This window comes from Micromonospora sp. WMMD737, assembly GCF_049179055.1.
In the GTDB taxonomy this organism is placed as follows: Bacteria; Actinomycetota; Actinomycetes; order Mycobacteriales; family Micromonosporaceae; genus Micromonospora; species Micromonospora reichwaldensis.
In genome coordinates this window covers 5,158,332-5,215,348 of record NZ_JBMHMH010000001.1, presented here as the reverse complement: position 1 = coordinate 5,215,348, position 57,017 = coordinate 5,158,332, and the positions used below count along the sequence as shown (strand labels likewise).

Annotated in this window: 52 protein-coding genes and 1 pseudogene (2 of these 53 cut by a window edge); 24 read left to right on the top strand and 29 right to left on the bottom strand. The window is 74.1% G+C overall.

The window, feature by feature from the left end:
* The 4 genes from ACN27A_RS23020 to purS form a co-directional block, all read right to left on the bottom strand.
* Positions 1-406: the 5' portion of a 2-phosphosulfolactate phosphatase gene (locus tag ACN27A_RS23020; protein ID WP_421456778.1), read on the bottom strand. The gene continues 350 nt to the left of window position 1, outside the view; only the first 406 of its 756 coding nucleotides appear in the window; its start codon is at positions 404-406; the stop codon falls past the left edge of the window.
* Between the two features lie 4 nt (positions 407-410).
* Positions 411-3,158, bottom strand: coding sequence for a phosphoribosylformylglycinamidine synthase subunit PurL (gene purL, locus ACN27A_RS23015; protein WP_421456777.1), 2,748 nt, complete (start codon positions 3,156-3,158; stop codon positions 411-413).
* A 67-nt stretch (positions 3,159-3,225) separates the two neighbouring features.
* Complete coding sequence (gene purQ / locus ACN27A_RS23010) at positions 3,226-3,909, bottom strand: phosphoribosylformylglycinamidine synthase subunit PurQ (protein WP_421456776.1); 684 nt, start codon at positions 3,907-3,909, stop codon at positions 3,226-3,228.
* Positions 3,906-4,169: a phosphoribosylformylglycinamidine synthase subunit PurS gene (gene purS, locus ACN27A_RS23005; RefSeq protein WP_121397234.1), complete on the bottom strand. Its 264-nt coding sequence runs from the start codon at positions 4,167-4,169 to the stop codon at positions 3,906-3,908. Before purS ends, purQ begins: the two co-directional genes overlap by 4 nt.
* Before the next feature lie 401 nt (positions 4,170-4,570).
* On the opposite strand from purS, the gene ACN27A_RS23000 reads away from it, so the two are divergent.
* Together ACN27A_RS23000 and ACN27A_RS22995 are read left to right on the top strand one after the other, a co-directional pair.
* Entirely contained in the window at positions 4,571-5,254 is a 684-nt protein-coding gene (locus ACN27A_RS23000) for a S1 family peptidase (RefSeq protein ID WP_421456775.1), read from the top strand.
* Between the two features lie 24 nt (positions 5,255-5,278).
* A complete protein-coding gene (locus tag ACN27A_RS22995; RefSeq protein ID WP_421456774.1) occupies positions 5,279-5,842 on the top strand; it encodes a YbjQ family protein in 564 nt (187 codons plus the stop codon).
* 236 nt (positions 5,843-6,078) lie between these two features.
* Here the strand turns inward: ACN27A_RS22995 and purB are convergent, their stop codons facing one another.
* Positions 6,079-7,503 carry an adenylosuccinate lyase gene (gene purB / locus ACN27A_RS22990; RefSeq protein ID WP_421456773.1) on the bottom strand — a complete coding sequence of 475 codons (1,425 nt, stop codon included), beginning with the start codon at positions 7,501-7,503 and terminating at the stop codon, positions 6,079-6,081.
* A gap of 98 nt (positions 7,504-7,601) precedes the next feature.
* Between purB and ACN27A_RS22985 the strand changes: the two genes are divergently transcribed.
* A complete protein-coding gene (locus ACN27A_RS22985) occupies positions 7,602-8,342 on the top strand; it encodes an SDR family NAD(P)-dependent oxidoreductase (protein WP_421456772.1) in 741 nt (246 codons plus the stop codon).
* The gene (locus tag ACN27A_RS22980) at positions 8,339-8,623 is read left to right on the top strand and encodes a PIN domain-containing protein (RefSeq protein WP_421458567.1); all 285 of its coding nucleotides are present in this window, start codon (positions 8,339-8,341) and stop codon (positions 8,621-8,623) included. Before ACN27A_RS22985 ends, ACN27A_RS22980 begins: the two co-directional genes overlap by 4 nt.
* Before the next feature lie 111 nt (positions 8,624-8,734).
* On the opposite strand, the gene ACN27A_RS22975 is transcribed toward ACN27A_RS22980, so the two are convergent.
* The 3 genes from ACN27A_RS22975 to ACN27A_RS22965 all read right to left on the bottom strand — a co-directional run bounded on the left by ACN27A_RS22975 (position 8,735) and on the right by ACN27A_RS22965 (position 11,403).
* Positions 8,735-9,508: a hypothetical protein gene (locus tag ACN27A_RS22975; protein WP_421456771.1), complete on the bottom strand. Its 774-nt coding sequence runs from the start codon at positions 9,506-9,508 to the stop codon at positions 8,735-8,737.
* Positions 9,505-10,020, bottom strand: a complete 516-nt coding sequence (locus tag ACN27A_RS22970) for a SigE family RNA polymerase sigma factor (RefSeq protein WP_421456770.1) — start codon at positions 10,018-10,020, stop codon at positions 9,505-9,507. Before ACN27A_RS22970 ends, ACN27A_RS22975 begins: the two co-directional genes overlap by 4 nt.
* Positions 10,021-10,110: 90 nt before the next feature.
* Positions 10,111-11,403, bottom strand: coding sequence for an acetyl-CoA C-acetyltransferase (locus ACN27A_RS22965; protein ID WP_421456769.1), 1,293 nt, complete (start codon positions 11,401-11,403; stop codon positions 10,111-10,113).
* A 55-nt stretch (positions 11,404-11,458) separates the two neighbouring features.
* On the opposite strand from ACN27A_RS22965, the gene ACN27A_RS22960 reads away from it, so the two are divergent.
* The 7 genes from ACN27A_RS22960 (at position 11,459) to ACN27A_RS22930 (ending at position 18,893) form a co-directional block, all read left to right on the top strand.
* Positions 11,459-12,814, top strand: a complete 1,356-nt coding sequence (locus tag ACN27A_RS22960) for a 3-oxoacyl-ACP reductase (RefSeq protein WP_421456768.1) — start codon at positions 11,459-11,461, stop codon at positions 12,812-12,814.
* 245 nt (positions 12,815-13,059) lie between these two features.
* A complete protein-coding gene (locus ACN27A_RS22955; protein WP_421458566.1) occupies positions 13,060-13,884 on the top strand; it encodes a MaoC/PaaZ C-terminal domain-containing protein in 825 nt (274 codons plus the stop codon).
* A gap of 103 nt (positions 13,885-13,987) precedes the next feature.
* Positions 13,988-14,743, top strand: a complete 756-nt coding sequence (locus ACN27A_RS22950; protein WP_311412109.1) for an NUDIX hydrolase — start codon at positions 13,988-13,990, stop codon at positions 14,741-14,743.
* The gene (locus ACN27A_RS22945; protein ID WP_421456767.1) at positions 14,740-15,714 is read left to right on the top strand and encodes a J domain-containing protein; all 975 of its coding nucleotides are present in this window, start codon (positions 14,740-14,742) and stop codon (positions 15,712-15,714) included. The genes ACN27A_RS22950 and ACN27A_RS22945 overlap by 4 nt, the downstream gene beginning before the upstream one ends.
* A gap of 9 nt (positions 15,715-15,723) precedes the next feature.
* The gene (locus tag ACN27A_RS22940; RefSeq protein WP_421456765.1) at positions 15,724-16,683 is read left to right on the top strand and encodes a hypothetical protein; all 960 of its coding nucleotides are present in this window, start codon (positions 15,724-15,726) and stop codon (positions 16,681-16,683) included.
* A gap of 76 nt (positions 16,684-16,759) precedes the next feature.
* Positions 16,760-18,025, top strand: a complete 1,266-nt coding sequence (locus ACN27A_RS22935; protein WP_421456763.1) for an adenylosuccinate synthetase — start codon at positions 16,760-16,762, stop codon at positions 18,023-18,025.
* A gap of 253 nt (positions 18,026-18,278) precedes the next feature.
* Positions 18,279-18,893: a DedA family protein gene (locus ACN27A_RS22930; protein ID WP_421456761.1), complete on the top strand. Its 615-nt coding sequence runs from the start codon at positions 18,279-18,281 to the stop codon at positions 18,891-18,893.
* Positions 18,894-18,920: 27 nt separating this feature from the next.
* On the opposite strand, the gene ACN27A_RS22925 is transcribed toward ACN27A_RS22930, so the two are convergent.
* Positions 18,921-19,565 (bottom strand): TetR/AcrR family transcriptional regulator, encoded by a 645-nt coding sequence (locus tag ACN27A_RS22925; RefSeq protein WP_421456759.1) that lies wholly within the window; start codon positions 19,563-19,565, stop codon positions 18,921-18,923.
* Positions 19,566-19,632: 67 nt separating this feature from the next.
* On the opposite strand from ACN27A_RS22925, the gene ACN27A_RS22920 reads away from it, so the two are divergent.
* The 4 genes from ACN27A_RS22920 (at position 19,633) to ACN27A_RS22905 (ending at position 24,502) form a co-directional block, all read left to right on the top strand.
* Positions 19,633-20,085: an SCP2 sterol-binding domain-containing protein gene (locus ACN27A_RS22920; RefSeq protein ID WP_132235180.1), complete on the top strand. Its 453-nt coding sequence runs from the start codon at positions 19,633-19,635 to the stop codon at positions 20,083-20,085.
* A 1-nt stretch (position 20,086) separates the two neighbouring features.
* Positions 20,087-21,301: an acyl-CoA dehydrogenase family protein gene (locus ACN27A_RS22915; RefSeq protein ID WP_421456757.1), complete on the top strand. Its 1,215-nt coding sequence runs from the start codon at positions 20,087-20,089 to the stop codon at positions 21,299-21,301.
* A 146-nt stretch (positions 21,302-21,447) separates the two neighbouring features.
* Positions 21,448-23,010, top strand: coding sequence for an AMP-binding protein (locus ACN27A_RS22910; RefSeq protein ID WP_421456755.1), 1,563 nt, complete (start codon positions 21,448-21,450; stop codon positions 23,008-23,010).
* A gap of 55 nt (positions 23,011-23,065) precedes the next feature.
* The gene (locus ACN27A_RS22905; protein ID WP_421456753.1) at positions 23,066-24,502 is read left to right on the top strand and encodes an MFS transporter; all 1,437 of its coding nucleotides are present in this window, start codon (positions 23,066-23,068) and stop codon (positions 24,500-24,502) included.
* Between the two features lie 29 nt (positions 24,503-24,531).
* Here the strand turns inward: ACN27A_RS22905 and ACN27A_RS22900 are convergent, their stop codons facing one another.
* From ACN27A_RS22900 to ACN27A_RS22880, 5 genes are all read right to left on the bottom strand, one after another.
* Positions 24,532-25,380: a hypothetical protein gene (locus tag ACN27A_RS22900; protein ID WP_421456751.1), complete on the bottom strand. Its 849-nt coding sequence runs from the start codon at positions 25,378-25,380 to the stop codon at positions 24,532-24,534.
* A complete protein-coding gene (locus tag ACN27A_RS22895) occupies positions 25,373-25,891 on the bottom strand; it encodes a SigE family RNA polymerase sigma factor (protein WP_421456749.1) in 519 nt (172 codons plus the stop codon). Before ACN27A_RS22895 ends, ACN27A_RS22900 begins: the two co-directional genes overlap by 8 nt.
* A gap of 59 nt (positions 25,892-25,950) precedes the next feature.
* The gene (gene purD, locus ACN27A_RS22890) at positions 25,951-27,198 is read right to left on the bottom strand and encodes a phosphoribosylamine--glycine ligase (RefSeq protein ID WP_421456747.1); all 1,248 of its coding nucleotides are present in this window, start codon (positions 27,196-27,198) and stop codon (positions 25,951-25,953) included.
* A gap of 83 nt (positions 27,199-27,281) precedes the next feature.
* Complete coding sequence (locus ACN27A_RS22885) at positions 27,282-28,220, bottom strand: type IV toxin-antitoxin system AbiEi family antitoxin domain-containing protein (RefSeq protein WP_421456745.1); 939 nt, start codon at positions 28,218-28,220, stop codon at positions 27,282-27,284.
* Positions 28,221-28,419: 199 nt separating this feature from the next.
* The gene (locus ACN27A_RS22880) at positions 28,420-29,709 is read right to left on the bottom strand and encodes an adenylosuccinate synthase (RefSeq protein WP_327030141.1); all 1,290 of its coding nucleotides are present in this window, start codon (positions 29,707-29,709) and stop codon (positions 28,420-28,422) included.
* A 554-nt stretch (positions 29,710-30,263) separates the two neighbouring features.
* On the opposite strand from ACN27A_RS22880, the pseudogene ACN27A_RS22875 reads away from it, so the two are divergent.
* Together ACN27A_RS22875 and ACN27A_RS22870 are read left to right on the top strand one after the other, a co-directional pair.
* Positions 30,264-31,142: pseudogene (locus tag ACN27A_RS22875) on the top strand (hypothetical protein); the annotation flags it as partial.
* Between the two features lie 1,654 nt (positions 31,143-32,796).
* Positions 32,797-34,524, top strand: coding sequence for a chromosome partitioning protein (locus ACN27A_RS22870; RefSeq protein WP_421456743.1), 1,728 nt, complete (start codon positions 32,797-32,799; stop codon positions 34,522-34,524).
* Positions 34,525-34,653: 129 nt separating this feature from the next.
* Here ACN27A_RS22870 and ACN27A_RS22865 read toward each other — a convergent pair whose 3' ends face one another.
* Positions 34,654-35,082: a DUF3151 domain-containing protein gene (locus tag ACN27A_RS22865; RefSeq protein ID WP_421456741.1), complete on the bottom strand. Its 429-nt coding sequence runs from the start codon at positions 35,080-35,082 to the stop codon at positions 34,654-34,656.
* Positions 35,083-35,388: 306 nt separating this feature from the next.
* On the opposite strand from ACN27A_RS22865, the gene ACN27A_RS22860 reads away from it, so the two are divergent.
* On the top strand, positions 35,389-36,642 hold the full coding sequence (locus ACN27A_RS22860) for an LOG family protein (RefSeq protein ID WP_421456739.1): 1,254 nt from the start codon (positions 35,389-35,391) through the stop codon (positions 36,640-36,642).
* Positions 36,643-36,750: 108 nt separating this feature from the next.
* Here the strand turns inward: ACN27A_RS22860 and fbaA are convergent, their stop codons facing one another.
* Entirely contained in the window at positions 36,751-37,776 is a 1,026-nt protein-coding gene (gene fbaA, locus ACN27A_RS22855; RefSeq protein WP_421456737.1) for a class II fructose-bisphosphate aldolase, read from the bottom strand.
* Between the two features lie 405 nt (positions 37,777-38,181).
* Between fbaA and ACN27A_RS22850 the strand changes: the two genes are divergently transcribed.
* The 6 genes from ACN27A_RS22850 (at position 38,182) to ACN27A_RS22825 (ending at position 46,365) form a co-directional block, all read left to right on the top strand.
* Positions 38,182-38,394 carry a hypothetical protein gene (locus ACN27A_RS22850; protein ID WP_421456735.1) on the top strand — a complete coding sequence of 71 codons (213 nt, stop codon included), beginning with the start codon at positions 38,182-38,184 and terminating at the stop codon, positions 38,392-38,394.
* Between the two features lie 241 nt (positions 38,395-38,635).
* Positions 38,636-40,201: an LPXTG cell wall anchor domain-containing protein gene (locus tag ACN27A_RS22845; RefSeq protein WP_421456733.1), complete on the top strand. Its 1,566-nt coding sequence runs from the start codon at positions 38,636-38,638 to the stop codon at positions 40,199-40,201.
* A 424-nt stretch (positions 40,202-40,625) separates the two neighbouring features.
* The gene (locus ACN27A_RS22840) at positions 40,626-42,098 is read left to right on the top strand and encodes a 3' terminal RNA ribose 2'-O-methyltransferase Hen1 (RefSeq protein ID WP_421456731.1); all 1,473 of its coding nucleotides are present in this window, start codon (positions 40,626-40,628) and stop codon (positions 42,096-42,098) included.
* A complete protein-coding gene (locus ACN27A_RS22835) occupies positions 42,095-44,620 on the top strand; it encodes a polynucleotide kinase-phosphatase (RefSeq protein WP_421456729.1) in 2,526 nt (841 codons plus the stop codon). The genes ACN27A_RS22840 and ACN27A_RS22835 overlap by 4 nt, the downstream gene beginning before the upstream one ends.
* A 90-nt stretch (positions 44,621-44,710) precedes the next feature.
* On the top strand, positions 44,711-45,496 hold the full coding sequence (locus ACN27A_RS22830; protein WP_421456728.1) for a thioesterase family protein: 786 nt from the start codon (positions 44,711-44,713) through the stop codon (positions 45,494-45,496).
* 155 nt (positions 45,497-45,651) lie between these two features.
* The gene (locus ACN27A_RS22825; RefSeq protein ID WP_421456726.1) at positions 45,652-46,365 is read left to right on the top strand and encodes a DedA family protein; all 714 of its coding nucleotides are present in this window, start codon (positions 45,652-45,654) and stop codon (positions 46,363-46,365) included.
* Positions 46,366-46,423: 58 nt separating this feature from the next.
* Here ACN27A_RS22825 and ACN27A_RS22820 read toward each other — a convergent pair whose 3' ends face one another.
* From ACN27A_RS22820 to clpB, 13 genes are all read right to left on the bottom strand, one after another.
* Entirely contained in the window at positions 46,424-46,801 is a 378-nt protein-coding gene (locus ACN27A_RS22820; protein WP_007073957.1) for an ArsR/SmtB family transcription factor, read from the bottom strand.
* A 57-nt stretch (positions 46,802-46,858) separates the two neighbouring features.
* On the bottom strand, positions 46,859-47,398 hold the full coding sequence (locus ACN27A_RS22815; RefSeq protein WP_121397268.1) for an orotate phosphoribosyltransferase: 540 nt from the start codon (positions 47,396-47,398) through the stop codon (positions 46,859-46,861).
* A gap of 169 nt (positions 47,399-47,567) precedes the next feature.
* Positions 47,568-48,377: an SDR family NAD(P)-dependent oxidoreductase gene (locus tag ACN27A_RS22810; protein ID WP_421456724.1), complete on the bottom strand. Its 810-nt coding sequence runs from the start codon at positions 48,375-48,377 to the stop codon at positions 47,568-47,570.
* On the bottom strand, positions 48,374-49,060 hold the full coding sequence (locus tag ACN27A_RS22805) for a hypothetical protein (protein ID WP_421456722.1): 687 nt from the start codon (positions 49,058-49,060) through the stop codon (positions 48,374-48,376). Before ACN27A_RS22805 ends, ACN27A_RS22810 begins: the two co-directional genes overlap by 4 nt.
* A 72-nt stretch (positions 49,061-49,132) precedes the next feature.
* A complete protein-coding gene (locus ACN27A_RS22800) occupies positions 49,133-49,969 on the bottom strand; it encodes a hypothetical protein (protein WP_421456721.1) in 837 nt (278 codons plus the stop codon).
* A gap of 106 nt (positions 49,970-50,075) precedes the next feature.
* On the bottom strand, positions 50,076-51,647 hold the full coding sequence (locus ACN27A_RS22795; RefSeq protein ID WP_421456719.1) for a polyamine aminopropyltransferase: 1,572 nt from the start codon (positions 51,645-51,647) through the stop codon (positions 50,076-50,078).
* Entirely contained in the window at positions 51,644-52,477 is an 834-nt protein-coding gene (locus ACN27A_RS22790) for a hypothetical protein (RefSeq protein WP_421456717.1), read from the bottom strand. Before ACN27A_RS22790 ends, ACN27A_RS22795 begins: the two co-directional genes overlap by 4 nt.
* Positions 52,477-52,899 carry a DUF350 domain-containing protein gene (locus ACN27A_RS22785; RefSeq protein WP_101413564.1) on the bottom strand — a complete coding sequence of 141 codons (423 nt, stop codon included), beginning with the start codon at positions 52,897-52,899 and terminating at the stop codon, positions 52,477-52,479. Before ACN27A_RS22785 ends, ACN27A_RS22790 begins: the two co-directional genes overlap by 1 nt.
* Before the next feature lie 31 nt (positions 52,900-52,930).
* A complete protein-coding gene (locus ACN27A_RS22780; RefSeq protein ID WP_151457283.1) occupies positions 52,931-53,356 on the bottom strand; it encodes a DUF4247 domain-containing protein in 426 nt (141 codons plus the stop codon).
* Positions 53,353-53,859, bottom strand: a complete 507-nt coding sequence (locus ACN27A_RS22775; RefSeq protein WP_421456715.1) for a DUF2617 family protein — start codon at positions 53,857-53,859, stop codon at positions 53,353-53,355. The genes ACN27A_RS22780 and ACN27A_RS22775 overlap by 4 nt, the downstream gene beginning before the upstream one ends.
* The gene (locus tag ACN27A_RS22770; RefSeq protein ID WP_357580592.1) at positions 53,859-54,485 is read right to left on the bottom strand and encodes a DUF4178 domain-containing protein; all 627 of its coding nucleotides are present in this window, start codon (positions 54,483-54,485) and stop codon (positions 53,859-53,861) included. Before ACN27A_RS22770 ends, ACN27A_RS22775 begins: the two co-directional genes overlap by 1 nt.
* A 138-nt stretch (positions 54,486-54,623) precedes the next feature.
* Positions 54,624-55,049, bottom strand: coding sequence for a hypothetical protein (locus ACN27A_RS22765; protein ID WP_421456713.1), 426 nt, complete (start codon positions 55,047-55,049; stop codon positions 54,624-54,626).
* 76 nt (positions 55,050-55,125) lie between these two features.
* Positions 55,126-57,017, bottom strand: partial view of an ATP-dependent chaperone ClpB gene (gene clpB / locus ACN27A_RS22760; protein WP_421456711.1) — the 3' portion only. The gene runs 700 nt beyond the window's last position; 1,892 of the gene's 2,592 nt are visible here — the last part of the coding sequence; the start codon falls outside the window, past its right edge — the gene reads right to left on this strand; it ends in the stop codon at positions 55,126-55,128.

The window sequence follows — 57,017 nt, the reverse complement described above, 5'->3', positions numbered from 1 at the left end:
CGACGGCTTGCGCGTTGCGCAGGCAGGCCGCGACCACCGGCAGTCCGGTGGCGCTGGCCGCCGCGCTGATGGCCGACCCGTTCGGCGACGGCAGCACGAGGTCGGCGACGACCGGCGCGGTGGTCAGCGCCGCCGACGAGAGCGACCACGGGTGTTCCGGGGTCGTCTGTCGGCGGCCCACCGCCGCGACCGCGCCGACGCGCCGTGCGTAGTCGGCGGCCTGCTCGCCCCACGGGAACGGGTGCACCCGCATGCCGCGCCCGACCGCGACGTCCACGGCGGTGGTGAACGACAGCACGTCCACCACCACCAGCACCGCGCACACCCGGCCCAGCTCGGCCGCCCCCGTCAACCCCCAGTCGAAGCGGGCGCCTGAACCGGGTTGGACGTGGACGGCCGCAGCCACCGCCTCAGCGCTGACCGGGCTCGGTGTCGCCGGGCTCGGGAGCCGACGCCCCGCCCGCCTCGGCCGGCCGGTCGGCGGCCTCGGCTGCCGACGGCTCCGGGTCGGGCGCGACGGCCTCCGCCGGGGCTGCCGCCTCGGCCGGGGCCACCGGCTCGACGGCACCGGTCGACGGGACCGGCCCGGCCGACGCGATCGGCTCGCTCACGACGGCCGACGGGTCCACCGGCTCCACGCCGGCCGATTCGGCGACGGGCAGCGGCACGGCCTCGACGGCTCCCGCCACACCGGTGGCCGGCGCGGGCACCTCGACGACCCCCGCGCCCCCGAAGAGGCGCGGCAGCGTCTCACTGTGCGCGGCGCGCAGCTCGTCCAGGCCGATGCGGAACTGGCCGTGCACCTCCAGCGCACCGCCGGTCGGGTCGGTGACGCCGATCACCTCGAACGGCACGCCGCGCTCGGCGCAGAGGGCGGTGAACGCCTTCTCGTGGCCGCGCGGCACCGACACCAGGGCCCGGCCGGCGGACTCGCTGAACAGGTAGACGAACGGCATCGAGCCGCCGTCGAACCGCTCCGGCACGGCGATCCGGGCGCCGACGCCGCGCCGCAGGCAGGACTCCACCAGGCTTTGCGCGAGGCCGCCGTCGGAGAGGTCGTGCGCGGCGCTCAGGTGCCCGACCCGCGCGGCCTCCGCCAGCAGGTCGGCCAGGAGCCGCTCGCGGGCCAGGTCGACCTGCGGGGGTACGCCGCCGAGGTGCTCGTGGGTGACCCAGGCCCACTCCGAGCCGGAGAGCTCCACGTGCGTCTCGCCGAGCAGGAAGATCTGGTCGTGGTCGCCGCCCGGCCGGGGCACGAAGCCCATCGGCACCCGGTCGGACACGTCGTCGAGCACGCCGAGCACACCGACCACCGGGGTCGGGTGGATCGGCGCCGCGCCGGTCTGGTTGTAGAAGCTGACGTTGCCGCCGGTGACCGGGATGCCCAGCTCGGCGCAGCCGTCCGCCAGGCCGCGGACGGCCTCGGCGAACTGCCACATCACGCCCGGGTCCTCCGGCGAGCCGAAGTTGAGGCAGTTGGTGACGGCGATCGGCTTCGCGCCGGTGACGGCCACGTTCCGGTACGCCTCCGCCAGCGCGAGCTTCGTGCCGTGGTACGGGTCGAGCCGCGCGTACCGGCCGTTGCCGTCCACCGACAGCGCCACGCCCAGCCCGGTCCGCTCGTCGATCCGGATCACGCCGGAGTCCTCCGGCTGGGCGAGCACGGTGTTGCCCAGCACGTAGCGGTCGTACTGCTCGGTGACCCAGGTCTTGTCGGCCAGGTTGGGCGAGGCGATCATGCGCAGCACGGTCTCGCGCAGCGCGTCCGGGTCGGCCGGTCGGGGCAGCGTCTCCGCGCGGTCGGCCTGGAGCAGGATCAGGTCGGCCGGCTCGCGCATCGGGCGGGCGTAGACGGGACCGTCGTCGACCAGCGAGCCCGGCGGCACGTCCACCACGAGCTGGTCGTGCCAGGTGATCAGCAGCCGGCCCGGCTGGCCGTCCGGCGCCGGCGGGGTGACCTCGCCGATGGCGGTGGCCCAGACGCCCCACTTCTCGGCGGTCTTGAGCACCGCTTCGAGCTTCTCCGGCTCGACGACCAGCAGCATCCGCTCCTGGGACTCGCTGGCCAGGATCTCGTGCGGCTCCATCGAGGCCTCGCGCAGCGGCACGCGCTCCAGCCAGACCCGCATGCCGGTGCCGGCCGCCGCGGCGGTCTCGGTCAGCGCGCAGGTCAGGCCGGCGCCGCCGAGGTCCTGGATGCCGACGACCAGCCGGGCGTCGTAGAGCTCCAGGCAGGCCTCGATGAGCAGCTTCTCCATGAACGGGTCGCCGACCTGCACCGACGGGCGGCGCTTCTCGCTGCCCTCGTCGAAGGTGGCGCTGGCCAGCACCGACACGCCGCCGATGCCGTCCCGGCCGGTCCTGGCGCCCATCAGCACGACGACGTTGCCCGGGCCGGCGGCGGCCTTGTTCTGGAGCCGGTCGACCGGCAGCACCCCGAGGCAGAGCGCGTTGACCAGCGGGTTGCCCTGGTAGCAGGGGTCGAAGACGACCTCGCCGCCGATGTTCGGCAGACCCAGGCAGTTGCCGTAGCCGCCCACGCCGGCGACCACGCCGGGCAGCACCCGGGCGGTGTCGGGGTGGTCGGCGGCGCCGAAGCGCAGCGGGTCCATCACCGCGACCGGGCGGGCGCCCATGGCGAGGATGTCCCGCACGATGCCGCCGACGCCGGTGGCCGCGCCCTGGTAGGGCTCGACGAAGCTCGGGTGGTTGTGCGACTCGACCTTGAAGGTCACCGCCAGCTCGTCGGAGACCTGCACGACGCCGGCGTTCTCGCCGATGCCGGCGAGCAGCCGGTCGCTTGGCGGGGCCTTCTCGCCGAACTGCCGCAGGTGCACCTTGCTCGACTTGTAGGAGCAGTGCTCGCTCCACATGATCGAGTACATGGCCAGCTCGGCCTGGGTGGGCCGCCGGTCGAGGATGTGCCGGATCCGCTCGTACTCGTCGTCGCGGAGCCCCAGCTCGGCGTACGGCTGGAGCTCACCGGGGGTGTCCCCGGCGCGCGGCACGGTGTCCAGTCCCTCGGCCCAGTCGGCGGTCGCCGGCCCGGGACGCCCGGCCGGCGGCACGACGCCGGCCGGACGCGGCTCCACCGGCTGCGCCGGGGCGGCCGGGAAGGTCTCCGGGTTGTCCCGCAGCTCGTCCGGATGGGTGGTCATGACGTCTCCTCGCTGCGCTCGCGTCCGCCCGACGGGCGGGTGAGCCGACCGATGATGCCGCGCACGGTCACGCCGGCGTCCCCACCAGGTGCTTGAGCACCGAGGTGAAGAAGCCGAGACCGTCCAGGGAGGGGCCCGTGAGCGCCTCCACCGCGTGCTCGGGATGCGGCATGATGCCGACCACGTTGCCGGCGGGGTTCGTGATCGCGGCGATGTCGCGCTGCGACCCGTTGGGGTTGCCGCCGACGTAGCGGGCGACCACCCGGCCCTCGGCTTCGAGCTGGTCCAGCGTCGCGGTGTCGGCGACGTAGCAGCCCTCGCCGTTCTTGACCGGGATCAGCACCTCCTGGCCGGGCTGGAACGCGTTGGTCCACGCGGTGCCGACCGACTCGACGCGCAGGACCTGGTCGCGGTTGCGGAAGTGCAGGTGCTGGTTGCGGGTGAGCGCGCCGGGCAGCAGGTGGGCCTCGCAGAGGATCTGGAAGCCGTTGCAGATGCCGAGCACGGGCAGGCCGCCCCGGGCCGCGTCCACGATCGTCCCCATCACCGGGGCGAACCGGGCGATGGCGCCGCAGCGCAGGTAGTCGCCGTAGGAGAAGCCACCGGGCAGGACGACGGCGTCCACCCCGTGCAGCTGCGGGTCGCCGTGCCAGAGGCGGACCGGTTCGGCGCCCGCGATCCGGACGGCCCGGGCCGCGTCCCCGTCGTCGAGCGAGCCGGGGAAGGTGACCACACCCACCCGGGCGGTCACGAGCGTGCGTCCACGGTCTCGTCGGCCTCGGCCACGCGGACCGTGAAGTCCTCGATGACCGGGTTGGCGAGCAGCTTGTCGGCGATCTCCCGGGCCCGGTCCAGGTCCGGTTCACCGGTGAATTCGATCTCGATCCGCCTGCCGATCCGAACCGAGGCGACGTCGCTGACGCCGAGCCGGGGCAGCGCGTTTGCGACGGCCTGGCCCTGGGGATCGAGGATCTCGGGCTTGAGCATGACGTCGACGACGACGCGAGGCACTGGGCACTCCTGACTGTGTACGCAGTTGGGTGCCTACCCACAACGGGCGAGCGCAGCCAGCCTACCTGGCAGATACCGCCCCGGACGCACCGGCCGGACGCAGTTCAGGCGGTGATCGACATTCCCGGCGCGGGGCCCGGGGACCGATGCGGGTTCGTTGCGATCCCGATGCCCATCCGTTGCCGACCGGCCCGTTTCGCCCCGCTCCGCCGGGCCGCCCGAGGCCGCCCGCCGCCCCGCCCGCCATACCGTCTCATCCATCATTTCCGATGGATCTCTTGTGAACGACATCTCAGGGGCCCTACCGTACATCGTCGTACGTCGATCGACCGTCGGGCCACCCCGCCCGCCGGCCGACAGCTCGACCCGGTGAACCCGGGCCCCACCCCGAAGGAGCCCCCATGCGCATCCGATCCATGGTCGCGGTGCTGGCCACCGCAGCGGCCGGCCTGCTCGGCGCCAGCTCCGGCGCCCTCGCCGCCCCGGCCGGCCCGCAGCCGATCATCGGCGGCAGCACCGTCTCGTCGGCCCCGTGGGCCGCCGCCGTGCTCAGCAACGGCTCGTTCACCTGCTCCGGCACCATCATCGCGCCGCAGTGGGTGCTCACCGCGCGGCACTGCGTGAACGGCACGATGTCCGTCCGCGTCGGCAGCGTCTACCGCTCCTCCGGCGGTCAGACCCGCACCGTCAGCGCCAGCTACAGCCGGTACGACCTGGCCCTGCTGCGCCTGTCCAGCTCGGTGAGCACCTCGTACGTCACGCTCGCCAACAGCAACCCGCCGCTCAACTCGACCAACTCGATCTACGGCTGGGGCATGACCTGCTACAGCGGCTGCTCCGCGTCGACCCAGCTGAAGACCGCGTCGGTCCGGGTGACCAGCAACAGCGCCACCGACGCGTACGGCGGGCAGGCGATCCGGAGCACCCGGATCAACGGCAACGCCTGGCGGGGCGACTCGGGCGGCCCGCAGTTCTACAACGGCGCGCAGGTCGGCGTCGCCTCCACCGCCGACGGCCAGAGCATCCAGAACTACGGCAGCGTCGCGTACAACCGGGCCTGGATCACCCAGACTGCCGGTGTCTGACGGTTAGCACCGCGCCGGGCGCGGATGGTCGGCAGCGCGCCGGCCGTCCGCGCCGCGCCGTTTTGCAGCATCCGATCAGGTGAACACGGCTCACGATCGGGTGCGCGCAACCCTGAGAGCATCGGAAACGTGCTGGTCGTGACGACGGAGCAACTACCCGGGTACGAGATCCGCCAGATCCTCGGCGAAGTGGTGTCATCGATGGCCAGGACGCGGAACCCGTACCGCGAGGGGGTCAAGAACCTGCGCGGTGGCGCGTACGACCCGATGGCCCCGGACAACCTCACCCGGTGGCGTACGGACTCGGTGGCCCGGCTCGGCGAGGAGGCCCGCCGCATCGGCGCGAACGCCGTGGTGGGGATGCGCTTCGACAGCCGCGACTGCGGCGAGATGTGGATGGAGATCTGCGCGTACGGCACGGCCGTGGTCGTGGCGCCCAAGATGCCCGACGTCATGCCGCCCGACCAGCCGCTGGTCGCCGCGGAGACCGCGCACGACCCCTCCTTCGCCGAGTCCCCGGGTGGCATCGCCGAACCGGCGAGCGCCCCCAACCTCCGCTCGGCCGCCGAAACCCCCACCCGCGACTGACCCACCCACCCTCCCGGGCCCCGCCCGCCGGCCCGCCCGCCCGCCGGCCCGCCCGCCCGCCGGCCCGCCCGCCCGCCGGCCCGCCCGCCCGCCGGCCCGCCCGCCCGCCGGCCCGCCGGCCCGCCGGCCCGCCCCGGTGATCATGAGGTTAGCGGCGAAGTTGATCTCAAAATCCGCCGCTAACCTCATGATCACCGGGGCTTGAACAGGGGGCCCCGGGGGGGTGGGGGTGGGGGTCAGAGGATGGGGGGTGGGGTGTAGGTGGCTGCCTGGGGGTGGGCGTCCACTACGGTGGCGATGCGGCGGGCGACCGCCTCGATCTGGGCCGGGGCGGCGCCGACGAAGGCGGTGCGGTCGGCGACGAGGGTGTCGATCTCGGCGCGGGTCAGGCCGAGGCGGCCGTCCTGCGCCAGGCGGTCGAAGAGGTCGTTCTCGGCGGCGCCCTTCTCGCGCATGGCCAGGGCCACCGCGACCGCGTGCTCCTTGATCGCCTCGTGGGCGACCTCCCGGCCGACACCGCGCCGGACCGCCGCCACCAGGATCTTCGTGGTGGCCAGGAACGGCAGGAAGCGCTCCAGCTCCCGGTTGACGACCGCCGGGTACGCGCCGAACTCGTCCAGCACGGTGAGGAAGGTCTGGAACAGCCCGTCGGCGGCGAAGAACGCGTCCGGCAGGGCGACCCGGCGGACCACCGAGCAGGAGACGTCCCCCTCGTTCCACTGGTCGCCGGCCAGCTCGCCGACCATCGACAGGTAGCCCCGGATGATCACGGCGAAGCCGTTGACCCGCTCACTGGAGCGGGTGTTCATCTTGTGTGGCATCGCGCTGGAGCCCACCTGGCCCGGCTTGAAGCCCTCGGTGGCCAGCTCCTGGCCGACCATCAGCCGGATGGTGGTCGCCAGCGACGACGGGGCGGCGGCGATCTGGGCGAGCGCGGAGAGCACCGCCAGGTCGATCGAGCGCGGGTAGACCTGGCCGACGCTGTCGAGGACCCGGCTGAAGCCGAGGTGACCGGCGACCCGGCGCTCCAGCTCGGCCACCTTGTCGGCGTCGCCGTCGAAGAGGTCGAGCTGGTCGGCGGCGGTGCCGACGGGGCCCTTGACGCCCCGCAGCGGGTACCAGTTGATCAGGTCGTCCAGCCGCTCGTACGCGATGAGCAGCTCCTCCGCGGCCGACGCGAAGCGCTTGCCCAGCGTGGTGGCCTGCGCCGCGACGTTGTGCGAGCGGCCGGTCATGACCAGGTCGGAGTGCTCGACGGCGAGCCGGGACAGCCGGGCCAGGGTGGCGACCACCCGGTCCCGGATCAGCTCCAGCGAGCGGCGCACCTGGAGCTGCTCGACGTTCTCCGTGAGGTCACGGGAGGTCATCCCCTTGTGCACGTGCTCGTGCCCGGCGAGCGCGCTGAACTCCTCGATCCGGGCCTTCACGTCGTGCCGGGTGACCCGCTCCCGCTCGGCGATCGAGGCCAGGTCGACCTGGTCGAGCACCCCCTCGTACGCCTCGACCACGCCGTCGGGCACTCCGATGCCGAGGTCCCGCTGGGCCCGGAGCACGGCGAGCCAGAGCCGCCGCTCCATCCGGATCTTCTCCTCCGGCGACCAGAGGGCGACCAGTTCGGGCGAGGCGTACCGGTTGGCGAGCACGTTCGGGATCGTCGTCACGGCGCCCATTCTCCCGGACCCGCCCGCACCGCATCGGCAGGGTTGCCGGCTGGCTATGGTGATCACCCTGCTGAGCCGACTGACGGGAATGAGGAAGAGTGTCCAGACTAACCGGCAGGGTCGCCCTGGTCACCGGCGGTAGCCGCGGCATCGGCGCCGCCGTCGCACGCCGGCTGGCCGAGGACGGAGCCCACGTCGCGTTCACCTACCGCAGCGCGGAGGAGAGCGCGAAGGCCGTCGTCGCCGACATCACGTCGTACGGCCGCACGGGCCTGGCGATCCGCGCCGACAGCACCGACGGTACGGCGATCGTCGACGCGGTCGAGCGGACCGTCGCCGAGCTGGGGCGGCTGGACATCCTGGTCAACAACGCCGGAGTGTTCTCGTCCGGGCCGATCGGACAGGTCGGCCTCGACGATCTCGACCGGGCCATCGCCGTCAACGTGCGCGGGGTGTTCCTCGCCACCCAGGCGGCGGTACGCCACCTGCGCGACGGCGGGCGGATCGTCAACATCGGCAGCAGCTTCGCCAGCCGCGTACCGGCTCCCGGGGTGAGCGTCTACGCCATGACCAAGACCGCCGTCAACGGCCTGACCAGGGCGCTCGCCCGCGAACTCGGCCCGCGCGGGATCACCGTCAACCTGGTCCTGCCCGGTTCCACCGACACCGACATGAACCGCGCGGACAGCGCCGGCGCGGACGCCCAGCGGTCACACATCGCCCTCGGCCGCTACGGCACGCCGGAGGACGTGGCGGCGACGGTCAGCCACCTGGTGGGCGAGGGCGGCCGGCACATCACCGGCGCGTCGATCGCCATCGACGGCGGCGCCACCGCCTGATCCGACAGCCGGATGCGAGACCCGGACGAACGGCGTGGTCCTGCCCCATCTGCCGGTCCGGCCGGATCGAGGCCGCGGCGTGCGCGCGGGCGGCCGAGATCCAAAGGCAGCCCACCGCTCGGGGTACCCACCGGTCTGCCGGCGCCGTCGATCTGCTGATCGCGGCGACGGCCAAGTACCAGGACCTCTCCCTGCTGCACTACGACCGTGACTTCGACCAGATCGCCGAGGTCACCGGTCAGCCCGTGCGATGGCTCGCCCCGGCGGGCACGATCAAGTAGGTCCCGGGGCCGACTCGTGCCCCGGGACGCAGAGACCGTCAGAAAGGACTGCCCGCCTGGAGGGTCGCGACCGGCTGCCCGGCAACGCCGCCCGTCCTCGGCGGGCCCGGGTCACCAGGTGGGGCGGGCGGCCGGATCGAGGGCGAGGTCCCGGAGCTGCTGCGGGGTGAGCACGAACCGCCCGTCGGCGCTGTGCAGCGAGATCCTGATCCAGGTGCCGTCACGGTGCAGGACGTCGACCTGCCGGGAGTGGAGAACGCCCCCCCGCCCGTCACTAAGGACGATTGCGATCTCCCGGACGCGCGCGCCGTCCGGCCCCGCGGAGAGATCGCACAAGTCCACGGTCTGCTTCGCGCAGTCCATGACGTCGTGATTCACTCTCGGCTGTGGCTCGGCCTGGGCCAGGGCGGACACCTCGTTGCTGAACGCGCCGGCGGGGTCGACCGGATAGACGTGCACCGAGAAACCGACGTTCTGGTAGTCCTCGTACGCGCCCCCGACCGGCGCGTCGCCGGCCGGTGCCGTCGGGAGGGCGCCGCGACCTACCGCGGTCAGTGGCACCCACCGGACGCCGGACGCCCGCGCGCCGAGGGCCGCCGCCAGTCCGTTCTGGTAGCGCTCGGCCGCCTCCGAGGGCAGGAACTGGTTGCTCTTGCGGTACGGGGGGCGCGAGGCGGATGCCGAGGCCGCCGGCTGCATGTCCGGGCGGTCGACCACCAGGCCCGCGCCCAGCACCAGCGCCAGCACCCCGCCGGCCGCCGAGGCGTACGCCCCGAGCCGGCGGGTGCGGACCAGCCGGCGCTGCCGCAGGATCACCCGGTCCAGGTCGATCGAGGAGGGCGGCGCGTCGCCGATCGCCGCGTCGAAGATCTCCCGGTACGTCACGCGAACCTCCCCGTGCTCAGGGCCGGCTGGTCAGCGGCCAGCAGGCGTAGCGATTCCAGCGCTCTGGCGGCCTGGCTCTTCACCGTGCCGGTGGTGACGCCGAGGATCTGCGCGGTCTCCTCCACGGAGAGGTCGCAGTAGTAGCGCAGCACCAGCACGGCGCGCCGCCGCTCGGGCAGCTTCCCGAGCAGGTCGAGGAGCAGCTCCCGGTCCGCCAGGTCGGGCTCGGTGTCCGGCGCGGCGTCGTCGGGGACCTCGTCGGTGCTGCGTTCACGCCGCCACGGCCGCCGTCGCTCGTCCAGCCAGGCGCGCGTGAGCACCTGCCGGACGTAGGCGTCGACGTTCTCCGCCGCGCGGACCCGGGTCCAGGCCCGGTAGAGCTTGCCCAGGGTGATGGAGACGAGGTCGTCGGCGGTGTGCCAGTCCCGGCAGAGCAGGTACGCCGTGCGGCGCAGATGCTCCAGCCGGGCCTCGACGAACTGCCGGTACTCGTCCTCGTCGGCCGACCTCACGCGTTCCGCCTTCGTCGCCTCATGCCCAGGGGACGGAGCGCGGGGCCGGGCGGGTTGCCCGGCCCCGCGTCTGCGGATCAGGTGCCCGGCTCAGCGCTCCAGGATCGCGGTCACGCCCTGGCCGCCGGCGGCGCAGATGGAGATCAGGCCCCGGCCGGCGCCCTTCTCGGCGAGCAGCTTCGCCAGGGTCGCCACGATCCGGCCGCCGGTGGCCGCGAACGGGTGCCCGGCCGCCAGCGACGAGCCGTTGACGTTCAGCTTCTCCCGGTCGACGGCGCCGAGCGGGGCGTCCAGGCCCAGCCGGTCCTTGCAGAACTCCGGGGACTCCCAGGCGGCGAGGGTCGCCAGCACCTGCGAGGCGAACGCCTCGTGGATCTCGTAGAAGTCGAAGTCCTGGAGCGTCAACCCGGCCCGGGTCAGCATCCGGGGCACCGCGTACGCGGGGGCCATCAGCAGCCCCTCGTCGCCGTGCACGAAGTCGACGGCGGCGGTCTCCGACCAGGAGAACCACGCCAGCACGGGCAGGCTGTGCGCGCGGGCCCACTCCTCGCTGGCCAGCAGCACCGTCGAGGCGCCGTCGGTCAGCGGCGACGAGTTGCCGGCCGTCATGGTCGCCGCCCCGGCGTCGGGCCCCTTCGCGCCGAAGACCGGCTTCAGCGCGCCGAGCTTCTCCAGGCTGGTGTCGGGGCGCAGGTTCGCATCGCGGGTCAGCCCGAGGTAGGGGGTCAGCAGGTCGTCGAAGAACCCCCGGTCGTACGCGGCGGCGAGCCGCTGGTGCGAGCGCAGCGCCAGCTCGTCCTGGGCCTGCCGGTCGACCTGCCAGCGCAGCGCCGTGCGGGCGGCGTGCTCCCCCATCGACAGCCCGGTACGCGGCTCCGCGTTGCGCGGGATCTCCGGCTTGAACGGCTGGGTGGGGCGCAGCTTCGCGGCGATCTTCAGCCGCTCGCCGAGGGTGCGGGCGCTGTTGAGCCGGAGCAGCGTACGGCGCATCTCCTCGTTGACGGCGAGCGGCGCGTCGGAGGTGGTGTCCACGCCGCCGGCGATGCCGACGTCGATCTGCCCGAGGGCGATCTTGTTGGCGACCAGGATGGCCGCCTCCAGCCCCGTGCCGCAGGCCTGCTGGATGTCGTACGCGGGGGTGTGCGGGTCGAGCTTCGAGCCGAGCACCACCTCGCGGGTCAGGTTGAAGTCCTTCGCGTGCTTGAGCACCGCGCCGGCCACCACCTCACCGACGCGCTGGCCGGCCAGGCCGAACCGGGCGACGAGCCCGTCCAGCGCGGCGCCCAGCATGTCGGCGTTCGACGCGCTGGCGTACCGCGAGTTGGACCGCGCGAAGGGGATGCGGTTGCCGCCGATGACCGCCACCCGCCGGATGCTCTGCACGATCCCGCCTCCTCGAAAGACTTGCCCTCAACCTACTCGCCAGTAGGCTACGCCTATGACCGACAGGTACGCGAGCTTCGTCCGATCGGGGGCCGGCCGCACGCTGGTCAAGCGCCTCGGGCTGCCCGACCCGCCGCGACTGCGCCGGCACACCCCCGGCGGTCCCATCGTGCCCGGCCCCGTCCTGCTGGGCGCCGCGACGGGCGGCCGGCTCGCCGAGCGGGCCGGCAAGGTCCTGACCGCCGCCGGGGTCGAGCTGCGCGATCCGGGCGCCGTGGAGTCCACCGAGCGCTTCGCCGCCCTGGTGTACGACGCCACCGGCATCACCGAATCCACGGAGCTGCGCCAGTTGTACGACTTCTTCCACCCGCGTGCCCGGTCGGTGCTGCCCAGCGGCCGGGTCGTCGTGCTCGGCACCCCGCCCGAGGAGTGCGGCTCCCCCCGGGAGGCGACCGCCCAGCGGGCCCTGGAGGGGCTGACCCGCAGCATCGGCAAGGAGTTCGGCCGAGGCGTCACCGCCCAGCTCGTGTACGCCACGAAGGAACCGGACGCCGGCACCTGGACGAGCCTGGAGGCGACCCTGCGGTTCCTGCTCTCCGGCCGGTCCGCGTACGTCTCCGGGCAGGTGGTCCGGGTCGGCGCCGGCACGGCCGGGACGCCGGCCGACTGGGACCGCCCGCTGGACGGGCAGGTAGTCCTGGTCACCGGGGCGGCCCGGGGCATCGGCGCGGCGCTGGCCCGGGTGCTGGCCCGCGACGGCGCCCGGGTCGTCGCGCTGGACATCCCGGCGGCCGGAGACGAGCTGGCGGCGGTCGCCAACGAGATCGGCGGCACCGCCGTCCAGCTCGACCTGACCGCCCCCGACGCCCCGCAGCGGCTCGCCGAGCACCTGGCCGAGCGGCACGGGCGGGTCGACGTGGTCGTGCACAACGCCGGGATCACCCGCGACAAGACCCTCGGCCGGATGGACGCCGACCGGTGGGACTCGGTGCTCGACGTCAACCTCTCCAGCCAGGAGCGGATCAACGACGTGCTGCTGGAGCGGGAGCTGATTCCGGCCGGCGGCCGGATCGTCTCGGTCTCCTCGATCGCCGGCATCGCCGGCAACCGGGGCCAGACCAACTACGCCACCAGCAAGGCGGGCGTGATCGGGCTCGTCGAGTCGCTCGCCCCGGCGCTGCGTGAACGGCAGATCAGCGTCAACGCGGTCGCCCCCGGTTTCATCGAGACCCGGCTGACCGCGCGCATCCCGCTGGTGATCCGTGAGGCGGGCCGGCGGATGAACAGCATGTCCCAGGGGGGGCTGCCGGTGGACGTCGCCGAGACCATCGGCTGGCTGGCGTGGCCGGCCTCCGGCGCGGTCAGCGGCAACGTCGTCCGGGTCTGCGGCCAGAGCCTGCTGGGGGCGTGATGGCGAGGAGAGGACAACCGGCGCCGGACCCGGACGACCTGTCGGTGCACGAGCTGATCGACGGCCCGACCGAGATCCTGTCGCAGGACACCCTGGACGCGATCCGCGGGCCGGCGGCGTCCGGCCACGACCTGAGCCTCGAAGAGACGCACGACCTCGCCGCCTCCGCCGCCGAGGCGACGCGGGACCTCTCGGGCGGGGGCCCGGCCGGAACGGGTGCCCGGCAGCGCGTCGAGCTGCCCCGGATGCCGGCGGCCGGGGCGCTCTACCGGCGGGCGCTGCTCGGCGCGCTGCCCGGCCTCGCCGGCGGGCGGCGGTCGGCGGGCGTCCCGGCGGTCGAGCTGGCCGTCGGCGGGATCGCCGTCGACCGGACGCACCTCGCCGACTACGACCGGGTCTGCGGGTTCCGGCTCACCGACCGGCTGCCCGCGACGTTCCCGCACGTCATGGGCTTCCCGCTGGCGCTGCGGCTGATGACCGCGCCGGAGTTCCCCATTCCGCTGACCGGCGTGGTGCACGTCGGCAACCGGATCACCGTGCACCGCCCGGTCACCGCCGACGAGACCCTCGACTTCCGCGCGTACGCCGAGAACCTGCGCCCGCACGACCGGGGGCGGCAGGTCGACGTGGTGCTGGTCGGCTCGGTCGACGGGACGGAGGTCTGGCGCGGCGTGTCGACGTACCTCGGCAGGGAGGGCAAGCGGGGCGGCGGCGGGCGGCGCGAGCAGGCCGGGCGGCCCGCGACGCCGGCCGGCTCGGCCCGCTGGCGGGTCGATCCCCGCGTCGGTACGGACTACGCGCGGGTCTCCGGCGACCACAACCCGATCCACACCTCCCGCCTCGGCGCGCGGCTGTTCGGCTTCCCCCGGCCGATCGCGCACGGGATGTGGAGCAAGGCCCGCTGCCTGGCCGCGCTGGAGAACCGGCTGCCGGACGCCTACACGGTCGAGGTGGCCTTCAAGCTGCCGGTGCCGCTGCCGAGCACGGTGAGCTTCGGCCTGCTGCCGGACGGCGGGTTCGCCCTGCACGACTCGCGCGGCCGGCCGCACCTGGCGGGCCTCGTGCGCTGAGGCGCCCGGATACGCCCCTGCCGAGTTCCGTCCGGGACTTGGCAGGGGCGTTCTCGTGCGCTAAGTTCTTCTCAGATCGAGATGTTCTCAGAATGAGAGAGACATGGTTGACGAGCAGGACTTCCTGGCCGCGTACGACCCCGGGGCCTACCCGTCGGTCGCCGTGACCGTCGACGTGGTGGCGCTGACCATCCGGGACGGCGCGCTGCACCTGCTGCTGATCCGGCGCGGCCAGCCGCCCTTCGAGGGGCGGTGGGCGCTGCCCGGCGGCTTCGTCCGCCCCGACGAGGACCTCACCGCCGGCGCCCGACGGGAGCTGGCCGAGGAGACCGGGCTCGGTGGCGAGGGACTGCGCCGCGTACACCTGGAGCAGTTGGGCAGCTACGGCACCCCCGACCGCGACCCGCGCATGCGCGTCGTCTCGGTCGCCCACCTCGCGTTCGCCCCCGACCTGCCCGACCCGGCCGCCGGCACCGACGCCGACGAGGCCGGCTGGCTGCCGGTGACCGCGCTGGCCAACCGGCAGCTCGCCTTCGACCACGGCCGGATCATCGACGACGCGCTGGAGCGGGCCCGGTCCAAGCTGGAATACACCCCGCTCGCCACGCGCTTCCTCGCCGGCGAGTTCACGATCAGCGAGCTGCGCGCCGTCTACGAGACGGTCTGGGGCCACCCGCTGCACGCCGGCAACTTCCATCGCAAGGTGCTCTCGGTGCCGGGCTTCGTGGAGAGCACCGGCACCAGCACCGAGCGCGGCGGCGCCCGGGGCGGCCCCCGCGCCAAGCTCTACCGGGCCGGCGACGCCCGGCTGCTGCACCCGGCGCTGCTGCGCCCCGCCCGGGAGGAGACGGTCCGATGAGGACCACCGAAGCCATCCGCCTGGTCGCGGCGGCCCGCACCGACGCCGAGCTGTTCGGCACGGACCAGCCGGCCCGGCGCTACCGCGAGCTGGTCGCGGCCCTGCACCCCGACCGCCTGCCGGCCGACCCGGCGGTACGCGCCGAGGCCACCGACGCGTTCGTCCAGGTCACCACCCGCTGGCGCGCCCGGCAGGTCACCGTCCTCGGCGACTACCGACTCGGCACGCCGGCCCACTCGGGCGACCTGGCGGACCTCTACGACGTCGGGGCCGACCGGCTGCTCAAGCTGCCCCGGCGACCCACCGACAACGACCTGATGGCCCGCGAGGCGCACGCCCTGCGCACCATCGCCGAGCGCGGCGACCCGCGCTACCTGCCGTACGTGCCCCGGCTGGTCGAGGAATTCCGGCACCTCGACGCCGCCACCGGCGCCGAACGGCGGATCAACGTGCTCGCCACCGCGCCCGGCCTGCACGACCTCGACGAGGTCCGGCGCGCGTACCCGGACGGGCTGGACGGCCGCGACGTGGCCTGGATGTGGCGCCGGCTGCTGGTGGCGCTCGGCCTGGCCCACCAGGCGGGCGTCGTGCACGGCGCGGTCCTGCCGCCGCACGTGCTGATCGAGCCGGAGGCGCACGGCGTGGCGCTTGTCGACTGGTGCTTCTCCGCCCCCGTCGGCGGCACGATCCCCGCGCTGGTGCCCGGCTACGACGCGAACTGGTACCCCGAGGAGATTCCCCGGAAGCGGCCCTGCGGGCCGGGCACCGACATCGCCATGGCCAGCCTCTGCATGAGCTGGCTGATGGGGCCACGCGCGCCCCGCGAGCTGGACGCCTTCGCGCGGGGCTGCCGCCAGCGGGCCCTGGACGCCCGGCCCGACGACGCGTGGCGGCTGCTGCGCGAACTGGACGAGGTGCTGGACCGGCTCTACGGGCCACGCACCTTCCGACCCTTCACCCTCAACCCCTAGGGAGCTGTCATGGGCAGTGGAATGTGGTCCACCGACGTGTACGACGCCGCCGACCGCTACCGCCGGAAGACCGGCAAGAGCGCGTTCTCCTACAGCGACAGCGGTGCGCGCAAGGTGCACCCCGCCCTCGACCCGCGCGACGCGACGCGCGAGAGCCGCGACTCCGACGAGCACCCCCGCTCGACACCCATCGCGGTGCTCTTCGACGTCACCGGCTCGATGCGCAACGTGCCGCGCGTCCTGCAGACCAAGCTGCCGCAGCTGCTCGGGCTGCTGCAACGGCAGGGCTACGCCAGCGACCCGCAGATCATGTTCGGCGCGATCGGCGACGCCACCTGCGATCGGGTGCCGTTGCAGGTCGGCCAGTTCGAGTCGGACAACCGGATGGACGACGACCTCGGCCGGATCGTGCTGGAGGGCGGCGGCGGCGGGCAGATGACCGAGTCGTACGAGCTGGCCATGTACTTCATGGCCCGGCACACCGTGACCGACTCCTGGGAGAAGCGCGGCCGGCGCGGCTACCTGTTCATCATCGGCGACGAGCTGGCGTACCCGCAGGTGAAGGCCCGGGAGGTGGCCCGCGTCATCGGCGACGACCTGCGCGAGGACGTGCCGCTGCGGCACGTCGTCGACGAGCTGACCCGCCGCTGGGACACCTACTACCTGCTCCCCGCCGGCAGCCACTACTCCGGCAACGCCAAGGTGCTCGACTTCTGGCGGGACCTGCTCGGGCAGAACGCCGTCGTGCTGGACGACCTCGACGCGGTCTGCGAGACGATCGCGCTCACCGTCGGGCTCGGCGAGCAGGCCATCGACCTGGACGAGGGCCTGCGCGACCTCGACCGGGCCGGCTCGGGCGCCACCGGCACCGTCTCCAAGGCGCTGGCCCGCCTGCGCGGGGGGCGGCGCGCCGAGGTGTCGACGCTGCCCGCGTTCCGCGACACCGGCGGCGAGGTGACCCGGCTGTGAACCACGTGACGGCGGTCGGCGGCGGCTCCGGCTGCCGCTGCGGCGCGGGCTCCGGTTGCGGCGGCGGGGAGGTCCGGTGAGCCGGCACGTCGCGGTGGTGGACCTCGGCTACGGCGACGCCGGCAAGGGCACGGTCGTGGACTGGCTCTGCGCCACCCGGCCCGTGCACACGGTGGTCCGCTTCAACGGAGGCGCGCAGGCGGCGCACAACGTCGTGCTGCGCGACGGCCGGCACCACACGTTCGCGCAGTTCGGCGCCGGCACGTTCCACCCCGGCGTCCGTACGCACCTGTCGCGGCACGTGGTGGTGGACCCGCTGGCGCTGGCCGCCGAGGCCGACCACCTCGCCTCTGTCGGGGTGCCCGACGCGCTCGACCGGCTGACCGTCGACGGGGAGGCGCTGCTCGCCACCCCGTACCACCGGGCCGCGAACCGGGCCCGGGAGATCGCCCGGGGAGCCGACCGGCACGGCTCCTGCGGGCTGGGCGTGGGCGAGACCGTCGCGTACGGTCTCGCCCACCCCGACGAGGCGCCCCGGGTCGCCGACTGTCGCGACCCGGGGCTGCTGCTGCGGCGGCTGACCGCCCTGCGGGACCGGCTGACCGCCGAGCTGGGCCCGCTGGACGCCCCGCCCGTCGACGACTGCCTGCCCGCGTTCGCCGGCTTCGCCGGGCGGGTCGCGATCGTCGACCGGAGCTGGCTGGCCGGGGCGCTGCGGGCCGGCACCTGCGTCTTCGAGGGCGCGCAGGGGGTGCTGCTCGACGAGTGGCACGGCTTCCACCCGTACACGACGTGGAGCACCACCACCTTCGCCAACGTCGACGGCCTGCTCGCCGAGGCGGGCCGGCCCGGCGACGTCACCCGGATCGGGGTGCTGCGCGTGGTCACCACCCGGCACGGGCCCGGCCCGCTGGTGACCGAGGACCCGGCCCTGCCGCTGGCCGACCCGCACAACCCGACGAACCCGTGGCAGGGCCGGTTCCGGTTCGGCCACTTCGACGCGGTCGCCCACCGGTACGCCCTCGCCGCGGCCGGCGGGGTCGACGGCCTGGCGCTCACCCACCTCGACCTCGCCGGTCCCGGGCTGCGGATCTGCCGCCGCTACGACACCACCGACCGGCTCACCCCGGGCCCGCCCGGCGACCTGGACCGGCAGGCCGCGCTCACCGCCCGCCTGCTGCGCGCCCGCCCGGTGTACGACGACGCCCCGCCCGACTGGGTGGAGGCGGTGGCCACGGAGCTGGCCGCGCCGGTGGTGCTCACCTCCCACGGCCCCACCGCCAACGACAAGGCCCCACACGGCCCGCTCCTGTCCTCACCCTCCCTCCTCACCACCCCCTGACCCCCTCACCCGCCATGAGGCACCCGCCCGCCCACCCGCCATAGGCGTCGATCTTGCACTTTCCGCCCTCCCGATGCGAGTCTTGCGAAGTTTGCCCGGACCACAACTGCAAGATCGACGCCCAGGGTGGACGCGAGGGCGAGGGGCGGGGAGGGCCGGGGGCGGGGGGCCGGGGGGGCCGGGGGGGCCGGGGGGGGGGAGCGGGATCTGGGAGTCGGGGACCGGGGGAATGTCGGGCGGCGAGCATGGAGGCATGGAGTCCGTGCTCGACCTGCTCCGACAGCTGGTCGCCTCACCGTGGGTGTACCTGCTGATCTTCGGGCTCACCGCGGTCGACGCGTTCTTCCCCGCCGTACCCGGCGAGACGGCCGTGATCACCGCCGCGGTGCTCGCCACCGGCGGCAACCCCGACCTGGTGGGGGTGATCGCCGCCGCCGCACTGGGCGCGTGCGTCGGCGACCACGTCTCGTACGCCATCGGGCGCGGCGGCGGCGCGAGCCGGCTCGCCCGCTTCCCGGACGGCAGCCGGCGCCGGGCCAGCTCCGAGTGGGCCCGGCGGGCGGTGCACCGGCGCGGCGGGCTGATCCTGACCACGTCCCGGTACGTCCCCGGCGGCCGGACGGCGGTCACCCTCACCATGGGCGCGGTCCGCTACCCGCTCCGGTCGTTCCTGCTCTTCGACGCCATCGCGGCGGTGAGCTGGGCGCTCTACTGCACCCTGCTCGGCTACTTCGGCGGGCTGGCCTTCGAACGCGACCCGGTCAAGGGCATCCTCGCCGGCGTGGGCCTCTCGCTGGCGGTCACCCTGCTGCTGGAGTCCGCCCGCTGGCTACGCCGCCGCAGACGCCGCGCCACGTCTCGCCGCTGAAACGTGCGACCGTGGAGCCGCCGCCGCTCAGCCGGGGGTGCCCCGCGGGTGCCAGGTGACGCCGTGCAGGAGTTGACCGGCGCCGAGCCAGGCGACGTTCATCATCCGGGTGGCGGTCTTCTCCGGGTCGGCCTCCGGGTGGTCGGCGAGCCAGTCCGCCAGCGACTCGGTCGCCCCCACCAGGGCGTACGCGACGACCTCCAGGTCGGTCTCGCCCACCTCGCGCCCCTCGGCGCGCAGCGCGTGGTCGAGCATCCCGGCGACGACCTCGACCAGCCGGGCCCGCATGCCGGCCAGCTCGCCGGCGAAGGGCTGCTCGCCCCGGGCCTGCCGGTAGAGCACCGCCCACCCGTCGCGGTGCGCCCCGACGAAGCCGAAGAAGGCGCGCAGCCCGCGCCAGAGCCGCTCGTCGGCCGGCAGCTCGGGGGCGGCCGCCCCGGCGATGGCCTGCATCATCCGGGTGCCCTCCCGGTGCAGGCAGGCGACGAAGAGTTCTTCCTTCGTGCCGAGGTACGCGTAGACCATGGGCTTGGAGATGCCGGCGTCCTCGGCGATCTCGTCCATGCTGGCCGCGTGGAAGCCCCTGCGTGAGAACACTTTCACGGCCGCGTCGAGCATCTGCTGCTCGCGTACGGCGCGGGGAAGGCGCTTGAAGGTGGGTGGGGTGGACACCTTGCGAGCATACCTACTCGCCCGTAAGGTTACGCACGAGTAGCCAATACCCGGAAGGTGCAGCCCCATGACTGACTTCGACCCGGCCAACTTCGCGAACGTCGGCCCCAAGGAGTTCGCCCAGCTGGTCAAGTCCACCCCGGACGACAAGATCGCCGAGGTGATGTCCGGCGACCTGCGCGGCAAGATCCTCGGCGAGGTCTTCGGCCGGATGCCGCAGCTCTTCCGCGCCGACCGGGCCGGCTCGACCAACGCGGTCATCCACTGGAACATCACCGGCCGTCCCGACGGGGGGACCGACACCTACGAGGTGGTCGTCGCCGACGGCACGTGCACCGTCAACGAGACCCCGCAGCACGACCCGAAGCTCAGCCTCACGATGGGCCCGGTCGAGTTCCTGAAGATCGTCTCCGGTGGCGCGAACCCCGTCATGATGTTCATGACCGGCAAGCTCAAGGCCAAGGGCGACCTGGGCCTGGCCGCCAACATCGCCAACCTGTTCGACATCCCCAAGGCCTGACATGGCCGAGTTCTCGCTCGACCTGAACGAGGAACAGCGGGATCTGCGCGACTGGGTGCACGGCTTCGCCGCCGAGGTCGTGCGCCCGGCCGCGGCCGAGTGGGACGCCCGGGAGGAGACCCCCTGGCCGATCATCCAGGAGGCGGCGAAGGTCGGCCTCTACGGCTTCGAGTTCCTCGCCACCTGCTGGGCCGACCCCACCGGCCTCTCCCTCCCGATCGCCAGCGAGGAACTCTTCTGGGGTGACGCCGGCATCGGGCTGGGCATCTTCGGCACCTCCCTCGCGGTGGCCGCGATCTACGGCGCCGGCACCCCCGACCAGATGGTCGAATGGGTGCCGCAGTGCTTCGGCACCGTCGACGAGCCGGCCGTCGCCGCGTTCTGCACCACCGAGCCCGAGGCCGGCTCCGACGTCGGCGCGATGCGCACCCGGGCCGTCTACGACGAGGCGACCGACGAGTGGGTGCTCAGCGGCCAGAAGGCGTACGCCACCAACGGCGGGATCGCCGGGGTGCACGTGGTCACCGCCTCGGTCGACCCGACGCTCGGCTCCCGCGGGCAGGCGGCGTTCGTCGTACCGCCGGGCACCGCCGGCCTGGCCGCGACCCGCAAGCTACGCAAGCTGGGCCTGCGCGCGTCGCACACCGCCGACGTCTTCCTCGACGACGTACGCGTGCCGGGGCGCTGCCTGCTCGGCGGCCGGGACGCCCTGCTCGAACGGCTCGACCGGGCCCGCGCCGGCAAGCGCGTCTCGGGCCAGGCCGCGATGCGCACCTTCGAGCTGTCCCGACCCACCGTCGGCGCGCAGGCGCTGGGCGTGGCCCGGGCCGCATACGAGTACGCCCTGGACTACGCGAAGGAGCGGGTCCAGTTCGGCCGCCCGATCATCGAGAACCAGGCGGTCGCGTTCGCGCTGGCCGACATGAAGATGGAGATCGACGCGGCCCGGCTGCTGGTCTGGCGGGCCTCCTGGATGGGCCGCAACAACCGGCCCTTCACGGCCGGCGAGGGCTCGATGTCCAAGCTGAAGGCCGGTGAGGTGGCCGTCTCCGTCACCGACAGGGCCGTGCAACTGCTCGGCGGGGCCGGCTTCCTGCGGGACCACCCGGTCGAGCGCTGGTACCGGGACGCCAAGATCTACACCATCTTCGAGGGCACCTCCGAGATCCAGCGGCTGGTCATCTCCCGGGCCATCTCCGGCGTCCAGATCCGCTGACCGACCGCCGGCGCGGTCGCCGTCCAGGGGCCGCACCGGGCCCGGGCGTCCGCCGCGCCCGTACCGCTGCGCGCTCGATCTCCAGATCGCCCGCGTGGGGTCCCCGGCCCGGGGGCCTCACGCGCACCGCACGAGGAGGCCGCGTCATGGACCTGCCGTTCGTCGTCGCCACCCTGACCCGACGCGGGCTGCTCGCCCCCGGCCGACCGGTCCGCGTCGCCTCGCAGCTCCAGGCCCTGCGCAAGTGGGGCTGGAACATCGCCGGCGAGCTGCGCCAGGCCGCCGCCCGCGACCCCGACCGCACGGCCGTCGTCGACGAGCAGGGCACCGGGACGACGTACGCCGAACTGCTCGACCGGTCGGAGCGGCTGGCCGGGGGAATGCGGACGGCGCTCGGGGTGCGACCCGGGGACCGGGTCGGCGTGCTCTGCCGCAACCACCACGGCCCGGTCGAGACGATCGTGGCCGCCACCCTGCTCGGCGCGGACGCGGTGCTGGTCAACACCGGGCTCTCCGCCGGGCAGCTCGCCACCGTCGCGCAGGAGCAGCGGCTGCGGGTGCTGGCGCACGACGCCGAGTTCGCCGACCGGGTCGCCAACCTCCCCGCCGAGGTGCAGCGGCTCGACGAGCGCGCCCGGGAGGCCCTCGTCGCCGGCGCGGTCCCCGGCGAGCTGCGTCCCCCCGAGCGCGACGGCCGGATCATCGTGCTCACCTCCGGCACCACCGGCGCGCCCAAGGGAGCCCGGCGCCCCACCCCGAACGGGTTCGGCCCGCTGGTCTCCATCATCGACCGGATCCCGCTGCACGCCCGGGACACCGTCATGATCGCCGCGCCGCTCTTCCACACGTGGGGCTACGCGGCCCTCCAGGTCTGCTTCGCCCTGCGGGCCACCGTCGTGCTGCACCGCCGGTTCGACCCGGCCGCCACGCTGGCCGCCCTCGTGGCGCAGCGCTGCGACGCGCTCTTCGCCGTGCCGGTGATGCTGCAACGGCTGCTGGAGGTGCCGCCGCCGGACCCCCGCCCCCCGCTGAAGGTGGTCGCGGTAAGCGGTTCCGCGCTGCCGGGCGGCCTCGCCCTGCGGTTCATGGACGTCTACGGCGACGTGCTGCACAACCTCTACGGCTCCACCGAGGTCTCCTGGGCGTCCATCGCCGGCCCCGCCGACCTGCGCGCGGCTCCGACCACCGCCGGCCGCCCGCCGCACGGCACCCGGCTGGCGATCCTCGACGCGGCCGGCGAGCCGGTGCCCGCCGGGCAGGTCGGCCGGATCTTCGTCGGCAACGAGATGCTCTTCGAGGGCTACACCTCCGGGGCCGTCCGGGAACACCGCGGCGACCTGCTCGACACCGGCGACCTGGGGCGGCTCGACGCCGACGGGCTGCTCTTCGTCGACGGCCGGGCCGACGACATGATCGTCTCCGGCGGGGAGAACGTCTTCCCGGCCGAGGTGGAGGACCTGATCGCCCGGCTGCCGCAGGTACGCGAGGCCGCCGTGATCGGCGTACCGGACCAGGAGTACGGCCAGCGCCTCGCCGCGTTCCTCGCCCTGCACCCCGGGGAGACGCTCGACCCGGAGGCGGTACGCGAATACGTCCGGCACTACCTGGCCCGGTTCTCCGTACCCCGGGACGTGGTCTTCGTGAAGTACCTGCCCCGCAACGCCACGGGCAAGGTGCTGGCCCGCGAGCTGCGCCGCTACTACGGCTGACCGTTCCCCGGCCGTTACTGCCCGGATGCCCGGCCGCCCCTAGGCTGACGGCACCATGATCGGCTCCGGACCGCGCCGCCGTGCCCGGCACCGCCACCATCCCCGTCACCGCCAGCCGGGACCACGGAGGGCGCCGCTGCTGCTGGTCGAAGCGGCGACCCTGCTCTCCAACACCGGCAACGGCGTGGCGAACGTGGCCCTGCCGTGGCTGGTGCTGGAACGCACCGGCAGCCCCACCGCCGCCGGCGTGGTCGCGGCGGCCACCGCCCTGCCGCTGCTGCTGTCCGGCCTCGTCTCCGGCACCGTCGTGGACCTGCTCGGCCGGCGGCGTACGGCGTTGGTCTCCGACACGCTCTCCGCCGTCTCGGTCGCCGCGATCCCGGTGGTCGACGCGCTGCTCGGGCTGAACCTCGGCTGGATCGTGGCGCTGGCCGTGCTCGGCGCGGTGTTCGACCCGGCCGGCCTGACCGCCCGGGAGACGCTGCTGCCGGCCGCCGCGCAGGCCGCCGGCTGGCGGATCGAACGCGCCAACGGGGTGCACGAGGCGGTCTGGGGGCTCGCCTTCCTGATCGGGCCCGGCGTCGGCGGCATCCTCATCGCCGCGATCGGCCCCGGGTCGACCCTCTGGGTCACCGCCGCCGGGTTCGCGCTGGCCGTCGCGATGATCGCCGCCGTCCGGCTGCCCGGGGCCGGCCGCCCCGAACGTCCCCCGTCCGGGCTGTGGCGTGGCACCGTCGAGGGGCTGCGGTTCGTCTGGCGGGACCGGCTGCTGCGGACCATCGCGCTGCTCACGATGGTGCTGGCGGCGCTCTACCTGCCGGTCGAGGGCGTGCTGCTGCCGGCGTGGTTCGTCGGCCGGGGAGAGCCGGCCCGGCTCGGCGCGCTGCTCATGGCGATGAGCGCCGGCGGAGTCGTCGGGGCGCTCGCCTCCGGCATGGCGGGCCGGCTGATCCGGCGCCACACCCTCATGGTGATCTCCCTCGTCGTCATCGGGCTGGCCCTCGTGGGGCTGGCCACCCTGCCGCCGTTCCCGGCCATGATCGGCTTCGCCGTCGCGATCGGGCTCGCGTACGGGCCGGTCAACCCGCTGTCCAACTACGCCATGCAGACCCGCACGCCCGAACGGTTGCGCGGGCGCGTGGTCGGGGTGATGACCTCGTTCGCGTACGCCGCCGGCCCGGCGGGCTACCTGCTCGCCGGGCCGCTGGTCGGATGGGTCGGGCTGCGTACCGCCTTCCTGGTGCTGGCCGGGACGCTGCTGGTGGCGACGCTGGCCGCCGCGCCGCTGCCGGCGCTGCGGGCGCTGGACGATCCGCCCCGCTACCCGCCCGCCCCGCCTGGCGGCCCGGGCGAACGGGTGGAGGAACTCGTGCCGCTCAACGGCCAGTACGCCTCCGCGACGCGCCGGGACACGCCCCGCGTACAGGGGCGCGTCCGGGTCGAGGGACTGTGGACGCCCGCCGCGCACCGGGACGCGCCCGTACGGGGATGACGGCCCCGGTCAGGGATGACGGCACCGGGTCAGGGATGCAGCGTCAGCCCGGGCGTGGTGGCGATGGCCGTCAACTGCGCCACGGTGAGCACTGGCGGCCGACCGAACCGGACCGGCGGCGTCGCACCGTTCTCCCCGCGGACGATGTGGTAATTGTCCGTCGTCACCGTCACGGTCGTACCGTCCGCCCGTCGCACCTGTGCCCAGCGCTGCTCGTGGCCCTCGTCGCCCGGAGCGGCGGTGCTGGTGGCGAGGGTGCCGCCGGCCGGCAGGCGGCTGCTGGTGCAGGTACGGGGGTCGGGGGCGGCAGCGCATCCTGCGGGCGCGTCGGCGGCCGTCGGGATCAGCGTCACCGTCACGTTGTCGGCCTGGCCGTTCCCGCGCAGCCGGGCGTGGGCGTAGTAGTGCCAGTGGCTCTTCTCGTAGGTGAACTGCACCAGGTCGCAGCCCGGGATCGTGCCGTCGACCGACAGCCCCGCCGGCACCACGGCCGCCAGCACGGGACGCAGCGCGAGGGTCAGCCGGGCCACCCCGGCGTCCGGGCGCTCGGTCGGCCGGGCGCGCACCGTGTCGTACGACTGCCGGGGTGCCGGTCGTCCGCCGGGCTCCGGTTCCGCCACCGGGCAGAGCGACGCGTCGGCGGACGGTGAGCCGTCGCCGGACGGCAGGGCCGGCCCGCCCGGTCCGGCGGCCGGGCCGACGAGCAGCGCCGGAGTCACCGCGACCGCGGCGACCGCCGCGGCCACCCCGGTGCCCGCCGTCGCCCACGCCCGATGGCGGCGGCGCCGCCGGTCGTCGGCGATCAGCCGGTCCACGTCGATCCGGGTGGGCGGCGGCGACGCCACCACGGTGCGCATCTGCCGGGCGAGTTCATCCATCGGTGCGTGCCTCCTCGGCTCGGGCCGGCACACCCACGAGGCGGCTCCGCATCGCCTCGATCGCGCGCGCCGACTGGCTCTTGACGGTGCCGGTGGTGCAGCCGAGTTCCCGGGCGGTCTCCTCCACGGACAGGTCGCAGAAGTAGCGCAGCACCAGGACCGCGCGGCGGCGCGGCGGCAGCTCGGCGAGCAGGGCGAGGATGGTCAGCCGGTCCGCGGCACCGTCGCTGGCCGAAGGGACGGCGGCGTCGGGGACCTCCGCCCAGGCGGCCTCGCGCCGCCACGGCCGCCGTCGCTCGTCGAGCCAGACCCGCAGCAGGGTGCGCCGGACGTACGCGTCCGGACTGTCCATCCTGGACACCCGCCGCCAGTGCCGCAGCAGCTTGACCAGCGCCGTCGACACCAGGTCGTCGGCCGTGTGCCAGTCGCCGCAGAGCAGGTACGCCGTACGGCGCAGCGGCTCCAGCCGGGCCCCGACGTACTCGCGGTAGCCCTCGATGTCGGCAGGCACTCCCGCCACCTCCTCGCCTCACCGCTCAAACGGAGGCGAGGAGGGAGTGGGTTGCCCGGTCAGCCCGGAATCGTGATCCGACCCTCGACGGCGGCGGAGGCGATGTCGGTGCGGTGGTGCGAGCCGGCCAGCTCCACCCCGGCGACCAGCGCGTACGCGGCGTCCCGGGCGGCGGGCAGGTCGGCGCCCGTGGCGGTGGCGCAGAGCACCCGGCCGCCGGAGGAGAGCAGCGCCCCGTCGGCGCCCCGTCGGGTGCCGGCGTGGATGATCCCCGACCCCTCGCCCCCGGTGATCACGTCGCCGGTGCGCGGGGCGGCCGGGTAGCCCTCGGCGGCCACCACGACCGTGACGGCGGCGCCGTCGCGCCAGCGCAGCGGCGGGTGCCCGGCCAGCGTGCCGGTCGCGGCGGCGTGCAGCAGCCCGGCCAGCGGGGTCTCCAGCAGCGCCAGCACCACCTGCGTCTCCGGGTCGCCGAAGCGGGCGTTGAACTCGATCACCCGGGGACCGTCGGCGGTGATCGCCAGCCCGACGTAGAGCAGGCCCGCGAACGGGGTGCCCCGGCGGGCCATCTCCGCGAGGGTCGGGTGGACGACGTCGCGCATGACCTCGTCGACCAGGCCGGCGGGTGCCCAGGGCAGCGGCGCGTACGCCCCCATGCCGCCGGTGTTCGGGCCGGTGTCGCCGTCGCCGACCCGCTTGAAGTCCTGCGCCGGCAGCAGCGGCACCGCCGCCTCGCCGTCGGTGACCACGAAGAGGGAGACCTCCGGGCCGGACAGGTATTCCTCGACGACGACCCGGCCGCACTCCTCGGCGTGCCGCAGCGCGGCGGCGCGGTCGTCGGTCACCACGACGCCCTTGCCGGCGGCGAGCCCGTCGTTCTTCACCACGTACGGCGCGCCGAACTCGTCCAGCGCCCTGCCGGTGCTCTCCGCGTCGGCGCAGGTGTACGCGCGGGCGGTGGGCACGCCGGCGGCGATCATCACGTCCTTGGCGAACGTCTTCGACCCCTCCAGCCGGGCGGCCTCGGCGGACGGCCCGAACGCGGGGATCCCCTTGGCGCGTACGGCGTCGGCGACCCCGGCCACCAGCGGCGCCTCCGGCCCGATCACCACCAGGTCGGCCCCGGTCTCCACCGCCAGCGCGGCGACGCCCGCCGGATCACAGGGATCCACCTCCCGCACCGAGGCGAGCGAAGCGATGCCGGGGTTGCCCGGCGCCGCAATCAGCTGCTCGACGGCCGGATCCGCAGCCAACCCGAGCGCGAGCGCATGCTCCCGCCCCCCACCACCAAGAAGAAGAACCCGCACCCGGTCATCCTACTGACCCCACCCCCCCACTCCGTTGATCATGAGGTTGACGGCGCTGATGGCGATCGACTTCGCCGCCAACCTCATGATCGACGGCGCCGTGCCGCGGCTGCGATCGCCTCGCGGACGGTCCAGGGGATGTAGTCGGGGTGGAGGGTGTCGGCCCAGGTGAAACGGAGGACGGTCCAGCCCGCGTTGACCAGGCGGTTCTGCCTGCGCCGGTCGGCGAAGGCAGCCACGGGAGTGCCGTGGGGTCCTCGGCCGTCGGCCTCGGCGATCACCTTCGGTCCTCGCCAGCCGAGGTCGCCGACGCCGAGCAGATGACCGTCGCCGTCCCGCACCGCCACCTGGAGGACGTCCGGCGGGACCTTTCCGTCGACGCAACGGAGCCGGGTGCGGGTCTCCAGCGGGGACTGCGCCCGGCCGTCCGCCTCGGCCAGGTGACGGCGCGCGGCCACGGCTCCCCGCCGGCCTCTGACCAGGCGCGGAATGGCCAGCAGGTCAGCCTCGGTGATCAGACGACGGTTCAGCGCCGAGTCCAGGACCGAGACCGCCGGATACCGGCCGACGCGACGGATCACCTCCGTCACGGTGCAGAGCGGGCTCGTGGCGGGCATACCGCCGATGCGGACGACCGAGGCCGCCGGGTGCTCGATCTGATGGACCACGAGACCGGGTTCCCGAACCCGCGCCAGCCTCGCGGAGGTGCCGGGCAGCGCCACGTGGATCTCGTCACTGGGCGGAAGACCGGCGATGCCGTGCAGCTCGGCGGCCGTTCCCAGCACCGCGTGCGCCCGCGGCCCCAGCGACAGCAGGGCCGCGCGGACCAGTTGCCGTCGGGACGCCTCCTCGACTGCCCCGCCGTCAGTCAGATAGACGGCCCGCGCCACGCGACGCCAACGGCCGAACGCGACCAGGTTGTCGATCTCGTGCCGGCTGAACCCGACACCCATGGCCTGGCCCCGGGTGACCAACCCGTCCTGCCCACCGGCGATCCGCCGCAACTTCCCCGAATGGTCCATGGCTGACCACCATGGACCAATCCCTCCGCCTCACGCTCCCCCTGTGGACAACCACCCCCACCCTGTGGAAAACCTGCCCCCTCCCGCTCCCGCCCCCGCCGAGTCGATCATGAGGTTAGCGGCACTGATAGCGATCAACTTCGCCGCCAACCTCATGATCACCGCGCAGAGGGCCCGGGGGGGGTGGGGGGGTGGGGGGTTAGGGGAGGAGGGGGTGGCGGAGGACGTTTTCTTCGCGGCCCGGGCCCACGCCGACGACGCTGACCCGGGTGCCGCAGAGTTCCTCGATGCGGGCGACGTAGCGGCGGGCGTTCTCCGGGAGCTCGTCCTCGGTCCTCGCCTTGGTGATGTCCTCCCACCAGCCGTCGAGCTCCTCGTAGATCGGAGTCGCGTGGTGGAAGTCGGTCTGGGTCATCGGCATGTCGTCGAAGCGCTCGCCGTTGATCTCGTACCCGACGCAGATCGGCACCTTCGGCAGGCCGGTCAGCACGTCCAGCTTGGTGACGACCAGGTCGGTGACGCCGTTGAGGCGGCAGGCGTACCGGGCGACGACGGCGTCGAACCAGCCGCAGCGCCGCTCCCGGCCGGTGGTGGTGCCGTACTCGTGGCCGATCTTGCGCAGGTGCTGCCCGTTGTCGTCGAACAGCTCCGTCGGGAACGGCCCGCTGCCGACGCGCGTCGTGTACGCCTTGCTGACCGCGATCACCTTGCTGATCGCCGTCGGCGGGATGCCGGCGCCCACGCAGGCCCCGCCGGCCGTCGGGTTCGACGAGGTCACGAAGGGGTACGTGCCGTGGTCCATGTCGAGCATGGTGGCCTGAGCGCCCTCCAGCAGGACCGTCTCGCCGCGGTCCAGCGCGTCCCAGAGCATGACCCGGGTCTCGGCGATGTACGGCTTGAGCCGCTCCGCGTACCGCAGGTATTCCTCGACGGTCTCCTCGACGTCGATCGCCTTGCGGTTGTAGATCTTGAACAGGAGCTGGTTCTTCTCGCGCAGCGCCAGTTCCAGCTTCTTGCGCAGGATGCCCGGGTCGAGCAGGTCCTGCAGCCGGATGCCCATCCGGGCGACCTTGTCCCCGTACGCGGGGCCGATGCCCCGGCCGGTGGTGCCGATGCGGGAGCTGCCGAGGTAGCGCTCCACGACCCGGTCGAGGGCCCGGTGGTGCGGCATGATCAGGTGCGCGTCGCCGGAGATCCGCAGGCGGCTGACGTCGACACCGCGCTCGGCGAGCCCGTCGATCTCGGCCAGCAGCACCTTCGGGTCGACCACGACACCGTTGCCGATGACGATCATCGCGCTCGGGGAGAGCGCGCCCGACGGCATCAGGTGCAGCGCGTACTTCTGGCCGTCCGGCGTGATCACCGTGTGGCCGGCGTTGTTGCCGCCGGAGTAGCGCACGACGTAGTCGACCCGCCCACCCAGCAGGTCGGTAACCTTGCCCTTGCCCTCGTCGCCCCACTGGGCACCGAGGAGCACGATCGCTGGCATCTCTTCGCCTCCAGAAGGCTCGGGTGCCAGGTGGCGACCGGTCAGCGAGCCCGGGGTGTCAGGCTAACAAGTAGTGGCGGCGCGGCCGGCAGGGGTCGCGTCGGGAGGCAGGAGGCCTTTCCGTGTACGACGTGGTGCTGCTCACCCTCGGCTCGGAGCGCGACGCGTCCGGCGGGGCCTGCGGCAGCGGCGGCTGCTGCGGCGCGGCGCCGCAGGAGGAGGCCGGCCCGACCGCCGCCGACGCATCCGACGGCCCGACGACCGACGCCGGCGCCCCCGCCAGCGGCACGACCGACGGCGACGCCCCCGCCAGCGGCACGACAGCCAGCGGCACGACGACCGGCGCCCCGGCCAGCGGCACGACGACCGGCGCCCCGGCCAGCGGCACGACGACCGGCGCCCCGGCCAGCGGCACGACGACCGGCGCCCCGGCCAGCGGCACGACGACCGGCGCCCCGGCCAGCGGCACGACGACCGGCGCCCCGGCCAGCGGCACGACGGCCAGCGGCGCGACGGCCGACGCCTGCGGGGCCGGTGGCGCGACGGCCGACGGGCGCTGCGACACCCCGCGGGTGCCGGTGCTGGCCTGCGCCGACGCGCTCACCGCCCGGGGCGCCCGCGTCGAGACGGTCACCGCCCGCTCCGACGCCGAGATCGACCAGGTGCTGGCCCGGTTCGACGGCCCGCCCCGCCCGGACGGCCTCACCTGGCCCGACCCGGACTCCAAGGCCCGGCTCGTGGTCGCCGCAGCCAGCGACGCCCAGTTGCGCGCCGTCGTGCGCCGGCTCGTCCGGCGGTACGCCCCACCGCCCAGCCGCCGACCCGACGACCTGCCCGGCGACCGGACGGTGCCGGACCTGCCGCCGATCGGCGTACTCCCGCTCGACCCGGCAGGGAGCACGGCGCACCGTGACCTGGCGGCGCAGCTCGGGCTGCCCCGCGACCCGGCGGCGGTGGCCGCCGCGGTGCTGGACGGCACGCCCCGCCGGCTCGACCTGCTGCGCAACGACGGCGGCTCGGTGACCTTGGACGGCGCGCTCCTCGGCGCCGCCGACGACAGCGGCCGGCCGCTGCACTGGCGCGGGCGGGTGGAGGTGGACGACGCCGTGCTCTCGAACGGCGACGATCCGCTGCTGGCCTGCGCGATCGGCAACGCGGGTGGGTACGCCCGACTCGACGACGTGGCCCTGCTCGGCGACCCGGACCCGACGGACGGGCTGGTCGAGGTGGCGGTCGCCGTTCCCGTGGTGACCCGCTCGGCGTTGGGCAGGAAGCGGGTCCGGCTGGAGGTACGACGCGCCCGGGGGCGGGCCGTGGCCGTGCTGCCCCGCGAGGGGAAGGTCCCGTTCCTCGACGACGGTGCCGAGGGCGAGCTGAGCCGGAAGCGGTCCTGGTGGACCGAGCCGGGTGCCTGGGCGGTCTGGGCGGGCTGACCTCGGCGTCCCCGGCGCGACCGACGCGGCCGGCCCGCGGCGGCCGGCCCGGCGCGGTCACTGGGCCTATCCTCGGCAGGAGGAATGGGGAGGAACCGTGGTGGACGAGAACGTCGACCGGGTCCACGGGCCCGGCCAGCAGCCGATGCCGGAGCGGGACATCGAACCACTCTGGCGGCCGGAGCAGATCGACGGCACCGACACACCGCCCTGGGCGTCGACCGCCGCGCCCCCGTCCCCGGTCCCGCCCCAGGGCCGGCCGGGTCACCCGCCCTCGCCGGCCGACTACCCGTCCCTGCACGGGGTGCCGCTCCCCGACACGGGGGCGACCGCCCCGCAGGGCGCGAACACCGGCTGGGCGTCGCCACCACCCGCACTCCCGGGCCACCCCCCGGCCGCAGTCCCGGGGCCCTCCCCGGCCACAGTCCCAGGGCCGCCACCGGCTGCGATCCCGGGGCCACCACCGGCTGCGATCCCGGGGCCACCACCGGCTGCGATCCCAGGGCCTCCGCCAATCACAGTTCCGGGGCCTCCGCCCACTGCGGTCCCAGGGCCTCCACCGGCCGTAGCTCCTGGGCCTCCGGATGCCGCCGCCTCGGGCCATCCAGTGACCGGGGTGTCGGCCCGTCCACCGGTCGAGGCCTCTGGTCCCCCACCGGCCACGGCGTCGGGATGGGGGCCGGAAGCCTCGGCCTGGGCACCGCCGACTCCCGCCGCGCAGGTCACACCGGCCACCCCGAACGCCCCCAGAGGCCCGGAGGTCCCGCCGAGCCCGAGCCCGATCCCGACCGCAGGCCCGGGCCCGACGACCTCAGGCCCGAGCCCGACGACCCAAGGCCCGAGCCCGACGACCCAAGGCCCGAGCCTGGGTCCGGGCCCCGGCGCGGCCGGCGCGCCTGCCACCGGCCCTGCCGGCGACCGCATGGCGGTCGGGGCGGGCAGAGGTCCGTCGGTGGCCGCCGGAGGTGGCGTACCGGCTCCTCGGGCTCCGCAGACCGGGCCCGCCCCGGTCGACCTCGACATGCCATTCAGCCTCGACCAGCCGGCCGCACCCGTTCCGGTGGCGTCCCCGCAGCCCGTGGGCACTGTCCGCACCGACACGGCACCGGCCAACTCGACACGTCCCAGCGGTCCGGGCGAGCCGGCCCAGGGGTTCGTAAAGCGGCACGACGGTGCCTCGCCGGACGCCTTGCCGGGTGGTCGGCCGTCGCCCCACGACACGGCGCCTGGCTCCGGCGGATCCGCCGGAGCTGACGGCCCCCTCCGGACCGGCGACGCCCCGACGGCCGGCTCGCCGACGACGGGCGGGAACGGGACCGGCGGCCCGCCGAACGGGAGCACCAGCAGCCCTGCGAACGGGAGTACCGGCGGTCCGGCGAGGGGCAGTGCCGGCGGGCGGACGGATGACGGTGTCGGCGGCCCGGCGAAGGGCAGTGCCGGCGGGCCGGCGGATAACGGTCCCGACGGCCCGACGAACGGCAGTGCCGGCGGCCCGACGAACGGCAGTGCCGGCGGCCCGACGAACGGCAGTGCCGGCGGCCCGACGAACGGCAGTGCCGGTAGCGCCGCGAATGACGGTGCCGGCGGCCGCGCGAACGGGGGTGCCGGCGGGGCGGCGACGGGCGGCGGTCAGGCCAACGGCGGCGGGGCGCGGATGCCGGCAGAGTCGCCGTGGGCGCAGCCGCCGCAGCGGCCCGCCACGGCGGCCGTCGAGCCCAACCCGGAACCCGGCGTGACCGATCCCGCGCCCACGCACCAGGGCGCCACGCTCCGACCGCCCCTCCACCACCAGCAACCGGCCCAGCCAGGCACGGCCGGCCAGGCCCTCCCCCCGCCGGGTCCCCACCAGGGCCCACTCCGGCAGGCCCCGCCCCAGGCGGGTGCGCCCCAGGTGCCGTTCCCGCGCGATTCGGCTGGACAGGGCGTGCCGGTAGGCCCCACGCCGAGCTCCGGGCGCGACCCGGCGACGGCACAGCAGGACTTCGGACCCGACCCGGCGACGGCACAGCAGGACTTCGGACCCGACCCGGCGACGGCACAGCAGGACTTCGGAGCCGACCCGGCGGCGGCACAGCAGGTCTTCGGACCCGACCCGGCGACGGCACAGCAGGGCCTGGGGCCGGACCAAGCGACGGCGCACTTCGGGGCCGACCCGGCGGTACAGCAGGACTTCGGGGCCGGCCCGGCGGCGGTACAGCAGTCCGCGCCGCCCGGGCCGTACCCGCCGCAGCAGGGCGGCCCCTACCCGGCGCAGCAGGCCGGTCCGCCGGGGACGTACCCGCCGCAGCAGGGCGCGACGCCGCCCGGGCCGTACCCGCCCGGCTGGTATCCGCCGCCCTGGCAGCAGGCCGCCCCGGGGGGCCACGCCCCGGCTCCGCAGCAGGCGTACCAGCCGGCGGAGGGGGTCGTCGCGGTGCCGCCGGCACAGCCCGACCCGAACTGGCGCCCGGCGATCACCGACCCGCCGACGGCCGAGGACTTCGCGCGCCGCCGGCAGGTCCGGCCCGCCGACCCGGTGGCCACGATGGGCGTACGGGCGGTGGCCAACCGGATGGGGCTGCGGCTGCCGCCCGGGCGGCACGAGCAGGAGATGCGGCGGGACATCGAGACGGTACGCCGCAACTTCGGCGGGCTGCGCCAGGTGACCGTGGTGAACCCGAAGGGCGGGGCCGGCAAGACGGTGGCCATCCTGCTGCTGGCGATGACGTTCGGCCAGAAGCGCGGCGGCTACGTGCTGGCCTGGGACAACAACGAGACCCAGGGCACCCTCGGGATGCGCGCCCAGCAGGACTTCCACTCCCGTACGGTGCGGGACATGCTGCGGGACCTGGGCCAGTTCCAGGGCGCGCACGGGCGGGTGGGCGACCTGTCGCAGTACGTCCGCTCGCAGGGCGAGGGGATGTTCGACGTCCTCGCCTCGGACGAGTCGGCGACGGGTGGCGAGATGCTGACCGCCGCCGCCTTCGCCGAGATCCGCGAGGTGGTCAGCCGGTTCTACAAGTTGATCTTCGTGGACACGGGCAACAACGTCCGGGCCCAGAACTGGCAGGCCGCCATGGACGCCACCGACCAGTTGGTGGTCACCATGTCGGCCCGCAACGACTCGGCGGAGACGGCCGCCCGGATGCTGGACCACCTGGAGCAGAGCGGCCGGCAGCGGCTGGTACGGCAGGCGGTCACCGTGGTCTCCATGCCGCCGTCGCGCAAGGAGATCGACCTGCCGGCGATCCAGGAGCACTTCGCGGCGCGCACCCGGGCGGTGCTGCTCGCGCCGTACGAGCGGCTCATCGACACCGGCGAGCCGATCCGGTACGGGGGGCTCTCCGCGGCCGCCCGGGACGCCTGGCTGAAGATCGCCGCCGCCGTCGCGGAGGGGCTGTAGGCCCTCGCACCGCCGGTGAGCGGCAGTGCCGGCCCAGTCCATCGCCACGCTCCGGGCGCGGCGGAATGGTGGGTTCGGACGAGCCGACGGCCGGCGGGGCTGACGCCGCGCCGGCCGTCGACTCGGACGTCAGTTGCTCGCGAGCGCGTCCGCGGCGGCCGGGTCGCAGTCGCGGAGGAACTGGGCGCAGCGGGCCGCCTCGTCCGCCTCGCCGATCTCGTCGGCGGCCCGGGACAGCACGTAGAGGCAGCGCAGGAAGCCCTGGTTCGGCTCGTGCGACCACGGCACCGGACCGAATCCCTTCCAGCCGCTGCGGCGCAGTTGGTCCAGGCCCCGGTGGTAGCCGGTGCGCGCGTAGGCGTACGCCGGGATGACCTGGCCGGCGGCGAGAGCCCGCGCGGCCAGCGCACCCCAGCCGGCGCTGTAGGTCGGGAAGCGCGCCGCCACCTGGGCGTACGCCTCGTCGCTGCCGGCCTGCTCGGCGGCGGCCAGGGCGGCGTCGGCCTCGTCGTGCGCGGGGAGGAGAGTGGCCGGTGGTTCCGGCAACAGGTTCTGCATCGCCCCATTCAACCCGCTTCGCCCCGGGGCGCGCGAGGGGGTTGGGCGAGCCGCCTGGCTGAACGGCTGAGGAGTTGGTCACGCCTGCGGCCCATGCCCCGGGCCGATGCTTTCGACTACAACTATTGGTCGGGAGCCTCCCCAGGACCCGGTACCGCGGAAGCCCGGTGGTCACGGCCGCCGGGCTCCCGTCGGTCCAGCGCAAGTGCGGTGACGCGCGGGTCAGGCGACCTCCGGGGCAGGGCCGCCGGAGCGCGGAGGGCTCCCAGGTTTGGCCGGTTGACCCGGCGGGGCAGGATGGCCAGGGTGCCGACCCCACCTCCCGCGGACGTCATCGAGCCGCACACCTGCACCGACGAGATCGAGACCCGCGCCGAGTTCGACCGGCGGCTGACCACCGGCAGCCTCGTCGGGCTGACCGTGCAGGGGCTACGGCTCGACCTCGATCCCGTCCCCGATCTCACCGCCGTCGAGGTGACCGGCACCCTCTTCGTGGGCTGCCGCTTCGCCTCCCGGGAGGTCGGCGCCGACCTGGTCCGGCGCGGCGCGAACGTGGTGCCGCCGTTCTCCGGGCTGCCCTACCCGACCCAGCCGTCCCACCTCTACACCCCGGAGGAGTTGGCCGCCGGGTTCGCCGAGGGCGGGTTCGCCGGGATGTACGACACCCGCGTCTACGAGCACTTCCGGGCGCACGGCGGGGCGCTGCCGGACGTCCGGGAGGCGCTCGGCCAGCGGCTGCACGACCACGGCGTGGACAACGCGCTGGCCGACGCCACCCGCGCCTGGCTGGCCACCCACGGGCCGCAGTCGGTGGTGGGCATCATGGGCGGGCACGCGGTGCCGCGCGGCAGCGCGCCGTACCGGATGGCGGCGGTGCTGGGCTGGGAACTGGCGCGGGCCGACCGGCTGGTGGTGACCGGCGGCGGCCCCGGCGTGATGGAGGCCGCCAACCTCGGCGCCCACCTCGCGCTGCGGCCGGTCGAGGACCTGGACGCCGCGATCGACCTGCTGGCCGGGGCGCCGGACTTCACCGACCACGACCGCTACACGGCGGCGGCGCTGCGGGTCCGGGAGCTGTACGGCCGGCCGGTGGTGCCGCCCCGGCCCCGGGACGCCGACACCGGCAGCGTGTCCCGCGCCGACTCGGCCGCGCTGGCCGGCGGCGACGTGGACTGGGCGCGCGCCGGCGGGCTGGCCATCCCGACCTGGCTGTACGGGCACGAGCCGGCGAACCTGTTCGCCGGCCGCATCGCCAAGTACTTCTCCAACGCCATCCGCGAGGACACCATCCTGCGGCTGGCCCGGGGCGGGATCGTCTTCGCCCCCGGCCGGGCGGGCACGGTGCAGGAGGTGTTCCAGGCCGCCACGAAGACCTACTACGGCACCGACGGGGCCAGCGGCGCGTACGTCTTCCTGGACCGCGCGTACTGGACGGACGAGCTTCCGGTGGAGTCGCTGCTGCGGCCGCTGCTGGGCGCCTCGCCGTTCGGCGACCTGTCGTCCTCCGTGCACCTCACCGACGACGTCCACGAGGCGGTCCGGGTGCTCACCGCCGGTTAGGAAGGGCACCTTCCTGTCGCATTCCGATGTGCAAGGTGCCCTTCCCGACGACGACGACGGCCGGCCCCCCGGGTGGGGAGCCGGCCGTCGGCGGTACCGGTCAGCGCGTCACTTGGCCAGCGTGGTGCCGGTCGAGCGCAGGTGCTCGCAGGCCTCCGCCACGCGGGCGGCCATGCCGGCCTCGGCGGCCTTGCCCCAGACCCGCGGGTCGTACTGCTTCTTGTTGCCGACCTCGCCGTCCACCTTGAGCACGCCGTCGTAGTTGCGGAACATGTGGTCCGCGACGGGCCGGGTGAAGGTGTACTGGGTGTCGGTGTCGATGTTCATCTTCACCACGCCGTAGTCCAGCGCCTCACGGATCTCCGAGAGCAGCGAGCCGGAGCCGCCGTGGAAGACCAGGCTGAGCGGCTTCTCCTTGCCGTACTTGGCGCCGACCGCCTCCTGGATCTGGTTGAGGATCTCGGGGCGGAGCTTGACGTTGCCCGGCTTGTAGACGCCGTGCACGTTGCCGAAGGTCAGCGCCGCCATGTAGCGACCCTTCTCGCCCAGGCCGAGCGCCTCGACCATGGCCAGGCCGTCCTCGACGGTGGTGTAGAGCTTGTCGTTGATGGCGTTCTCGACGCCGTCCTCCTCGCCACCGACCACGCCGACCTCGATCTCGAGGACGATCTTGGCCTCGGCGGCGCGGTCGAGCAGCTCGGCCGCGATCTGCAGGTTCTCCGCCACGGGCACGGCCGAGCCGTCCCACATGTGCGACTGGAACAGCGGCTCCTGGCCGGCGGTCACCCGCTCCTTGGAGATCTGCATGAGCGGCCGGACGAACTTGTCCAGCTTCTCCTGCGGGCAGTGGTCGGTGTGCAGGGCGATGTTGACCGGATACTTCTTGGCCACCTCGTGCGCGTACGCGGCGAACGCCACCGCGCCGGTGACCATGTCCTTCACGGAGGGGCCGGAGAGGTATTCCGCACCACCGGTCGAGACCTGGATGATGCCGTCGCTCTCCGCGTCGGCGAAGCCCTTGAGCGCCGCGTTGAGGGTCTGCGAGGACGTCACGTTGATCGCGGGGTACGCGTACCGGCCGGCCTTGGCGCGGTCCAGCATCTCCGCGTAGGTCTCGGGGGAAGCGATGGGCATGTCGAACGCTCCTTACTTACCGCTCTCGGCCGTCACCGGCCGCTGTTGTCCCTGGGTGCGCCGGACCGCGCTGTCCACCGTCGGCAGTATCCCGTAGAAGACCGGTGCCGGCACAACCGACCCGGTACGCGCCCGGTCCCTGGCCACCGCCCCGCCGCCCCTCCCACCTGTCGGGCACGGAAGACGCCGATCAGCCAGGTCGCCACGGCCAGCACGACGGCACCCCGGGACGCGGCCGCGCGACGGCGGTGGCCGCCGACCGGATCAGGAAGCCCACCGTTCCATCCTGGCACCGGGGGCGACGGCCGGTGGGTCGATTCGGTCGACTCGGCTTCCGAGCGGCGGGCGGGCGCAACCCGTACGGTGTGTGGGGAACTGTCCGCTGAGATCCCGGGAGGGACTGATATGGGTCAGCCCGAAGAGGACTTCGCACCCAGCGACCACCTCAGCCCCGAGGAACGCGACATGGAGGCGGAGCCGGCCGACGCGGTCGAGCAGGCCGCCGCGATCGACCCCGGCGACGCCGACACCGAGCCGCACCGTGGCCTGGAGGTCGACGACTGGGATGCGATGGAGCAGGCGCGGGTGGTCGCCGCCGACGAGGACGACTACCGCTGAGCCGTACGCGGGCCGGACGCCGCCGGACGACCCCGGTGGCGTCCGGTCCGCGCGTCAGCGGAGCGCGACAGGAGGGGCGTCCCGAGCGCGGGTGCCTGCGGATCGCGGAACGTTGCGGCGATCCTGGTCAGCCGTTCGGTCGATGTTTGACCGCCGGAGGCCGACCGGGCAGCGGCGGATCTTAAGGAGTCCTTAAGATCCGCTGGCCACTCCTGGCATTCCCACGGGAGGAACCCCCCACATGCTCAAGCACTCCACTCGGCGCTGGCTGGCCGGGCTGGGCGTCGCAGGCGCGCTCGTCGCCGCCTCCGCCTCCCCCGCCGTCGCCGAGGACACCGACGTCGAGCTCGGCGTCTACTTCAGCGACCTGACCGTCGCGGCGGGATCCGAGGGCAAGTACGAATCGCCCCTCATGTTCGCCTCCGAGCCCGTCACCGTGTTCGGCCTGACGGCCCGGTTCGACTACCGCGACTTCGCGGACAAGGTGCAGATCAAGTCGGAGTTCGAGTCCGAGTGCACGTCGCCGGAGACGGGCGTCCTGGTGTGCACGGATCCCTTCGAGCGCGACCTGTACGACTGGGCCTCCGGCTACTTCAACGTGGCCGTCGTGCCCACGGCGGAGGCGAAGGACGGTGACGCCGGCAAGGTCAAGGTCACGGTGAGCGCCGACGGCCTGGCGCCGACGAGCCACACGTCGCAGATCCGGATCGGTGAGGGCGTCGACCTGGCCGGCGGCACGGAGACGGAGGTCTCGGCGGCGCCGGGCAGCCGGTTCACCGCGCCGATCGTGCTCGGCAACGCCGGTCAGACCACCGCGAAGGGCGCGGTCGCCGTCTTCGACAACGACCACGCCATCCGTGCCCACAAGCGGCACAGCAACTGCACCTACGAGGGCGACTACCTCCGCACCTGCCGCTTCTCGGCCGACGTGGCCCCGGGGGCCGTCCACTCGGGTTCGCTGGCGTACCAACTGGGCGCGGACACCTACGCCCCCGGCAGGGACTACGGCTACTACAACTGGATGACCGTCGCCGAGTTCGAGGACTTCAGCAAGTACCTCACCGACAACGGCTACTCGGTCGGTGAGCCCGGCGACGGTGCGGCCCTGAGCCTTTCGGCCCCGAACGTCCGGGCCCGCTCGTCCCAGGTCGACATCAACCCGGAGAACAACTGGTCGAGCCTGGAGGTCACCGCCACCGGCACGAACGGCACCGACCTCGGCGCCATCGGCGACTCGGTGAAGGGGAACGCCGGCGTGCAGGTCACCGCGACCGTCGGGTTCCGCAACAACGGCCCCGCCACCCTCGACTACATGCGCGGCGGGTCCTCCGTGACCTACATGGAGGTCGCAATTCCCGAGGGCACCACCGTGGTCGACGCGCCCGGGGACTGCATGCCCGTGAAGGGCGAGGACCGGGGCGAGCCGGGCGAGCCGGGCGGACGCACCTACTTCTGCTACGCCCAGCCGTTCCTGAAGGCCGGCGACGAGCAGACCTTCGAGTTCGGGCTCCGGATCGACAAGGTCGTCGCCAACGCGACGGGCACCGTCGACATCAACATTCCGTGCCAGTGCGACGGCGGCTTCTCCAAGGACCTGAAGCCGGCCAACGACACCGCCAAGCTCCTGGTGAACGCGTCCGGCGACGGCGACGGCGGCGGCAGCGGAGGCGGTGACGGTGACGGCGGCACCCTGCCGATCACCGGTGAGTCCACCGGCCTGATCGCCGGCATCGGCGGGCTGCTGCTCGTCGCCGGCGTCGGCGGCTACGTGGTGACCAAGCGCCGCAAGACCCGCTTCGTCGCCTGACCCACCCGCACCCCCGGTGCCCCGCCGACCCCTGGCCGGCGGGGCACCACCATTTCCACCCCACCCCACCCCCAGCCACCCACCCCGACCGCCCGCGCACACCCCACCCCAGCTCCCCACCCCGACGCCACGCCCCCAGACGCCACCCCGACGGCACGCGCCCCCGCCCACAGACCCCCACCCCCGACGGCACGCACCCCCGCCCGCAGACACCCACCCCCGACGGCACGCGCCCCCGCCCGAGCGGCCGGACGAACCGGAACCACGACGGGTTTCCGGGGGAGCCCCGCCCGCGCAGGGATCGAGCCTGACCGCCCGGAGCGGGCGGGGCTCCCCCGGAAACCCCACCACCCGCGGACCCCCGACCGACGAGCAACCAAAAACGGGACGACGCAAGATCGACGAGCCTGACACCATTGGGCGCGTGCTGCTCACCCTGACCACCACGCACCGCCCGGCCACCGACCTCGGACACCTGCTGATCAAGCACCCCGACCGCGCGCACGCCTTCGACGTGCCGGTCGGCACCGCGCACGTGTTCTACCCGGAGGCAAACGAGCAGCGTTGCACCGCCGCCCTGCTGCTCGACGTCGACCCGCTGCGGCTGGCCGGCGCGCGGGGCCGCGGCCGGCAGCAGGCGCCGACCCCGGACAGCTTCACCCTCGGGCGGTACGTCAACGACCGGCCCTACGCGGCGTCCAGCCTGCTCTCCTCCGCGCTGTCCAAGGTGTACCGCTCGGCCCTGCGCGGCGAGTCCCGCGAGCGCCCCGAGTTGGCCCGTACGCCGATCCCGCTGGAGGTGCGGGTGCCGGTACTGCGCTGCCGGGGTGGCGCGGACGTGGCGGTCCGGATGTTCGGCCCGCTCGGCTGGGCGGTGACCGCCGCCCCGATCCCGCTCGACGAGCGGCACCCGGAGTGGGGCGACAGCCGGTACGTCGACCTGACGCTGACCGGCACGCTGCGCGTCGCCGACGCGCTCAACCACCTCTACGTCCTGCTGCCGGTGCTGGACGACGCCAAGCACTACTGGGTCGCCCCGGACGAGGTCGACAAGCTGCTGCGGGCCGGCGAGGGCTGGCTGGCCGACCACCCGGAGCGCGACATGATCACCCGCCGCTACCTGGCGCACCGGCGGGCGCTGGCCGGGCTGGCCCTGGCCCGCCTGGCCGAGCGACGCCCGACCGACGAGCCGGCCGTCGACGAGACGCCCGGGGACGAGGCGACCGGGGACGGCACGACCGCGGACGGGGCGACCGGGGAGGGCGGGCAGGTCTCGGCCCGCCGGGCGTCACTGGCCGCGCGCCGGCGGGAGGCGGTGCTCGGCGCGCTGGCCGGCGCGGGTGCGAGCCGGGTGCTGGATCTCGGCTGCGGCGGCGGTGCCCTGCTCGCCGCGCTGGTCGGCGACCGCCGGTTCACCGAGATCGTGGGCACCGACGTGTCCACGCACGCGCTGGCCCTGGCCGCCCGGCGGCTGCGGCTGGACCGGCTGCCCGAGCGGCAGCGGGACCGCATCCGGCTCTGGCAGTCGGCGCTGACCTACCGGGACGACCGGCTGCGCGGGTACGACGCGGCGGTGCTGATGGAGGTGATCGAGCACGTGGACCCGCCCCGGCTGCCGGCGCTGGAGGACGCCGTGTTCGGTCACGCCAACCCGGCGACGGTCGTGGTGACCACGCCGAACGCCGAGTACAACGTCCGCTACGAGGGGCTGCCCGCCGGGCGGTTCCGGCACGCCGACCACCGCTTCGAGTGGACCCGCGCGGAGTTCGCCGCCTGGGTCGACCGGGTGTCCACCACGTACGGCTACACCGCCGCGATCAGCGGGGTCGGCGACGACGATCCCGAGGTCGGCGCCCCCACCCAGCTCGTCGTGCTGACCCGGAAGGAGAACCCGTGACCACCCTCGACATCCCCGAGCTGGCCCTGGTCGCACTCGTCGGCGTCTCCGGCTCCGGCAAGTCCACATTCGCGCGCCGGCACTTCGCGCCCAGCCAGGTGCTCTCCTCGGACACGTTCCGGGCGATGGTCGCCGACGACGAGAACGACCAGTCCGCCTCCGCCGACGCCTTCGACGCGCTGCACCACGTCGCCGCCACCCGGCTGCGCCGGGGCCGGCTCACGGTGGTCGACGCGACCAACCTCCAGCCGCACGCCCGGGGGGGCCTGGTGCGGGTGGCCCGCGAGCACGACGTGCTGCCGGTGGCCATCGTGCTCGACGTGCCCGAGGCGCTGGCGTGGGAACGCACCGAGGGCCGCGCCGACCGCACCTTCAACCGGCACGTGCTCGCCCGGATGCAGCGCGACCTGCGCCGCTCGTACAAGCTGTTGGCCCGGGAGGGCTTCCGCAAGGTGCACGTGCTGCACGGCGTCGAGGAGATCGACGCCGCCGAGATCCGCTACGAGAAGCTGTTCAACGACCGGCGCGAGCTGACCGGGCCGTTCGACATCGTCGGGGACGTGCACGGCTGCCGCGCCGAGCTGGAGACGCTGCTCGTCCGGCTCGGCTGGGAGCTGCGCCGCGACGAGCGGGGCCGGCCGGTGGACGCGACGCACCCGTCGGGGCGTACCGCCGTCTTCGTCGGTGACCTGGTGGACCGCGGCCCGGACTCCCCCGGCGTGCTCCGCCTGGTGATGGGCATGGTCGCCGCCGGGCACGCGATCTGCGTGCCCGGCAACCACGAGCAGAAGCTGCTGCGCCGGCTGCGCGGCCGCGAGGTGCGGCTCACCCACGGGCTGGCCGAGACGATGGAGCAGCTGGCGGCCGAGCCGGACGCCTTCGTGGCCGAGGTCGCGGGCTTCATCGACGGCCTGACCAGCCACTTCGTGCTCGACGGCGGCCGGCTGGTGGTCGCGCACGCCGGGCTGAAGGAGGCATACCAGGGCCGCGCGTCGGGCCGGGTGCGCTCCTTCGCGCTGTACGGCGAGACCACGGGCGAGACCGACGAGTACGGGATGCCGGTGCGCTACCCGTGGGCGCGGGAGTACCGGGGTTCGGCGATGGTGGTCTACGGGCACACCCCGGCCGCCGTGCCGGAGTGGGTGAACAACACCATCTGCGTCGACACCGGCTGCGTCTTCGGCGGCCGGCTCACCGCGCTGCGCTACCCGGAGAAGGAGCTGGTCTCGGTGCCGGCGGAGCGGGAGTGGTACGCCCCGGTCCGCCCGCTGGCCGCCGCGCCGGCCCGACCCGACCAGGTGCTGGAGCTGACCGACGTGACCGGCCGGCGGCACGTCGAGCACCCGTACGGGTCGCTGACCGTGCCGGCGGAGAACGCGGCCGCCGCGCTGGAGGTGATGAGCCGCTTCGCGGTCGACCCGCGCTGGCTGGCCTGGCTGCCGCCGACGATGGCGCCGTGCTCGACGGCGACGGCGGGCGGCTTCCTGGAGCACCCGGCGCAGGCGTTCGCCGACTACCGCGCGGCGGGCGTGGACCGGGTGGTCTGCGAGGAGAAGCACATGGGCTCGCGGGCCGTGGTGCTGGTCTGCCGGGAGCCCGACGGCGGGCCCTTCGGCCCGGGTGGCGGGGTGGTGCACACCCGCACCGGCCGCCCGTTCTTCGGCGCGCCGCTCGACACCGAGCTGCTCGACCGGGTGCGCGCGGCGGTCGGTGGGGCGGGGCTCTGGGACGAGCTGGGCACCGACTGGCTGCTGCTCGACTGCGAGCTGCTGCCCTGGTCGGCGAAGGCGGGCGGCCTGATCCGCGAGCAGTACGCCGGGGTCGGCGCCGCCGGCCGGGCCGCCCTGCCGGCGGCGCTGGCCGCGCTGGAGGCCGCAGCCGGGCGGGGGCTGCCCGTGGCGGAGCTGCGTGACCGGATGGCCCGTCGCCGCGACGAGATCCTGGCCTACTCGGACGCCTACCGGGCGTACGTGGGGCCGACCGACGGGCTGCGCGGGGTGACCCTGGCCCCGTTCGCGGTGCTGGCCGGCGCGAAGGCCAGCTACGCCGACCGGGACCACGGCTGGCACCTCGGGCTGGCCGACCGGCTCTGCGCCGCCGACCCGGAGTTCTTCACACCGACGCGCCGCCAGGTCGTCGACCTGGCCGATCCGGCCGCCGAGGCGGCGGCCACCGAGTGGTGGCTGGCGCTGACGGCGGCCGGCGGCGAGGGCATGGTGGTGAAGCCGTACGCCGGCCCGGCCGCCCGCACCGAACGGGGCTCGCTGCTCCAGCCGGGCATCAAGTGCCGGGGCCGGGAGTACCTGCGGATCATCTACGGTCCGGGCTACGACGAGCCGGAGCAGTTGGCCGCGCTGCGCCGCCGGTCGCTGGGGCGCAAGCGGGGGCTGGCGCTGCGCGAGCACGGGCTGGGGCTGGCGGCGCTGGACGCGCTGGTCGCCGGTGCTCCGCTGTGGCGCCGGCACGAGCTGGTGTTCGCGATCCTGGCCTGCGAGTCCGAGCCGGTCGACCCCCGGCTGTGACGAGGCGCGACGGGTGACGGCGGTCGACGGCGGCCGTCACCCGTACCGCCGGGCGCCGGCTGTCGGTTGCCGCGGGTATGGTCGCCGGCCATGACGTACGAGGCGTTCTACGAGCCGGCCGGCGGTGGTCGGTTCGGGTCGACGCCGGCGACCGCCGGCCCGTGGGATCCGGCCGCCCAGCACGCCGGCCCGCCGTCGGCCCTGCTCGCCCGGGCGCTCGCCGGTCACGACCCGGTCGACGGCCAGCTCCTCACCCGCGTGTCGGTGGACATCCTGCGCCCGGTGCCGGTGGCGGAGCTGACGCTGCGGGTCCGTACGGTCCGGGCCGGCCGCCGGATCACGCTTGTGGAGGGGATCGCGGAGGCCGGCGGGCAGGAGGTGCTGCACGCCCGGGGCTGGCGCGTCCTGGCCCCGGCCGAGCCGACGCCCGCGACGGTCGACGACGGGCCGCCGGTGCCGGGGCCGGACGCGGGCACCGAGCCGGAGCACTGGGCCGCCGCGCACTCCGCCGGCTACCTGTCGGCCATGCAGTGGCGCTTCGTCTCCGGCGCGTTCGTCGAGCCGGGCCCGGCCCGGGTGTGGGCGCGGCCCCGGATCCCGCTGCTGCCCGGCGAGCCCGTCGGCCCCGCGGAGCTGGCGCTGCTGGTGGCGGACTCGGGCAGCGGGGTGAGTGCCCGCCTGGACCTGGCCCGGTGGCTGTTCGTGAACATCGACCTGACGGTGACCCTGCACCGGCCGCCGCGCGGCGAGTGGCTCCTGCTCGACTCGGCCACCACGATCGGGCCGCACGGTTCGGGGGTGGCGGCGAGCCGGCTGGCCGACGCCGACGGCACCGTGGGTGGCGCCGTGCAGACGCTCGTCGTCGCACCCCGCTGAGGCGGCGCGGCGGGGCGGGGGGCCCGGTGCCGGATGTGCCTGCCCGGCCGGGGTGGCACCGCCTCGCGCGCTGTGACGTCGAGCACCAGGCAGGCCGGCAGCCACCTAGACTACGGACGTTCCGTCACCGACCGGCATACATCGGAGGTCGCCTCGTGCCGACGCCCACCACCACCCTGGCCCTGGGGCCGAGCTGGCTCGATCCAGAGGTGTTGATCTCGACGTTCGGGCTGATCGGCATCCTGGTGATCGTCTTCGCCGAGTCCGGCCTGCTGATCGGGTTCTTCCTGCCGGGAGACTCGCTGCTGTTCACCGCGGGGCTGCTCACCGCGGACGGGAAGTACATCACCTACCCGCTGTGGCTGGTCTGCCTGCTCATCACCATCGCGGCGATCGCCGGCGACCAGGTCGGGTACGCGTTCGGCCGCAAGGTCGGCCCGGCGCTGTTCCGCCGGCCGAACTCGAAGCTGTTCAAGCAGGAGAACGTGCTGAAGGCGCACGACTTCTTCGAGAAGTACGGCGCGCGCTCCATCGTGCTGGCCCGCTTCGTGCCGATCGTGCGGACGTTCACGCCGATCGTGGCCGGGGTCAGCCGGATGAACTACCGCACGTTCGTGATCTACAACGTGATCGGCGGCGTGCTCTGGGGCACGGGCGTGACGGTGCTCGGCTACTTCCTCGGCCAGATCCCGTTCGTCAAGGCGAACATCGAGATGATCCTGATCGCCATCGTGTTGATCTCGGTGGTCCCGATCGCCGTCGAGCTGCTGCGGGCGCGGATGGCCGCCAAGCGTGGTACCACCGCGCAGGAACGCGCCGCCGCCGAGGAGGCGATCCGGGAGACCCGCGAGCACTACGGCAAGCACTGACCGACCGGCCGTCCGGTGCCGCCCCCGGTGGGGGATGGCACCGGACGAACGGTGAAGGTCAGCGCGCCTTCTTGGTGGCGCGCTTACGCGGCGGGGTCAGCAGATCGGCGATCGTGGCGATCGCCGTCGGCACCAGCCGGTAGTACGCCCAGACACCGCGCTTCTCCCGCTCCAGCAAGCCGGCCTCGGTGAGGATACGCAGGTGGTGACTGACCGTCGGCTGCGAGAGGCCGAGGGGTGCGGTCAGGTCGCACACGCACGCCTCGCCCTCGGGCGCCGACTGGATCAGGCTGAGCAGCCGAAGTCGAGCAGGGTCGGCGAGGGCCTTGAGGACCCCCGCCAGACGCTCGGCATCGGCACGTTCGATCGGCTCGCCGGCAAGCGGCGAGATCTGAGGCATAGTCATTTCGGCCAACGCAGTTCCCACGTATTCCATCCTTCCACCAGCAGCATCGATCCGCCTGCATATCGGCGGATCCGAATCGGCAGACTTTTACGCCACAAGGCCGAGGTCAGCCAACGTATAGGCCGCTCGATACGGCAATCCGGCGGCTCGCACCGCGTCGCCGGCGCCTCGATCAACAATAACCGCCACACCCACGATCTCGGCCCCGACCTCGCGAAGGGCCTCGACCGCCGTCAACACACTTCCCCCGGTAGTGGAAGTGTCCTCCACCGCCAACACCCGCCGGCCGGCCACGTCCGGCCCTTCGATCCGACGCTGGAGACCGTGCGTCTTACCCGCCTTGCGGACCACGAACGCGTCCACCGGACGGTCGGTCCCGGACGCGGCGTGCACCATCGACAGCGCCACCGGGTCGGCGCCAAGGGTCAGCCCGCCCACCGCGTCGTACTCCCAGTCGGCCGTCAGGTCACGCATCACGCGCCCCACCAACGGAGCGGCCTGGTGATGGAGCGTGACGCGACGTAGATCGACGTACCAGTCGGCCTCGCGGCCCGAGGAGAGCACCACCCGGCCGTGGACCACCGCCAGGTCAGTGATGAATTTACGCAGGTCGTCGTGGTCCCCCATGCCGATAGAGGGTACTGCTCAAGTCTGGGAGTCGTGTGCGGGGTCCACCGGGATCAGCCCTGGGGACGACCGGCGGGTGGCGATGGCCGGCTACGCTGAGCGACCGTTCAGCCGGACATATCGGACGATCGACGGAGGTCGACGGGGCGAGTCGCCCCCGACCCGCCGCTCAGCCGCCGTCGCGGCCGATCCGGCCGCGGGTGTCCCGGGACACCGCCTCCAGCAGCCGCCGGGGCGCGTGCCGCAGCCCCACCACGGCGAGCTTGTACTTCCACGCGGGAACGCTGACCAGCTTGCCTTTCCGCAGGTCACGCAGGGCTTCGTCGACCACGTCGTCGGCCCGCAGCCACATCCACTCCGGCGTCTTGGACATGTTGATGCCGGCGCGCTCGTGGAACTCCGTACGCGTGTAGCCGGGGCAGAGCGCCATCACGCGCACGCCGAAGGGCCGGGCGGACTGGCCGACGGACTCGCTGAAGTTGGTGACCCACGCCTTGCTGGCGGAGTATGTCGACCCCGGCATGACCACGCCGAACCCCGCCACCGAAGAGACATTTATCACTGCCCCACGCCGCCGTTCGGTCATCGGACGCAGGGCCGCGAGGGTCAGCCGCAGCACGGCGTGCACGTTGAGCCGCAGCAGCCGCGCCTCGTCCTCGACGGACGAGCGCAGGAACGGGGTGTTCAGGCTGATCCCGGCGTTGTTGACAAGCAACTCGATAGGCGGGCCCTCGACCAGCCGCCGCTCCACCGTCGCGCAACCGTCGTCGGTGGACAGGTCGGCCGGGATCGTCTCGACCTCCCGGCCGTGCCGCCCGGTCAGCTCGGCGGCCGTCGCCGCCAGCCGGTCCGCGTCCCGGGCCACCAGCACCAGGTGCCAACCGTCGGCGGCCAGCCGGCGGGCGAAGGCGGCACCGATGCCGGCGGTCGCTCCGGTGATCAGGGCCTGCCGGTCGCTGGCCGGCTGGTCGAGCGTCACGGGCGGTCCTCACTCGGCGGGTACGGGGGCGCGGGCGGCGCCCCGGGCGGCTGGTGCGGGGGCTGGACGGGTGGCGGCGCGGGCGACGCCGGAGGGTGGTGCGGGGCGGACGGCGCGGGCCGCGGGCGGAACCAGGCGCCCGCCGCCGGCAGTGCCAGCAGCACGGCTACCACAAGGTAACCGAGCACCTGGCCGACGGAAAGTCCTGCGCCCAGCGGAATCCACCAGGACGGGTAGGCGTCGGCGAGGAGGCCGAGGAGTTCCGCCGTCGGCCGCTCGTCCTCGCCCGACCCGAGCGGAGTGGCGCGCTGCCCGACCAGCAGCGCGAGCCCGCAGCACCCGGCGACCAGCCCCAGCCCCGAGACCACCCAGGTCGCGGTGCGGGCGCCGTCCCGGCCGGCCCGCAGGCCGAGGGCGAGACCGGCGAGGAGCAGCCCCGCGAGCAGGCTCACCACCGCCGTCAGCACGGTGGACACGCCCAGCAGGGTGGCCGTCCCGTCGACCTGGTCCGGGAGTGCCGAGGTGTCCGCCGCGGCGGCGCGGAACCGGTCGACGGTGCCGCCCCGGGTCGCCACACCGGCGGCGGCGTACGCGAGGGCGGCGACCGCCATCAGCGCCAGCAGCGCCACGGCCGCCGTGACGACGGCCGGGCGGCGGGCCGGTGCCCGATCGGGGTGCGACACGACGAGTCCCTCCGGTAGGCGTCGGGTTGCAACCTACTCGGAGGGACCGTCGGCGTCGCTGTTATCGACCGGTCAACTCACCGGCGGCGGGGTCGGTCCGGGACGGTCCGAGCCGGGCTGCTCACCACCCGGGTTCGGCCCCGGCTGGTCCCCGCCGTACGGGGTGGACGGCGGCTGGTCGCCCGGGGCCGGCGGGTAGCCCGGCTGGTCGGACGCCTGCGGCTGGCCGGGCGTCGGCGGGTACCCCGGCGTGGGCGGGTAGCCGGGCTGGCCGGACTGCGGGTAGCCGGGCTGGCCACCGGACTGCGGGTAGGCCGCACCCGGGACCGGCGGCTCCCAGCCCTGCTTCGGCTTGCGGAAGAACTCGTTGGCCTTCGGCAGCGCCAGCAGGATCAGCGCGGCGAGCAGCGCGAGCAGCCCGAGCACGCTGAGCAGCGTGGTGACCGGGGTGAACCAGCCGGGCAGCGCCTCGTCGAGGCGGCGCTGGATCTCCTCCGGGCTCGGCGCGTCGCCGGTCGTCTGACCGGTGCCCATGCCGCCGCCCACTCCGCTGACCAGTCCGCCGCCCGTGCAGCAGACCATGATGCCGCCGATCACCCAGGTGGTGATCCGCGAGCCGTTGCTGCCCCGGTTGTTGAACACACCGAGCACGGCCAGCACGACCGCGAGCAGGAGCACGAAGACAGCGCCACCGATGGTGATCATCGTGGTGATGTCGGCCAGGTTCTGCGTGCCGTTGGCGTCGGTGCCCCGGTACGCCTCGTCGAGCACCTCCGAGATGGTGCCGACGGTGGAGAGCGTGATGATGAGGCCGATCAGCTGGGTGAGCGCGAACAGCCACAGCAGATACGTGGATATGGTCACCACACCCGGCCGGGTGCGGGCCGGCGTGTTGTGGGAATCGACCATGATTCTCCTTCCCTAGATCGCGGTCACACCGTATCCAGGTCGGGCCAGTCCGGCACGTCAGACGGGCATCGACCCGCCGTACGACGGGCGACGGGAGGGCGACGCCTCAGTAGCCGCGCCACTCCGCGCGGGCGTACTCCAGCACGTGGGGCTGGAGCAGGGTGGAGGCCGGCACGTCCACCCGGCTCCGGTCGGCGGGGAAGGACCCGGCGGCGGAGAGCGTCGCCGCGTCGAGGAAGCGCAGCGCGGGCGCGTCCGGCGGCAGGGCCAGGGTGGGCGCGGTCGGGCCGGGGGCCGCCAGCAGGAAACCCCAGTCGCCGAAGGACGGCACGTCCACGTGGTACGGCGTGGTGGCGAAGCCCGCCTCGCGCAGCGACGCCTCGATCGACCAGTACGACCGGGGCGCGAAGTACGGCGAGCCGGACTGCACCACCAGCCGCCCGCCCTCGGCGAGCACCGCCCGCACCAGCGCGTAGAACTCGACCGTGTAGAGCTTGGCGGTGGCCGTCTCGTCGGGGTCGGGCAGGTCCGCCACCACCGCGTCGAACCGGTCGGGGGCGGTACGCAGCCAGGCGAACGCGTCGGCGTGCACCACCCGCACCCGGGGGTCGTCGAGCGCCCCGCCGTTGAGCCGGCGCAGCTGCGGCTCGCTGCGGGCCAGCGCCACCACCGCCGGGTCCAGGTCCACCACCGTGATCCGCCGGACGTCCGGATAGCGCAGCAGCTCGCGTACGGCGAGACCGTCACCGGCGCCCAGCACCAGCACCTCGCCGCGCGGGCCGTTCAGCACCGGATGCACCAGCGCCTCGTGGTAGCGGTACTCGTCGACGGAGCTGAACTGGAGGTCGCCGTTGAGGAAGAGCCGCAGGTCGGTGCCGGAGCGGCCGGTCTCGGCGACCGAGCGGGTCAGCACGATCTCCTGGTAGCGGCTGCGCTCGGAGTGCACCACCGGATCCCGGTAGAGCTGCTGGCGGGCGGTCAGCTCGAAGTCGTGCGCGGTCACCCACGCGTACCCGAGGCTGAGGAAGACCACGACGCTGCCGGCGCCGAGCGCGACGCGCGACCGGCGGCTCAGCTCCCGCCGGAAGACCGTGCAGACGAGGGCGAGCCCCGCGACGGCGTTCACCGCGCCGACCACCAGCGCGCCCTTGAGCAGGCCGAAGACCGGCAGCAGCAGGAACGGGAAGGCCAGCCCGCCGAGCAGCGCGCCGACGTAGTCGGCGGCGAACAGGTCCGCCACCGCGCTGCCGGCCGCCTGCTCCCGGATGCGTTGCAGCAGCACCATCAGCAGCGGGATCTCCGCGCCGATCAGCAGGCCGAGCACGAAGGCGGTGGCGACCAGCGCCGGGCCATAGAGGTCCAGCCACGCGAAGGCCGCGTAGAGGCCGAGCACGGAGAGGCCACCGAGCAGGGCCAGGGCCAGCTCGATCGCAGCGAACGCGGGGGCGGACCGGGGCTGCAGGGGCTTGGCGGCGAGCGCGCCCACACCCATCGCGAACACCATCACGCCGAGCACGATCGACGCCTGACCGACCGTGTCCCCGATCAGGTAGCTGCCCAGGGCCACCAGGGCCAGCTCGTAGACCAGGCCGCAGGCGGCACAGACGAAGACCGCGACGAGCACCGCCGCGCGGGACAGCCGCCACCGCGCGGGCGGTGCCGGCGCGTCGACGGTCACCGGCCCTCCGGCGTACGCCTGGGGTCGCGCGCGGCGGCCTGCCGGGCGACCCTGAAGTCCCGCATCCCGGCCCCCGCCTGTGCCTGCCGCTGGGCCTCCTCGCGGCGCTGCCGGCCGCGCTGCCAGAAGCCGACGGCGAACAGCAGCGCGGTGAACAGCAGCAGGCCGGCGACGGCGAGCAGGTAGCCCCAGCGGTCCCGCCAGAGGTCGCTACCGGCGTCCGGCAGCGGTGGCGCGTCGACCGTCGCGGCCGCCGGGGTCGCAGCCGGCTCCACCAGGCCCGCCTCGGCGGCGAGCAACGGCAGCGAGACGGCGGCCCGGGTAACCGCCCAGCCGGGCTCGTCGACGAAGGCGTCCTCGGTCAGCCCGAGCCGTTCCAACCCGCTCTGCATCCGGTAGCGGGCGGTGGTGGAGACGTCGCTGGAGGTCTCCACGGTGATGCGGGCGAAGTCGTTGCTCTCGCTGCTCTCCGAGGTGTACGCGACCCGGGCGACCACCTGCACCCAGCGCGGGCAGGCCGGGTTCTCCTCGACCGCCACCCCGTCGCCGAGGTTCGACCCGACGCTCAGTTCCTTGTATCCGTAGTAGTCCTCGAGCACCCAGCCGTAGCAGATGCCCTGGCTGACGCTGGAGCGTTGCAGGATCGGCACGGTGTCGCCGCGTTCCTGCGAGGTCGGCGGCAGCACGTCGTTCCCGTCGCCGTTGTCGCCCACGCTGAAGCCCACGCAGGCCAGGACAATCACCCCGACGATCACCCAGACGATCCAGGTGCCCTTGGCCTCGTTCGCGCCCGCGGCGTTCCGCCGGCCGCTGGTCTTCGTTCCGGTCATCAGCTGATGGCGGCGGCGATGATCGCACCGGTGGCGAGGTGCACGACGGCGGAGACCCAGACCGCCGGGTGCGGCTGCTGGTCGACCAGGATCTCGCCGAGCTTGCCCGGCGTGGCGACGTCGAGCAGCACGAAGGCCGCCGCCATGATCACCAGGCCGAGGATCCCGTACGCGGACGCGCCGACGATGCCGAGCGCGAAGTCGTCGTCGCTGGCGGCGATCGCGGCGACCACGATGATGCCGACGCCGGCCAGGTTCGAGGCGAGCAGCAGCGCCGCGTTGCGGTTGCGCTCGGTCCAGATCAGCTGGTTGAGCTTGCCGGGGGTGGCGAGGTCCACCAGGACGTAGCCGATGCCCATCAGCAGGACGCCGACCGCCCCGTAGGCGAGGGTGACCAGCAGATCGGTGACGAGGGTCTGCACAGGAGGCTCCAGGGTGAGGGGTGTCGGTGCGTCACTTGCCGCTGCCGGGGCCGCCGCCCCGGACGGTGCTGCCACGGCCCCAGCCCCAGTGGGAGCCGACCGTGGAGTGGTAGCGGGGGTAGGCGGTGCTCATGCGCTCCAGCAGGATCACCGAGCCGGCGGCGATCGGCAGGATCACCACCGAGTCGTCGTCGTAGCGCAGGTAGACGCCGCTGCCGTCGACGTACTGGTCGGCCGGCTGCCACGCGTCGGTGACCTCCTTCGCCACCTGGCTCGGCGACCGGGGCGAGGTGTAGGCGACGGCGTTGCGGCCGATGTCCCGGCTCGCCGCCCGCTTGTACTTGTCCTCGACGTAGCCGCGCGGGGAGAAGCTGCCGTAGAAGATGGCGAAGGCGGCGACCAGGGCGCCGATGACGGCGAACGCCACCCCCACCACGAACCAGCGTCGGTACGTCATCGCAGTGCCACCACCGTCTCGGTCAGGACCAGCTCGTTGGTCTGGGGATACGCGTGCCAGGTGCGCCAGGCGAGGGTGCCGGCCGGCGGGTCGGGGCGGACCGCCAGCGCGGTCACCGCGTCCGCGTCGCCGGGGAACACGCCCACCAGCGCGTACGGGTCGTCGGCCAGGTCGGCGCGGAGGGCGGCGACCTGCTCGCTCAGCCCTGCGCCGGCGGGGCGCAGCACGGTCGCCGTGAAGTGGTAGCCGCTCGCCTCGTCCCGTACCGCAGCGGGCAGCTCGGGCGGGCGGCCGGGCAGGCAGGCGACCGTCTCGGTCAGCGCGGCGCCGGGCGCGTGCAGGACCACCTGGTGCGAGGCGCCGAGCAGCCGCAGCCGCAGCCGGACGCCGTCGGGCAGGTCGAGGTCGCGCACGTGCAGCGCGGGCCGCTCGACGTCGTCGAGCGCCAGGCTGAGGTCGGCGGCGCTGGTGTCGACGTACGGGGCGTCGAGGGTGACGAGCATCAGCCCACCTCGGACTGCGGATAGATCATCACGTCGCCGCGGTGCAGCAGCTCACCGAGCGCCACCTCCCAGCCCGCCTCGCCGTACGCCTCGAAGGAGAGCCGGGCGCCGCCCGGCGCCTGGTAGTCGTGGTACCGCATCGTGCCGGTCGGGTCGAGCCCGGTGTTGCCGACGGCGGTGAAGCGGGCCTGGCCGGACTCGTTCCAGTTGTAACGGCGGCCGGCGAAGTCGATGGTCGGGGCGCCGGGGGTCACGGTGGCGCCCTGCTCGGCTCCCCAGAGCACCAGTTCCAGCTCCGGGTCCTCCTCGACGGAGAGCCAGCGCCGCACGCCGCCGGCGTCGTCGAGCAGGTGCTCGGCCCAGCTCCAGCCGCCCTCGACCAGGCGGATCGAGCCGCGCACCGCGTACGACACGCCCCGGATCTCGACGATGTCGCCGGGCTTCAGCCGGCGCGGGTCACCGCGCAGCGCGTCGGCGTCCCGGTCCCGCAGCGGGTCACCCGGCCCCTTGGCCCGTTGTTGCGGGCGGGAACGCGTCCGGTTCCAGGCGACCGCAGCCACCACCAGGCCCGCCACTCCGACCAGACAGCCGACCGCCGCCAGCACGTACGCGAGCGTTCCGCTCAACCCGACCACCTCCCCAGGTACGTCGGCGCAGACGGTAACAACCCCGCGCACCTGGGGAAACTGCCTGGTCGGGGAGTGAGAGGCCGGTTACGCCACGTGCCCGGCGTCCGCCCTCCGCCGGGCCCGCTCCGGGAGGCTCTACGGCCCGTCGGGGCGGTCCGTGGCGTACTCGCGCAGGGTGGTGCGGCCCATGACGCAGCCCGTGAAGGTGCCGAACTCGGCCGGGTCGTCGCGCAACGCCGTCCAGGCGGCGCGCCCGGCGGTCGGGTCGACGCGCTCCAGCAGCGTGGCGGCGTAGACGCGCGCGGCCGGGGTGCCCTCGGCGAGCAGCCGGTCGAGCTGTCCACGCAGGTCCTCGGAGCCGTCGCCCAGCGCGGCCTCGACCCGCCGGTACGCCTCGGTCACCGGCAGCAGCGTCCCGGCGATCCCCACCCCACCGAACGCCACCGTCTCGGCCTGCCGCAGCTCGTCCAGCGCCGCCGCCACTTCCCGGTCGCGCTTCCTACCGAATCCCACCATGACCCACTCCTTCCCCGCCGCGCCCCGCTCGACTCCGTCGATCATGAGGTTGACGGCAGTGACGGAGATCGAAATCGCCGTCAACCTCATGATCGACTTGGGGTGGGTGGGGTGGGTGGGGTCAGGCGGGGGTTACCGTCAGGGATTCCTTGGTGTCCGCCAGGTCGACCCTGACGGTGTCGCCGTCGCGGATGTGGCCCGACAGGAGTGCCTTGGCGAGTTGGTCGCCGATGGCCGTCTGGACCAGGCGGCGCAGCGGGCGGGCGCCGTAGATCGGGTCGTACCCGTGCTCGGCGAGCCAGACCCGGGCCGGCTCGGTGATCTCCAGGCCGAGGCGTCGGTCGGCGAGACGCTTGCGCATCCGGTCGAGCTGAATGTCGACGATCGCCCGCAGGTCGTCCCCGAGCAGCGCGGCGAAGACCACGATGTCGTCGAGGCGGTTGAGGAACTCCGGCTTGAAGTGGGAGCGGACCACCGCCAGGACGCCCTCCCGGCGCTGCTCCTCGGCCAGCGTGAGGTCGCCGATCACCGACGAGCCCAGGTTGGAGGTGAGGATCAGGATCGCGTTGCGGAAGTCCACCGTACGGCCCTGCCCGTCGGTGAGCCGGCCGTCGTCGAGGACCTGGAGCAGGATGTCGAAGACGTCCGGGTGGGCCTTCTCGACCTCGTCCAGCAGGATCACCGAGTACGGCCGACGGCGCACCGCCTCGGTGAGCTGGCCGCCCTCCTCGTAGCCGACGTAGCCGGGCGGGGCGCCGACCAGCCGGGCGACGGAGTGCTTCTCGCCGTACTCGCTCATGTCGATGCGGACCATGGCCCGCTCGTCGTCGAAGAGGAACTCGGCGAGCGCCTTGGCCAGCTCGGTCTTGCCGACGCCGGTCGGGCCGAGGAAGAGGAAGCTGCCGGTCGGGCGGTCCGGGTCGGCGACGCCGGCCCGGGCGCGGCGGACCGCGTCGGAGACCGAGCCGACCGCCTCGGCCTGACCGATCACGCGGGTGCCGAGCGACTCCTCCATCCGCAGCAGCTTGGCGGTCTCGCCCTCCAGCAGCCGGCCGGCGGGGATGCCGGTCCAGGAGGCGACCACGGCGGCGATGTCGTCCGCGCCGACCTCCTCCTTGAGCATCGCGCCCTCGGCCTGGAGCCGGGCCAGTTCCTCCTCGGCCTGCTCCAGCTCGGCCTTGAGGGCGGGAATCCGGCCGTAGCGCAGCTCGGCGGCCCGCTCCAGCTCGCCGTCGCGCTCGGCCCGCTCGGCCTCGCCGCCGAGCCGCTCCAGCTCCTCCTTGGCCGTGGAGAGCTTGGTGATGTGGCTCTTCTCCAGCTGCCAGCGCTCCGACAGGACGGTGAGCTGCTCGCGCTTGTCGGCCAGCTCCTTGCGCAGCCGCTCCAGCCGCTCGGCGGAGGCGGCGTCCGGCTCCTTGGCCAGCGCCATCTCCTCGATCTCCAGCCGGCGCACCGCCCGCTCGATCTCGTCCACCTCGACGGGCCGGGAGTCGATCTCCATCCGGAGCCGGGACGCGGACTCGTCGACCAGGTCGATCGCCTTGTCCGGCAGGAACCGGTCGGTGATGTAGCGGTCCGACAGGGCGGCGGCGGCGACCAGGGCGGCGTCGGTGATCCGTACGCCGTGGTGCACCTCGTAGCGCTCCTTGAGCCCACGCAGGATGCCGATGGTGTCCTCGATCGTCGGCTCGCCGACCAGCACCGGCTGGAAGCGCCGCTCCAGGGCCGGGTCCTTCTCGATGTGCTCGCGGTACTCGTCAAGCGTGGTCGCGCCGACCATCCGCAGCTCACCGCGGGCCAGCATCGGCTTGAGCATGTTGCCGGCGTCCATCGAGCCCTCACCCTTGCCGGCGCCGACGACGGTGTGCAACTCGTCGAGGAAGGTGATGACCTGCCCGTCGGAGTTCTTGATCTCCTCCAGGACGGACTTCAGCCGCTCCTCGAACTGGCCGCGGTACTGCGCGCCGGCGACCATCGCGCCGAGGTCGAGCGAGACGAGCTTCTTGTTCCGCA

Bases quoted from the DNA above. Each gene is read 5' to 3' on its own strand.
- ACN27A_RS22765 (WP_421456713.1), bottom strand. From the start codon at position 55,049: ATGATCGACGGAGTCGAGCGGGGCGCGGCGGGGAAGGAGTGGGTCATG.
- ACN27A_RS23000 (WP_421456775.1), top strand. From the start codon at position 4,571: ATGCGCATCCGATCCATGGTCGCGGTGCTGGCCACCGCAGCGGCCGGC.
- ACN27A_RS22945 (WP_421456767.1), top strand. From the start codon at position 14,740: ATGAGGACCACCGAAGCCATCCGCCTGGTCGCGGCGGCCCGCACCGAC.
- ACN27A_RS22950 (WP_311412109.1), top strand. From the start codon at position 13,988: ATGGTTGACGAGCAGGACTTCCTGGCCGCGTACGACCCCGGGGCCTAC.
- ACN27A_RS22940 (WP_421456765.1), top strand. From the start codon at position 15,724: ATGGGCAGTGGAATGTGGTCCACCGACGTGTACGACGCCGCCGACCGC.
- fbaA (WP_421456737.1), bottom strand. From the start codon at position 37,776: ATGCCCATCGCTTCCCCCGAGACCTACGCGGAGATGCTGGACCGCGCC.
- ACN27A_RS22850 (WP_421456735.1), top strand. From the start codon at position 38,182: ATGGGTCAGCCCGAAGAGGACTTCGCACCCAGCGACCACCTCAGCCCC.
- ACN27A_RS22800 (WP_421456721.1), bottom strand. From the start codon at position 49,969: ATGGTCGATTCCCACAACACGCCGGCCCGCACCCGGCCGGGTGTGGTG.
- ACN27A_RS22775 (WP_421456715.1), bottom strand. From the start codon at position 53,859: ATGCTCGTCACCCTCGACGCCCCGTACGTCGACACCAGCGCCGCCGAC.
- ACN27A_RS22870 (WP_421456743.1), top strand. From the start codon at position 32,797: ATGCCGGCAGAGTCGCCGTGGGCGCAGCCGCCGCAGCGGCCCGCCACG.
- ACN27A_RS22900 (WP_421456751.1), bottom strand. From the start codon at position 25,380: ATGGATGAACTCGCCCGGCAGATGCGCACCGTGGTGGCGTCGCCGCCG.
- ACN27A_RS22820 (WP_007073957.1), bottom strand. From the start codon at position 46,801: ATGGAATACGTGGGAACTGCGTTGGCCGAAATGACTATGCCTCAGATC.
- ACN27A_RS22830 (WP_421456728.1), top strand. From the start codon at position 44,711: ATGACGTACGAGGCGTTCTACGAGCCGGCCGGCGGTGGTCGGTTCGGG.
- ACN27A_RS22955 (WP_421458566.1), top strand. From the start codon at position 13,060: ATGCCGGCGGCCGGGGCGCTCTACCGGCGGGCGCTGCTCGGCGCGCTG.
- ACN27A_RS22780 (WP_151457283.1), bottom strand. From the start codon at position 53,356: ATGACGTACCGACGCTGGTTCGTGGTGGGGGTGGCGTTCGCCGTCATC.
- ACN27A_RS22905 (WP_421456753.1), top strand. From the start codon at position 23,066: ATGATCGGCTCCGGACCGCGCCGCCGTGCCCGGCACCGCCACCATCCC.
- ACN27A_RS22880 (WP_327030141.1), bottom strand. From the start codon at position 29,709: ATGCCAGCGATCGTGCTCCTCGGTGCCCAGTGGGGCGACGAGGGCAAG.
- ACN27A_RS22885 (WP_421456745.1), bottom strand. From the start codon at position 28,220: ATGGACCATTCGGGGAAGTTGCGGCGGATCGCCGGTGGGCAGGACGGG.
- ACN27A_RS22930 (WP_421456761.1), top strand. From the start codon at position 18,279: ATGGAGTCCGTGCTCGACCTGCTCCGACAGCTGGTCGCCTCACCGTGG.
- ACN27A_RS22865 (WP_421456741.1), bottom strand. From the start codon at position 35,082: ATGCAGAACCTGTTGCCGGAACCACCGGCCACTCTCCTCCCCGCGCAC.
- ACN27A_RS22960 (WP_421456768.1), top strand. From the start codon at position 11,459: ATGACCGACAGGTACGCGAGCTTCGTCCGATCGGGGGCCGGCCGCACG.
- ACN27A_RS22915 (WP_421456757.1), top strand. From the start codon at position 20,087: ATGGCCGAGTTCTCGCTCGACCTGAACGAGGAACAGCGGGATCTGCGC.
- ACN27A_RS22815 (WP_121397268.1), bottom strand. From the start codon at position 47,398: ATGGGGGACCACGACGACCTGCGTAAATTCATCACTGACCTGGCGGTG.
- ACN27A_RS22845 (WP_421456733.1), top strand. From the start codon at position 38,636: ATGCTCAAGCACTCCACTCGGCGCTGGCTGGCCGGGCTGGGCGTCGCA.
- ACN27A_RS22910 (WP_421456755.1), top strand. From the start codon at position 21,448: ATGGACCTGCCGTTCGTCGTCGCCACCCTGACCCGACGCGGGCTGCTC.
- ACN27A_RS22790 (WP_421456717.1), bottom strand. From the start codon at position 52,477: ATGACCGGAACGAAGACCAGCGGCCGGCGGAACGCCGCGGGCGCGAAC.
- purL (WP_421456777.1), bottom strand. From the start codon at position 3,158: ATGACCACCCATCCGGACGAGCTGCGGGACAACCCGGAGACCTTCCCG.
- ACN27A_RS22995 (WP_421456774.1), top strand. From the start codon at position 5,279: ATGGTCGGCAGCGCGCCGGCCGTCCGCGCCGCGCCGTTTTGCAGCATC.
- ACN27A_RS22920 (WP_132235180.1), top strand. From the start codon at position 19,633: ATGACTGACTTCGACCCGGCCAACTTCGCGAACGTCGGCCCCAAGGAG.